At 73.4% G+C, this 41,805-nt stretch carries 38 protein-coding genes and 2 pseudogenes (1 of these 40 cut by a window edge); 21 read left to right on the top strand and 19 right to left on the bottom strand.

Annotated features, from left to right (window positions below):
• The 12 genes from ADK52_RS30700 to ADK52_RS30755 all read left to right on the top strand — a co-directional run.
• A protein-coding gene (locus ADK52_RS30700) for a methionine adenosyltransferase (protein ID WP_053693122.1) crosses the window boundary here: on the top strand, positions 1 to 754 show its 3' portion. 458 nt of this gene lie to the left of the window's left edge; 754 of the gene's 1,212 nt are visible here — the last part of the coding sequence; its start codon lies beyond the left edge, outside the window; its stop codon occupies positions 752 to 754.
• A 26-nt stretch (positions 755 to 780) separates the two neighbouring features.
• Positions 781 to 1,938 carry a hypothetical protein gene (locus ADK52_RS41840; protein ID WP_053693123.1) on the top strand — a complete coding sequence of 386 codons (1,158 nt, stop codon included), beginning with the start codon at positions 781 to 783 and terminating at the stop codon, positions 1,936 to 1,938.
• Between the two features lie 31 nt (positions 1,939 to 1,969).
• The gene (wecB, locus tag ADK52_RS30710) at positions 1,970 to 3,145 is read left to right on the top strand and encodes a non-hydrolyzing UDP-N-acetylglucosamine 2-epimerase (protein WP_053693124.1); all 1,176 of its coding nucleotides are present in this window, start codon (positions 1,970 to 1,972) and stop codon (positions 3,143 to 3,145) included.
• The gene (locus tag ADK52_RS30715; RefSeq protein ID WP_053693125.1) at positions 3,142 to 3,756 is read left to right on the top strand and encodes a histidine phosphatase family protein; all 615 of its coding nucleotides are present in this window, start codon (positions 3,142 to 3,144) and stop codon (positions 3,754 to 3,756) included. The genes wecB and ADK52_RS30715 overlap by 4 nt, the downstream gene beginning before the upstream one ends.
• On the top strand, positions 3,753 to 5,291 hold the full coding sequence (locus ADK52_RS30720; protein WP_053693126.1) for a GMC oxidoreductase: 1,539 nt from the start codon (positions 3,753 to 3,755) through the stop codon (positions 5,289 to 5,291). The genes ADK52_RS30715 and ADK52_RS30720 overlap by 4 nt, the downstream gene beginning before the upstream one ends.
• Entirely contained in the window at positions 5,288 to 6,511 is a 1,224-nt protein-coding gene (locus tag ADK52_RS30725) for a glycosyltransferase (protein WP_159046070.1), read from the top strand. Before ADK52_RS30720 ends, ADK52_RS30725 begins: the two co-directional genes overlap by 4 nt.
• A 3-nt stretch (positions 6,512 to 6,514) precedes the next feature.
• The gene (gene serS / locus ADK52_RS30730) at positions 6,515 to 7,786 is read left to right on the top strand and encodes a serine--tRNA ligase (RefSeq protein WP_053693128.1); all 1,272 of its coding nucleotides are present in this window, start codon (positions 6,515 to 6,517) and stop codon (positions 7,784 to 7,786) included.
• A gap of 4 nt (positions 7,787 to 7,790) precedes the next feature.
• Positions 7,791 to 8,996 carry a hypothetical protein gene (locus ADK52_RS30735; RefSeq protein ID WP_053693129.1) on the top strand — a complete coding sequence of 402 codons (1,206 nt, stop codon included), beginning with the start codon at positions 7,791 to 7,793 and terminating at the stop codon, positions 8,994 to 8,996.
• A 152-nt stretch (positions 8,997 to 9,148) separates the two neighbouring features.
• On the top strand, positions 9,149 to 9,772 hold the full coding sequence (locus ADK52_RS30740; protein ID WP_182508914.1) for an LmbU family transcriptional regulator: 624 nt from the start codon (positions 9,149 to 9,151) through the stop codon (positions 9,770 to 9,772).
• Positions 9,773 to 9,875: 103 nt separating this feature from the next.
• Complete coding sequence (gene cysD / locus ADK52_RS30745; RefSeq protein WP_053693130.1) at positions 9,876 to 10,832, top strand: sulfate adenylyltransferase subunit CysD; 957 nt, start codon at positions 9,876 to 9,878, stop codon at positions 10,830 to 10,832.
• A 2-nt stretch (positions 10,833 to 10,834) separates the two neighbouring features.
• A complete protein-coding gene (locus tag ADK52_RS30750) occupies positions 10,835 to 12,127 on the top strand; it encodes a sulfate adenylyltransferase subunit 1 (protein ID WP_053693131.1) in 1,293 nt (430 codons plus the stop codon).
• Positions 12,120 to 13,484 (top strand): FAD/NAD(P)-binding protein, encoded by a 1,365-nt coding sequence (locus ADK52_RS30755; RefSeq protein ID WP_053693152.1) that lies wholly within the window; start codon positions 12,120 to 12,122, stop codon positions 13,482 to 13,484. The genes ADK52_RS30750 and ADK52_RS30755 overlap by 8 nt, the downstream gene beginning before the upstream one ends.
• Before the next feature lie 14 nt (positions 13,485 to 13,498).
• On the opposite strand, the gene ADK52_RS30760 is transcribed toward ADK52_RS30755, so the two are convergent.
• On the bottom strand, positions 13,499 to 13,921 hold the full coding sequence (locus ADK52_RS30760; RefSeq protein WP_234344323.1) for a VOC family protein: 423 nt from the start codon (positions 13,919 to 13,921) through the stop codon (positions 13,499 to 13,501).
• Between the two features lie 147 nt (positions 13,922 to 14,068).
• On the opposite strand from ADK52_RS30760, the gene ADK52_RS30765 reads away from it, so the two are divergent.
• The 3 genes and pseudogenes from ADK52_RS30765 to ADK52_RS44060 form a co-directional block, all read left to right on the top strand.
• Positions 14,069 to 15,904 carry a glycoside hydrolase family 15 protein gene (locus ADK52_RS30765; protein WP_053693132.1) on the top strand — a complete coding sequence of 612 codons (1,836 nt, stop codon included), beginning with the start codon at positions 14,069 to 14,071 and terminating at the stop codon, positions 15,902 to 15,904.
• A 201-nt stretch (positions 15,905 to 16,105) separates the two neighbouring features.
• Complete coding sequence (locus tag ADK52_RS30770; protein ID WP_053693133.1) at positions 16,106 to 16,534, top strand: nitroreductase family deazaflavin-dependent oxidoreductase; 429 nt, start codon at positions 16,106 to 16,108, stop codon at positions 16,532 to 16,534.
• 42 nt (positions 16,535 to 16,576) lie between these two features.
• Positions 16,577 to 16,738 (top strand): annotated as a pseudogene (locus ADK52_RS44060) (alcohol dehydrogenase catalytic domain-containing protein); the annotation flags it as partial.
• A 106-nt stretch (positions 16,739 to 16,844) separates the two neighbouring features.
• Here the strand turns inward: ADK52_RS44060 and ADK52_RS30775 are convergent.
• The 4 genes and pseudogenes from ADK52_RS30775 to ADK52_RS44065 form a co-directional block, all read right to left on the bottom strand.
• Positions 16,845 to 17,369: a GNAT family N-acetyltransferase gene (locus ADK52_RS30775; protein WP_053693134.1), complete on the bottom strand. Its 525-nt coding sequence runs from the start codon at positions 17,367 to 17,369 to the stop codon at positions 16,845 to 16,847.
• A gap of 20 nt (positions 17,370 to 17,389) precedes the next feature.
• Positions 17,390 to 18,691 carry an MFS transporter gene (locus ADK52_RS30780; RefSeq protein ID WP_078988729.1) on the bottom strand — a complete coding sequence of 434 codons (1,302 nt, stop codon included), beginning with the start codon at positions 18,689 to 18,691 and terminating at the stop codon, positions 17,390 to 17,392.
• A complete protein-coding gene (locus ADK52_RS30785) occupies positions 18,688 to 19,227 on the bottom strand; it encodes an ArsR/SmtB family transcription factor (RefSeq protein WP_053693135.1) in 540 nt (179 codons plus the stop codon). The genes ADK52_RS30780 and ADK52_RS30785 overlap by 4 nt, the downstream gene beginning before the upstream one ends.
• A gap of 152 nt (positions 19,228 to 19,379) precedes the next feature.
• Positions 19,380 to 19,524, bottom strand: a pseudogene (locus ADK52_RS44065) (response regulator); the annotation flags it as partial.
• A gap of 310 nt (positions 19,525 to 19,834) precedes the next feature.
• On the opposite strand from ADK52_RS44065, the gene ADK52_RS30790 reads away from it, so the two are divergent.
• The gene (locus ADK52_RS30790; RefSeq protein ID WP_053693136.1) at positions 19,835 to 20,290 is read left to right on the top strand and encodes a hypothetical protein; all 456 of its coding nucleotides are present in this window, start codon (positions 19,835 to 19,837) and stop codon (positions 20,288 to 20,290) included.
• 532 nt (positions 20,291 to 20,822) lie between these two features.
• On the opposite strand, the gene ADK52_RS30795 is transcribed toward ADK52_RS30790, so the two are convergent.
• Positions 20,823 to 21,755, bottom strand: a complete 933-nt coding sequence (locus tag ADK52_RS30795) for a tyrosine-protein phosphatase (RefSeq protein WP_053693137.1) — start codon at positions 21,753 to 21,755, stop codon at positions 20,823 to 20,825.
• 119 nt (positions 21,756 to 21,874) lie between these two features.
• On the opposite strand from ADK52_RS30795, the gene ADK52_RS30800 reads away from it, so the two are divergent.
• A complete protein-coding gene (locus ADK52_RS30800) occupies positions 21,875 to 22,537 on the top strand; it encodes a hypothetical protein (RefSeq protein ID WP_053693138.1) in 663 nt (220 codons plus the stop codon).
• Here the strand turns inward: ADK52_RS30800 and ADK52_RS30805 are convergent.
• Positions 22,530 to 22,736 carry a hypothetical protein gene (locus ADK52_RS30805; protein WP_053693139.1) on the bottom strand — a complete coding sequence of 69 codons (207 nt, stop codon included), beginning with the start codon at positions 22,734 to 22,736 and terminating at the stop codon, positions 22,530 to 22,532. The genes ADK52_RS30800 and ADK52_RS30805 overlap by 8 nt on opposite strands.
• 317 nt (positions 22,737 to 23,053) lie before the next feature.
• On the opposite strand from ADK52_RS30805, the gene ADK52_RS30810 reads away from it, so the two are divergent.
• The 3 genes from ADK52_RS30810 to ADK52_RS30820 all read left to right on the top strand — a co-directional run bounded on the left by ADK52_RS30810 (position 23,054) and on the right by ADK52_RS30820 (position 26,415).
• Entirely contained in the window at positions 23,054 to 24,916 is a 1,863-nt protein-coding gene (locus tag ADK52_RS30810) for a hypothetical protein (protein WP_053693140.1), read from the top strand.
• A 257-nt stretch (positions 24,917 to 25,173) separates the two neighbouring features.
• On the top strand, positions 25,174 to 25,401 hold the full coding sequence (locus ADK52_RS30815) for a hypothetical protein (RefSeq protein ID WP_053693141.1): 228 nt from the start codon (positions 25,174 to 25,176) through the stop codon (positions 25,399 to 25,401).
• A gap of 408 nt (positions 25,402 to 25,809) precedes the next feature.
• Positions 25,810 to 26,415, top strand: coding sequence for a hypothetical protein (locus tag ADK52_RS30820; protein ID WP_063783977.1), 606 nt, complete (start codon positions 25,810 to 25,812; stop codon positions 26,413 to 26,415).
• 12 nt (positions 26,416 to 26,427) lie between these two features.
• On the opposite strand, the gene ADK52_RS30825 is transcribed toward ADK52_RS30820, so the two are convergent.
• The 12 genes from ADK52_RS30825 to ADK52_RS30850 form a co-directional block, all read right to left on the bottom strand.
• The gene (locus tag ADK52_RS30825) at positions 26,428 to 28,368 is read right to left on the bottom strand and encodes an ATP-binding cassette domain-containing protein (protein WP_107090217.1); all 1,941 of its coding nucleotides are present in this window, start codon (positions 28,366 to 28,368) and stop codon (positions 26,428 to 26,430) included.
• Positions 28,347 to 30,158, bottom strand: coding sequence for an ABC transporter ATP-binding protein (locus ADK52_RS30830; protein WP_053693143.1), 1,812 nt, complete (start codon positions 30,156 to 30,158; stop codon positions 28,347 to 28,349). The genes ADK52_RS30825 and ADK52_RS30830 overlap by 22 nt, the downstream gene beginning before the upstream one ends.
• Positions 30,151 to 30,267 carry an ALQxL family class IV lanthipeptide gene (locus tag ADK52_RS43130; RefSeq protein WP_199828572.1) on the bottom strand — a complete coding sequence of 39 codons (117 nt, stop codon included), beginning with the start codon at positions 30,265 to 30,267 and terminating at the stop codon, positions 30,151 to 30,153. The genes ADK52_RS30830 and ADK52_RS43130 overlap by 8 nt, the downstream gene beginning before the upstream one ends.
• A 176-nt stretch (positions 30,268 to 30,443) precedes the next feature.
• Positions 30,444 to 30,560: an ALQxL family class IV lanthipeptide gene (locus ADK52_RS43135; protein ID WP_199828573.1), complete on the bottom strand. Its 117-nt coding sequence runs from the start codon at positions 30,558 to 30,560 to the stop codon at positions 30,444 to 30,446.
• Between the two features lie 65 nt (positions 30,561 to 30,625).
• Complete coding sequence (locus tag ADK52_RS43140) at positions 30,626 to 30,739, bottom strand: ALQxL family class IV lanthipeptide (RefSeq protein ID WP_199828574.1); 114 nt, start codon at positions 30,737 to 30,739, stop codon at positions 30,626 to 30,628.
• A gap of 64 nt (positions 30,740 to 30,803) precedes the next feature.
• On the bottom strand, positions 30,804 to 30,920 hold the full coding sequence (locus ADK52_RS43145) for an ALQxL family class IV lanthipeptide (protein ID WP_199828575.1): 117 nt from the start codon (positions 30,918 to 30,920) through the stop codon (positions 30,804 to 30,806).
• 73 nt (positions 30,921 to 30,993) lie between these two features.
• Positions 30,994 to 31,107: an ALQxL family class IV lanthipeptide gene (locus ADK52_RS43150; RefSeq protein WP_189999297.1), complete on the bottom strand. Its 114-nt coding sequence runs from the start codon at positions 31,105 to 31,107 to the stop codon at positions 30,994 to 30,996.
• 99 nt (positions 31,108 to 31,206) lie between these two features.
• Positions 31,207 to 31,329, bottom strand: coding sequence for an ALQxL family class IV lanthipeptide (locus ADK52_RS43155; RefSeq protein ID WP_199828576.1), 123 nt, complete (start codon positions 31,327 to 31,329; stop codon positions 31,207 to 31,209).
• On the bottom strand, positions 31,329 to 33,173 hold the full coding sequence (locus ADK52_RS30835; protein ID WP_159046071.1) for an alpha/beta fold hydrolase: 1,845 nt from the start codon (positions 33,171 to 33,173) through the stop codon (positions 31,329 to 31,331). The genes ADK52_RS43155 and ADK52_RS30835 overlap by 1 nt, the downstream gene beginning before the upstream one ends.
• Entirely contained in the window at positions 33,170 to 36,070 is a 2,901-nt protein-coding gene (gene lanL / locus ADK52_RS30840) for a class IV lanthionine synthetase LanL (protein ID WP_159046072.1), read from the bottom strand. The genes ADK52_RS30835 and lanL overlap by 4 nt, the downstream gene beginning before the upstream one ends.
• Before the next feature lie 396 nt (positions 36,071 to 36,466).
• The gene (locus ADK52_RS30845; protein ID WP_078988731.1) at positions 36,467 to 39,529 is read right to left on the bottom strand and encodes a helix-turn-helix transcriptional regulator; all 3,063 of its coding nucleotides are present in this window, start codon (positions 39,527 to 39,529) and stop codon (positions 36,467 to 36,469) included.
• 244 nt (positions 39,530 to 39,773) lie between these two features.
• Complete coding sequence (locus ADK52_RS30850) at positions 39,774 to 41,102, bottom strand: helix-turn-helix transcriptional regulator (protein WP_053693147.1); 1,329 nt, start codon at positions 41,100 to 41,102, stop codon at positions 39,774 to 39,776.
• A 153-nt stretch (positions 41,103 to 41,255) separates the two neighbouring features.
• Between ADK52_RS30850 and ADK52_RS30855 the strand changes: the two genes are divergently transcribed.
• Entirely contained in the window at positions 41,256 to 41,519 is a 264-nt protein-coding gene (locus ADK52_RS30855; RefSeq protein WP_053693148.1) for a hypothetical protein, read from the top strand.
• Positions 41,520 to 41,805: the final 286 nt, after the last annotated feature.

A 41,805-nucleotide genomic window follows, 5' to 3' on the forward strand; every position in this document is an offset into this window, starting at 1 on the left:
CCCGCGCGACCTCTCCGACCTGCGCGAACTCCAGCAGCTGGTCTGCAACGACACCTCGATCGGCACCGCGTACGCGCCGCTCAGCCCGCTGGAGAACTTCGTGCTCGCGGTCGAGCAGGAGCTGCACGAGGACAACGACCTGCCCTGGCTCGGCACCGACATCAAGGTCCTCGTGGTGCGCAACGGCCTCACCGTCGACGTCACCGTCTGTCTGCCGCAGATCGCCGACGAGGTGCCCGACCTGGACGCCTACCTGGCCAACATCGCCACCGCCCGCCGGCTGATCACCGATCTGGCCGAGCGGTCGCTGCCCGGCCACGACATCACCCTGCACACCAACACCCGCGACAACCCGGCGATCCCCGAGCTCTACCTGACCGCGACCGGCTCCTCGATCGAGAGCGGTGACGAGGGCCTGGTCGGCCGCGGCAACCGGGCCAACGGCCTGATCGCCACCGCGCGTCCGTACACGATGGAGGGCGTGGCCGGAAAGAACCCGGTCTACCACACGGGCAAGGTCTACACCGTGGCCGCGCAGCGGATCGCCGACGCGCTCGCCGCCGAGCACGGCACCGCGTTCCAGGTCTGGGTGGTGGGGCAGGCCGGCCGCGAGCTGAGCGACCCGTGGGAGGTGACGGTCGCGCACGAGGGCCCGGTCGACCCCAACCTCGTCGAGGTGACCGTCAAGACCGAACTGGCGAACATCACCCAGATCACCGTGGACCTCCTGGCCGCACGGGTCCGGCTCTACTGAGCCGATCCGGCCGAAGCGAGGAACGCATGAGCACCCCCGCCGCCAGGTTGCGCGCCTGGCTCCTCGACCACCCCCGGCTCGCCGAAGGCCCGCATGCGGGCGGAGTGGTGGGCGACACCGGGACCGACGCCTACGTCTACCCCGAGATCGCCGGCTACTACCTGACCTGGCTGGCCTTCCTGGCCACGACGGAGCCGGAGCCGGATCCGGAGCCGAAGTCGGAGCCGGAGCCGAAGTCGGACACGGACACGGACACGGAGCCAGGCACTGGGCCCGCAGCCGGGCCGCCGGCCGGCCCCGCCGACGCCGCGCGGATCGCCGAAGCCCGCGACGCCACCGTCCGCTGGCTGAACGGCGAGCTCGGTCGCCCGGACGGCCCGCGGACCCGCTGCCACCTCACCGCCACCCCCGGAGCGGCCGCCGACTGGCGCAACCACGCCCGGTTCACCTTCGACCTGGGCATGGTCCACCGCGGGGCCGCCGCCGCCACGGGCCCCGGAACCCAGGCCCTGCTGGAGCGCACCGCCGAACTGCTCGACGGGATGCGGGACGCCGACGGCTCCTGGACCGGCTGCCGCCCGCACGGCGCCGCCGCCCCGCTGCCCGAGCGCTGGTCCACCGTGCCCGGCCCGCACCTGCTCAAGGCCGCGGGCGGCGTACTGGCCCTGGCCGCACCCGGCCACGCCCCCACGGTCCTCGCGGCCGCCCGGGAGACCCTCGCCCGCCACGCTCCCGGACTCGCGGCGGAGCTGCCCACCATGAGCCACCCGGGGCTGTACGCCCTGGAGGGCCTTCTCCAGGCGGAGAGCGCCGGACACCGGGAGCACCTCGACGAACTGCTGACGGGCTACCACCGGCTCGCAGCCCAGCCCGGCGGCGTACCCCGCGAGTACGCCGACCTGCCGGACAGCCGGGTCCGCAGCGACGTGGTGGCCCAACTGCTGCGGGTCGGCTGCGTGCTGGCGGACCGCGGCGAGCTGGACGGCGCGGAGCGCGCCGCCCTCGACCGGCTCGCCGCCCTGCTGGCGGACCGCGTCGGCCCGGACGGCGCGCTGCCCTTCGAGGACGGCGGAGCGTACGGCAACACCTGGTGCGCGATGTTCGCCCACCAGGCCCTGGCCTTCCACGCCCGGCTCACGGCGGGCCGCCCGATCCCCGACGCGTGGGTCCGCCTGCTGGTCTGATCCCGGGGACCTGACAGTAAAGGAAGCAAGAGTGCAACAGCGCGTCGCCGTCGTCCTCGGGACCAGACCCGAGGCGATCAAACTGGCCCCGCTCATCCGGGAGTTCCGCGAAGACCCCCGGTTCCGGCCGGTCGTCATCTCGACCGGACAGCACCGGGAACTGCTCGACCAGGTCCTGCCCGGCTTCGGCATCCGGCCGGACCTCGACCTGGGCGTGAAGCGGGTCAGCCACAGCCTCGCCGAACTGACCGGCGCCGTGCTCGGCGGACTGGACCGGGCCTTCGAGCGGATCGCCCCGGACGCGGTGGTCGCGCACGGCGACACCACCACGACCCTCGGGGCGAGCCTGGCCGCCTTCTACCGCAGGGTGCCGCTGGTCCACGTGGAGGCCGGACTGCGCTCCGGCAACCGCTGGGCCCCGTACCCGGAGGAGTTCAACCGCCGGGTCACCGCACTCGCCGCCAACCTCCACCTGGCGCCGACCCCGCACACCCGGCAGAACCTCCTCGCCGAGGGCGTCGACCCGGCGACCGTCGTGGTCACCGGCAACACGGTCATCGACGCGATGCGCCACACCCTCGCGCGGGCGGACGGCTGGCACGACCCGCGGCTCGCCGTCCTGGACGACGACCCGCGCCGGGTGCTGCTGCTGACCGTCCACCGCCGCGAGTCCTGGGGCGACCCGCTGCGGCACATCGCGCGGGCGGTGGCCGAGACCGCCGACCGGCACCCGGACATGCTGGTCGTCGCCTGCCTGCACGCCAACCCCGCGGTCCGGGCGATGCTGCTGCCCGTCCTGCGCGACCGCCCCAACGTACTGACCGTGCCGCCGCAGCCCTACCCGACCTTCCTGCGGCTGATCCGGCGCGCCCACCTCGTCGTCACCGACTCCGGCGGCGTCCAGGAGGAGTGCACCGGTCTCGGCAAACCGCTCCTGGTGCTGCGGGACGTGACGGAGCGCCACGAGGGCGTGGCCGCGGGCGGCGCCCGGCTGGTCGGCACCGACCCGGACCGGGTGCGCGCCGAGATCGACCTGCTCTGGACCGACCGGCTGCTCCACGAGGCGATGGCCACCGCGGTCGGCCCGTACGGCGACGGCCGGGCCGCCCCGCGCTGCGCCGCCGCCGTCGCCCGCCTCCTCGGCCTCACCGACGGACCCGTCCCCGAGTACCACCTCACGCCGACCACCGAAGGGAGTTACCGGTGAACCCGGACACCACCTACCTGATCCGGCACGCGCAGACCTCGTACAGCGCCCGCCACCTGGTCAACGGCTCGCTACGGGTGGACGTGCCGCTCGACGCCGCGGGGCTGGCCGCCAGCCGGGCGTTCCGGCCCCGCTGGCTGGCCGGCGTGGTCTCCTGCCGCACCAGCGGTTTCACCCGCACCCGCCAGACCGCCGAGGCACTGCTGGCCGGGCGGTCGGTGCCGCTCGACGCCGACCACCGGCTGAACGAGATCGGCTACGGCGCCTTCGAAGGCGGCCCGTGGCTCGCCTACGGCGACTGGCTGCGCGACGCGGGGCGCGGCGCCGTCCCCCCGGGCGGCGACGAGTCCTGGCGCGACAGCGTCGAGCGGATGCTGGACGGGCTGCTCGACTGCCTCGCCCTGCCCGGCCCCCGGCTGGTCGTCGGCCACGGCCTGCTCGGCTCGGTGGCCCGCTGCCTGACCGGCCCGCGGACGTCCGCCGACGGCCACGCCCTGCCCGAGGCGCCCTACCTCGAACCGCTGGTGCTGACCGACGACCAGCTGCTCCGGCTCGTCGCCGACGGACGCCGGATGCTCGGCCCGGTCCGGGCGGAGGCCGTCGCGCGATGACGTACGACGTGATCGTGGTCGGCTCCGGCGCGGCCGGCGGCTGGGCCGCCAAGACCCTCACCGAACGCGGGCTGCGGGTACTGGTGCTGGAAGCCGGACCGCTGCTGGCCGGCGACCACCGGGTCGACCGGGCCGCCCACACCGGCGGACGCCAGCCCGTGCAGTCCCGCTGCTCGGCGTACGAACAGGCCAACAGCCACCTCTTCGTCGACGACCTGGACAACCCGTACCAGACAGCCCCCGACGAGCCGTTCCACTGGTTCCGCGGCCGCCAGGCCGGCGGGCGGATGCTGCTCTGGGCCGGAGTGAGCCTGCGGATGTCCGACCGGGAGTTCGCCGGGACGGCCACCGACGGCCCCGGGCACCGCGCCTGGCCGGTCGGCCACCGCGACCTCGCCCCGTACTACGCCCGGGTCGAGGACTTCCTCCGGGTGACCGGCGGCGGCGAGCCCTCTCCCGCGGCCCCGCCGCCCGCCGCCACGCACCGCCGCCCGCTCACCCGCGGCGAGCAGCGGCTCGCGGAAGCGGTCGCCGCCCGCTGGCCGGAGCGGCAGGTCATCACCAGCCGCACCGCCGTCACCGAGGCCGGATCGGTGCTGTCGGCGGCCCTCGCCACCGGACGGGCCCGGCTGCGCCCCGACGCCGTGGTCAGCCACCTGGAGCTGGACGACCGCGGCCGCCGCGCCGAGGGCGTGGTCTTCGTCGACCGCCGCACCGGGCGCACCCACCGGCAGCGGGCGGCGGCCGTACTGCTCTGCGCCTCCGCCGTCGAATCGGTCCGGATCCTGCTCAACACCCGTACCCGCCACCACCCCGACGGCCTCGGCAACCACACCGACCAGCTCGGCCGCCACCTGCTCGACCACACGGCCGGGGTCTCCGTCAGCGGCCTCGTCCCCGGCCTGGACGGCCCGCCCCGCCCGCTGCCCGGACCCGGCTTCGTCCCCGTCTGCCACATCCCCGACTTCGGCGACGCCACCCGGCCGTTCCCCGGCGGCTACGGCATCAACGTCTTCGCCCCCGAGGTGCTGCCGATGAACACCGGCAGCGCCGCCTGGGCGTCGGCCGGAGGCACCCCGTTCCGGATGTGGGCCAGCGGCGAAGTGCTGCCGCACCCCGACAACCGGATCACCCTCGCCGACCGGACCGACGCCTGGGGCGTGCCGCAGGCCCGGATCCGGCTCGTGTACGGCCCCTGCGAACGGGCGATGGCCCTCGACCAGGCCACCGAGATGACCGCGATGGCCCAGGCCGCCGGATTCACCGTCCTGGAGGTCACCGACCAGCCGCTGCCCCCCGGTTCGTCGGTCCACGAGCTCGGCGGCGCCGCCATGGGCACCCACCCCGCACACTCCGTGGTCGACGCCGGCAACCGGCTCTGGCGGGTGCCGAACGTGCTCGTCGCGGACGGCGCCTGCTTCCCCACCGCCGGATGGCAGAACCCGGCCCTGACCATCATGGCCCTGGCCGCGCGCGCCGCCGACCGGCTGGCCGACGCGACCCGGGCCGGCGACCTGGAAGGAGCGGCGCCGTGAAAGTGCTGCTGATCAGCGATGCCCGGGTGGAGACCGGGCGCGGCCCCGTCACCCGGCTGGCCCACGTACTGCCCGAGCTCAGCCACCGCGCCGAGGTCTCCCTGGTGGTGCTGGGGGAGCCCGACCCGTTCTGCGCCCGGACGTTCGCCGCCGCGGGCGTCACCGTCCACCCGGCCCCGTTCGAACTCGACGGCTGGCGGGTGCGGGAGCTGCCCGAGCTGGTCGCCACGATCGAGGCCGCCGTCCGCCGGGAACAGCCCGACCTGGTGGTGCTCTACCGGGAGATCTGGGACCTCATGCACGCCCTGCCCCCGGTACTGGCCCGGCTCGGCACGCCCTTCCTGGTCATGCCGCACTCGGTGCCGTTCCTGGACGCGCTTCCCCGGCCCTCCCGCTCCTTCACCCGGGACCTCGTGCGCCGCGTCCTCACCGAGCGCCGCGGCCACGCGCTGCGCTACCTGCTCACCCACGCCCACCAGGTCCCGCTGATGCGCACGCTGCCGCGCGTGGTGATCAACGAGACGGTCGAGTACTACCTCGACGGCTACTTCCCCACCGCACCGAGCGTCCGTGCCGTCCCCGGCTATGCCATCGACCTGCCCGCCATCGACGCGGCCCGGGCCCCCGAGCGGGTCTACGACCTCGCCTTCATGGCCAAACTCACCGAGGGCAAGGGGCTCTTCGACGCGCTGGCGGCCCTGCGGCGGCTGCGCGCCGACCGTCCCGGCGCGCGGATGCTGGTGATCGGCTCCTTCGAGCAGCCGCGGGTCGAGCGGCGCTTCCACCAAGCCGTCGAACGGTACGGGCTGCGCGGCGCCGTCGACCTGACGGGCTGGCTGACCGGACCGGCGAAGTACCGGGCGCTCAGCTCGGCCAAGGTCTTCTGCTACCCCTCCAGATCCGCCGACACCTTCTCGCTCTGCCTCCTGGAAGCACTCGCCTGCGGGCTGCCGGCCGTCTGCTACGACGTGCCTTTCGCCCGCGCCGTCTACGGGGACACGACCGCCGTCCGAGCCCTTCCGTACGGCGACACCGCGGCGCTCGCCGCGGCGGCCGGCGAGCTGCTCGACGAAGTGACGCTGCACCAGGAACAGGCCTCAGCCAGGGAGTTCGCCGCACGATACTGTTCGTGGGGCGTCGTGGCCGAGGCAGAAGTCACCGCCTACCGGCACTTTCTCGCCACGGCGACCACAACACCACAGAACATCGTCAAAGGGTGAACCGTGATCGATCTCAAATTCATTCTGCAGAATCCGGACGAGGTCGCCGAGAACTGCGCGCGCCGGGGATACGACGTCGACATCGAGCGGATCACCGCCCTCGACCGTGAGCGCCGGGAGATACTCGCACGGCTGGAGGACACCCGGCACCAGGTGGCCGTCCTCGGCCGGGAGTGGAAGAACGCCGAGGACCAGGACGAGCACCGCCGCAAGGCGAACGAGCTCAAGGCCGAACGCGGCCGCCTGGAGCGGGAGCTGGAGGGTGTGGCGAGCCGGCTCCAGGAGCTCGTCTCCTGGCTGCCCAACATGCTCGACCCGCGCGTCCCGGTCGGCGGCGAGGAGAAGAACGTCGTCGTCCGCACCGTCGGCGAGCCCACGAAGTTCGACTTCGCCCCCCGTTCGCACGAGGAGATCGGCCGCCTCACCGCGACCATCGACATCCCCCGCGGCGTCAACGTCGCGGGCTCCCGCTTCTACCTCCTGATGAACGAGGCCGTCCAGATCCGGTACGCGCTCACCGACCTCTTCGTCAAGCGCGCCCGCGCCCAGGGCTTCGACCTGGTCTCCCCGCCCTACCTGGCCCGCCGCGAGACGCTCTTCGCCTCCGGCTACCTGCCCTTCCAGGACAAGGACAACTTCGTCGTCAACGACGCGGACCTGTCCCTGATCGGCACCAGCGAGCAGTCCCTGCTCGGCATGCACATCGGCGAGACCCTCACCGAACTGCCCCTCATGTACCTCGGCGACTCGATGTGCTTCCGCACCGAGGCGGGCAGTTACGGCCGCGACACCGCGGGCATCCTGCGGGTCCACCAGTTCCACAAGCTGGAGCAGCTGATCTACTGCCACCCCGACGAGAGCGAGAAGTACCACCAGCTCTGCCTGGACAACGAGGAATGGCTGATGCGCGAGCTCGGCGTCCCCTACCAGGTGGTCCTGACCGGTTCGAAGGACCTGGGCGCGCCCGGCCGCATGAAGTACGACACCGAGGCCTGGCTGCCCTTCCAGGAGCGCTACCGGGAGACCACGTCCAACACGAACATGGGCGACTTCCAGAGCCGGCGCGGCCGGATCCGCTACAAGGTGGGCGGCGAGAAGGGCTTCCCGCACACCATCTCGGCGACCGGCTTCTGCGACCGCCTGATCATCGCCATCATGGAGAACTACCAGCAGGAGGACGGCTCCGTGCGCGTACCGGAGCTGCTCGTGCCCTACCTGGGCACCGACGTGATCGCCGTCCGTCCGGTCAGCCAGCAGCGCCCGGCCGTCCGGTAGCGCCATGACGACGAACACGACGGACACCGCCTTCCACCGGGCCCTGGCCGGCTACCTGTTGCCGAACGGCTGGCGGCTCACCGGCTGCCCGTCCTGCGGGCGCTCCTACTACGGCAAGGGCAGCCCGGTCTGCGGCAGCGCCTGGTGCCCGGGCTCCACGCTCGCCACCGCCCCGGCGGGAGCACCGCACCCGGGCCCGGCGGCACAGTGGACCCGGCTCCGGCGCGTCCTGGAGAACCGGGATCTGACCCCCTTCGCCATGCCCGGTCTGCGCGGTACCGCACGCGACACCGATCTGGTGGTCTCCGCGCTGCAGTACCTGGACCCGGTGGTGCACCACGGCGCCCCCGCGCCGAGCGGGCCCATGGTGCTGGCCCAGCCGTGCGTGCGGTGGCGGTACCTGCCCGTCGCCGGGCGGGAGGAAGCCGTCTCGTCGTCGTTCGTCAACCTCTCCTCGCTGGAGGTCGGCGGGCCCGGCCTGATCGAGCGGCTCGCCCACCACCTGGACCTCTGGCTCGACTGTCTCTCCGCGGTCGGGGTCACCGCCCGGGACACCACCGTCGCACTGTCCGACGAGGAGTGCGCCTACGGCCCGTACGCGGGCCGGCGCGCCGACATCAACAGCGGCGGCCTGGAGATCGGCGAGATCAACTGGTACGGGCGGGTCGACGATGCCTCCGGACGCGAACTCACGGTCATCGACTGTGGGTTCGCCTTCGAGAGGATCGCCTGGACGGCGCCCCGGACCGACTCGTACCACGCCATGCTCGCACCGGTCTTCCTGCCCTCGGGCGAGGCGGCCGGAGGGCTGCCGGGCGGCGTGGTCAACGACCGGGTCCGCACCCTCGCCCTGCTCTCCCTCTCCGGGGTGACCCCGGGCAGCCGGGGCCCGCGCCGGTACGTACGGCAGCTCGCCGACGAACTCGCCGTACCCTTCCTCGCCGGTGTCAACCTGCCCAGCGCGCTGGAGCACGCCGTGCGGTTCTGGCGCCAGTTCACCCCGCCCGCCGTCGTCGGCGACGGCGAGGCCGTGGAACTCGCCGTCGCCGCGATCGAACGCCGGGCGACCGCGCGGCTGGCCCGGGCCCTGGAACAGCCCGAACCACCGGTCCGGCTCGCCTTCGCCGAGGCGGCCGAGCTGCTCGCCGCCCGCTCCGGCGGGCGCCCGGCGGTGCGCCGGGCGGTCGACGCGCTGACCGTGACGGGCTGAGACCGGCTCCCGCCCCAGCGGACGTCAAGTCGCGCGTCGCCGGGACCGCCGGACCGGCCCTGCCGACTCGGGACTGTGCCGCCGGGCAGCACCGGGCGAGGATTCCCGCAGGGTCGCCGCGTACCGCGAACGGCCCACCAGGAGGAGGCCACATGCCGGTACCCACGTCCACGCCGCCGGTGCGGCGAGCCGCACCCACCGGCGGCCCGTCCCACCCCGGCGGCCCGTCCCACCCCGGCCGGCCCGGAGCACAGAGCGCGGCGCTGGCCCTGCCCACCTCCCTGCGGCTGCCGGCCGATCTCCCGCTGGAGGCCTGGCTGCGCATCGGCGGCCGCCTCCAGAGCACCGCCAACCCCTCCGCCTGGTGGGCCGGTGACTGGCTCATCCACGGCAGCACCAGCTACCCGGGCCGCTACCGCGAGGCCATCGCCGGCACCGCGCTCGGCTATCAGACGCTGCGCAACTACGCCTGGGTGGCCCGCAAGTTCGAGCCCGGCCGGCGCCGCGCCGACCTCTCCTTCCAGCACCACCAGGAGGTCGCCGCCTTTCCCCCGGAGGAGCAGGAGCGGTGGCTCGACCGCGCCACCGCGGCCGGATGGCCCCGCTCCGAGCTCCGCCGCCGCCTGCGCGGCCACTCCGTCCCCGTCGTCACCCGCCTCCGGTTCGACCTCCCGGACGACCGGTGGGAGGCCTGGCAGCAGGCCGCCCGCCGTGCCGACACCGACCTGCCGACCTGGCTCACCCGGCTCGCCGACCGAGCGGCCGCACAAGCATGACGCCCGCCGCGTCCCGGCCCGCCGCACGCCGAGCCGCCGCGTCCCGGCCCGCCGCACGCCGCGCGTGCGCGACCGTACCCGACCCGACCGAGAGGAGCCCCGCGTGAGCACCGCGACCGACAGCCCGGTCCGCGCCGACGGGCCCGGCCACGGCGCGCAGCGCCCGTACGCACTGGCCCACCTGGAGGCCCTGGAAGCCGAGTCGGTGCACATCTTCCGCGAGGTGGCGGGCGAGTTCGAGCGCCCGGTGATCCTGTTCTCCGGCGGCAAGGACTCCATCGTCATGCTGCACCTGGCGCTGAAGGCCTTCGCGCCCGCGCCGGTGCCGTTCTCGCTGCTGCACGTCGACACCGGCCACAACTTCCCCGAGGTGATCGCCTACCGCGACCGCGTCGCGGCCGAGCACCGCCTGCGCCTGCGCGTCGCCCGCGTCCAGGACTTCATCGACGACGGCCGCCTGCGCGAACGCCCCGACGGCACCCGCAACCCGCTCCAGACCGTCCCGCTGCTGGACGCCATCCAGACCGGCCGCTTCGACGCCGTGTTCGGCGGCGGCCGCCGCGACGAGGAGAAGGCCCGCGCCAAGGAGCGCGTCTTCTCCCCGCGCGACGAGTTCGGCGCCTGGGACCCGCGCCGCCAGCGCCCCGAGCTGTGGCAGCTCTACAACGGCCGCCACGCCCCCGGCGAGCACGTGCGCGTCTTCCCGCTCTCCGACTGGACCGAGCTGGACGTCTGGCAGTACATCGCCCGCGAGGAAATCGAACTGCCCCGGATCTACTACGCCCACGAGCGTGAGGTCTTCGCCCGCGGCGGCATGTGGCTGACCGCGGGCGAGTGGGGCGGCCCCAAGGCTTCCGAGCCGGTCGAGCGGCGCCTGATCCGCTACCGCACGGTCGGCGACATGTCCTGTACCGGGGCCGTCGACTCCGACGCGGCCACCGTCACCGACGTCATCGCCGAGATCGCCGCCTCCCGGCTCACCGAGCGGGGCGCCACCCGGGCCGATGACAAGATGTCCGAGGCCGCGATGGAAGACCGCAAGCGAGAAGGGTATTTCTAGCCGTGACGCGCACCTCACTGCTGCGGTTCGCCACCGCCGGATCCGTGGACGACGGCAAGTCCACCCTGGTAGGACGCCTCCTCCACGACTCCAAATCCGTCCTCGCCGACCAGCTCGAAGCCGTCGAAGCCGTGTCCGCCCGGCGCGGCCGGGACACCCCCGACCTCGCCCTCCTCACCGACGGCCTGCGCGCCGAACGCGAACAGGGCATCACCATCGACGTCGCCCACCGCTACTTCGCCACCCCACGACGCCGCTTCATCCTCGCCGACACCCCCGGACACGCGCAGTACACCCGCAACATGGTCACCGGCGCCTCCACCGCCGAACTCGCCGTCGTCCTCGTCGACGCCCGCAACGGCGTCGTCGAGCAGACCCGCCGGCACACCGCCCTCACCGCCCTGCTCCGCGTCCCCCACCTCGTCCTCGCCGTGAACAAGATGGACCTCGTCGACTACGACGAAGAGGTCTTCGCCCGGATCGCCGGGGAGTTCACCGCCTACGCCGCTTCGCTCGGCGTCACGGACGCGGACGCGGTCGCGATCCCGATCTCCGCGCTCTGCGGGGACAACGTGGTCGAACCCTCCGCCCGCACGGACTGGTACGGCGGCCCGACGCTGCTGGAGCACCTGGAGACGGTGCCCGTCGGCGGCGACCCGAGCCGGGAGCCGGTCCGCTTCCCGGTCCAGTACGTGATCCGGCCGCAGACGGCCGAGCACCCCGACTACCGGGGCTACGCGGGCCGGATCGCCTCCGGCGTGCTGCGCGTGGGCGACCGGGTGACCGTACTGCCGTCACGCCGCACCACCACCGTGGCCGGTATCGACGCGCTCGGCCGGGAGACGGATACCGCCTGGGCCCCCCAGTCGGTCACCGTCCGCCTCGCCGGGGACACCGACGTCTCGCGCGGCGACCTGATCGCGGCGGGCCCCGTGCCGGAGCCGGTCAGGGAGGTCGCCGCGACCGTCTGCCACCTCCACGAACGCCCGCTGCGCAGCGGGGACAAGGTGCTCCTCAAGCACACCACCCGCACCGTGCGCGCGCGGGTCGAGGAGATCTCGTACCGGATCGACGTCAACACCCTCGAACAGCGCCCCGCCCCCGACGGGCTGAACGTCAACGACATCGGCCACGTGGTGCTGCGCACCGCCGAGCCCCTCGCGATCGACGCGTACGCCGACCACCGCGGCACCGGCTCGCTCCTGCTGATCGACCCGGCCGATGGCACCACCCTCACCGCCGCGATGGCCGGCGGGGAACGCTCCCCCTTCCGAGGTGACCGAGCCGATGCCTGAGACGTCCCTCCGCGTCGCCGTGATCGGCGCAGGAGCCTCCGGCACCCTGACCGCCGCCCAACTGCTCCGCCGGGCCGCCGCGCTCCGGCTCGCCCTGGACGTGCGGCTGATCGACCCGGCCGCCACCACCGGCCGGGGCGTGGCCTACGCGACCGGTTCCGTACACCACCTGCTCAACGTCCCCGCCGCCCGGATGAGCGCGTACCCCGACGTGCCGGGGGACTTCACCGACTGGCTGGACCGCCGCGCACCCGGCGTCCACAGCGGCGCCGACCACGTACCCCGGGCGCTCTACGGGGAGTACCTCGCCTCGGTACTGGCCGACGCGGCGGCCGAGCCCGGCCCGGGGCGGCTGCACCGGATCCACGAGCGGGTCGTGGGCGTGCGCCGGACCGGCGGCGGCGTGACCCTCACCCTCGGATCAGGCGAGCCACTGCGCGCGGACGCGGCCGTCCTCGCCCTGGGCAACTTTCCCCCCGGCGAGACCTGGGTCCCGCCCGCCCTGCGCCACTCCCCCCGCTACCTGTCCGACCCCTGGGCGCCGGGCGCCCTCGCCGCCCTGCCGCGCGAAGGAACCGTCCTCCTCGTAGGCACCGGGCTGACCACGGTCGACGTCGCCCTCACCCTCAGTCGCGCGGGCCGCACCGTACGGGCGGTCTCCCGGCACGGCCTGCTGCCCCGGCCGCACGCCGAGGCGGCGCTGCCCACGGCCCCGCCGCTGACCCTCGACCCGGGCGCGGGCCTCCACCAGGTCCGCCGGGCCCTGCTGAGCCACGTCTCGGCCTGCCGCCGCACGTACGGGGACTGGCGCGTCGGGATCGACAGCCTGCGCCCGGTCACCGCCGAGATCTGGCAGCGGCTCCCCGTCACCGACCGGGCCCGTTTCCTGCGCCAGGACCAGAGCCTGTGGAACGTCCACCGGCACCGCGTCCCACCGGCCAGCGCCCGGGCCCTGCGGGAGGAGATGGACGCGGGCCGGATCCGGGTCACCCCGGGGGAGGTCGCCGACGCGGTGCCGGTCGCGGACTCCGTCACGGTCCGCTTCCGCGACGGCCGCACCCTGCGCGTCGGCGCCGTCGTCAACTGCACCGGGCCCCAGGAGGACGTCCGTCGCCTCGACGACCCCCTCGTCACCGGCCTCCTCACCTCAGGGCTGGCCGCCCCCGACCCCACCGGGCTCGGCTTCCGCGTCGCCCCCTGCGGTCGGCTCCACCCCCGTGCCGAGAACTCGCCGGCGGCCCCCCTCTGGACCCTGGGCTCCCTCCGCCGCGGCGCCCTCCTGGAAACCACCGCCATCCCCGAGATCCGCACCCAGGCCCACGACGTCGCCACGACCGTCCTCACCACCCTCGCCTGAGCTTCCGGCCCGGACTACGCCCTGCCCGAGGCGACGAGTTCGATTTCGAACCCGTCGCGGGATTCGAGGTACGCGGCGTGCTGGTGGTCGCCGCCGGCGTGGGGGTGACGGTCCTCGAACATCAGGCTCCAGCCGCTCTCACGGGCCTTCGCGGTGAGGCGGTCGACCCGGTCCGCGTCTTCGACGTGGAACGCGAGGTGGTTCAGACCGGGCGCGCGCCGGTCGTGCCGGGCCGCGGTGAGGGCGGGGGACTGCTCGAAGACGAGGTAGGTGGGCCCGAGCTTCCAGCTGCGGCCGTGCTCCCAGCTCTGGTGGAGGACGTAGCCGAGGTCTTCGAGGAGCCAGGACCAGTCCGCGATCGCGCGGCCCAGGTCGGGGACCCAGATCTCGACGTGGTGGAGCGTCCCGGGGACGGGCGCGTCCAGGTCATCAGTCACGGAGAGTGCACTCCTCGGCGAGGGTCGGGGCGGCAGCCTACAGCGGATCGTTCGCGGACCCGGGCGACGGGGGCGGCCGGACGCCTGCCCCGCCTCGACCACCGGTTTAGCATGAAAAGGAAGCCTTCATCCCCAGGGGAGGCCGGTATGGCGTTCGACACGACGGGGTTCGAACAGGAGGACGGCTGCCGATACGTCCCGATCTCCCAGCACGGCCTGATCGGCGATCTCCGTACGGCCGCCCTGGTCGGCACGAACGGCACCATCGACTGGTACTGCTGCCCGCGCTTCGACGCGCCCAGCGTTTTCGGGTCGATCCTCGACGCCGACCGGGGCGGGTCGTTCGAGTTGGCCGCCGAGGTCCCGACCCGCACCAGACAGTTCTACTTCCCCGACACGAACGTGCTGATCACACGGTTCTCCGCCGCGGACGGGGTGGCGGAGATCCAGGATTTCATGCCCGTCGTCGACGAGTCGCGCGAGGCGGCCCGGCACCGGCTGATCCGGCGGGTCATCTGCGTCCGCGGCACGCTCCCCTTCAAGGCACGGATCGCCCCACGCTTCGGCTACGGCGCCGAGGCGCACACCACGCACCTCGAAGGCCACACGGCCGTGTTCCGCTCCCCGTCACTGACGCTCGCGCTGACCGCCACCGCGCCCCTGGAAACCGACGGCCTGGACGTGTGGTCGCACTTCAAGCTCCTTGAGGGCGAGTCCAACGTGTTCGCCCTCGACCGGATCGGCGACGAGGTCCCGCCCCGCTCGTGCCCGCGCGCCGAGGCGCAGGAGCAAGCCGAGGCGACCGTCCGGTTCTGGCGCCACTGGCTGGCCGGTTCGCGCTACCACGGGCGGTGGCGGGAGATGGTGAACCGCTCCGCGCTGTTGCTGAAGCTGCTCACGTACGCGCCGACCGGCGCGATCGTCGCCGCCCCGACCACCAGCCTGCCCGAGCAGATCGGCGGCGAGCGCAACTGGGACTACCGCTACGTCTGGGTCCGCGACGCCGCCTTCTGCGTCTACGCCATGCTGCGCCTGGGGTTCACCTCGGAGGCCGAGGCGTTCATGGGCTTCCTCTCCGAGCGGGGCATCCTGCGGAGCACGGGGGAGAGCGGTCCGCTGCAGATCATGTACGGCATCGACGGGCGCGTCGAGCTGCCCGAATACGAGCTCCCGCACCTGGAGGGATACCTCGGCTCCGCACCGGTCCGGGTGGGCAACGCCGCCACCGGCCAGCTCCAGCTGGACATCTACGGTGCGCTGATCGACTCGGTCTACCTCTACGACAAGTGGGGGCAGCCGATCAGCAGCGACCGCTGGGACGAGGTCGGTGCCGTGGTGGACTGGCTGTGCGAGCACTGGGACCAGCCCGACGAGGGGGTGTGGGAGACCAGGGCGGGCCGGCGGAACTTCGTGTACTCGCGGCTGATGTGCTGGGTGGCGCTGGAGCGCGCGATGCGCATGGCGAACCACCGCGGTCTGCCCGCGGACCTGCCCCGCTGGCGGGAGTCCCGCGACGCGATCTACCGGCAGATCATGCGGCGCGGCTGGTCGGCCGAGCGCGGGGCGTTCGTCCAGGGGCTGGACGACCACGTGCTGGACGCTTCGCTGCTGATGATGCCGATGGCCAAGTTCATCTCGCCCACCGACCCCAAGTGGCTCTCCACCCTGGACGCCCTCACCACGGACCTGGTCTCCGACTCGCTGGTCTACCGCTACGACCCGACGGCCAGCCCGGACGGCCTGCACGGCCCCGAGGGCACCTTCTCGATCTGCTCCTTCTGGTACGTGGAGGCGCTGGCCCGCGCGGGCCGGCTGGAGGAGGCCAGGCTCGCCTTCGAGAAGATGCTCACCTACGCCAACCACCTCGGCCTGTTCGCGGAGGAGATCGGCCCGACCGGAGAACAGCTGGGCAACTTCCCCCAGGCCTTCACCCACCTCTCGCTCATCAGCGCCGCCTTCAACCTCGACCGCGCACTGGGCTGACGCGGCGTCACCGCCGGGCTCTGTTCACCCGTTTGCGGCGAATCGTTGATCCGGTGATGCCTCCCCGCCCGCCTGGTGGAAGGGATCACGGTGGGCCGCCGCCCGGCAGCACGAGGCAGAGCCGGCTCTGTCCCCACGGCTCTGTCCCCACGGCTCTTCTTCCCGGCGCATCACCCGGATCGCGAACGACAGGAGTTCGACATGAGCGAAGCACTCGACCGGAACGCGAAGGTGATCGCGGAGTTCCGAGCGAACGAGGGCAGGGTCGGCGGGATCTTCGAGGGCGCTCCGCTGGTCCTCGTCCACCACCGCGGCCGCAAGAGCGGGCAGGAGTTCGTCAGCCCGATGATGTACCTCCCGCACGACACCGCGCCGGACACCGTCTACGTCTTCGCGAGCAAGGGCGGAGCACCCACCGACCCGGATTGGTACCGCAACCTGATCGCCGCCGGTGAGGGCACGGTCGAACGCGGCACCGAGACCTACCGGGTGACCGTCCGCGAACTGACCGGCGACGAGCACGACCGCGTCTACGCAGAGCAGGCGCGGCGCTACCCCGGCTTTGCCGAGTACGCACGCCAGACCGCCGGAATCCGCATCATTCCCGTGCTCGAACTCCGGCAGGCGTAGCCCACACCCCGGTCAGCTCCGGCGAGTCGAAGGAGAGAGACCATGCCCAAGGCGGTCAGGTACGACGGGGAGGGGCAGGTCCTCGTACGGGTGAAAGCGGCCGGCATCAACCCCAGTGAGGCGGTCATCCGCACGGGGGCGTCGGCGGACCTGTTCCCGTCGACGTTCCCGTCCGGGCAGGGCAGCGACCTCGCCGGGGTCATCGGACGGGGGATCGCGGCCGGGCCGGGCGCCAAGGTGCTCGCCCGGCTCGCCGGCCTGATCGCCGACGGACACCGAAGGCCTCCTGCCTTCGGGCCGTCTCGCCACCTCAGAACAGATAACCCAACATGTCAACGACGCCTGATTCCCAACGCTTCCCGGAAAGCATTTTGACCATCAGCGCATCCAGGGGTTTTTCGGCAATGCCAAACGTTTCATGCTCGTGAAGCATGAGCCATCTCCCGTCATTTTGAACGCACTCGTACCCGTTCGCCAAGTAGATGCGCGGATCGTCCGCGAAGAGGACGATCGCATCGGCGCCGGAAGATCTGGCAGCGGACTCGACCTCCGAGAGCAGCCGGCTCGCACAGCCCTGTGAGCGCGCCGACGCGGTGACGCAAAGGTCGATGATGCCGAAGATCCGGAGCGGGGTGCCACCGTTCGTTATCATCCGATGCTCGATGCCCATGTGCCCGAGCAGCCTGCCATCCCCCCAGGCCAGGTACCTGAATTGCGGAAGTTGCTTGAAATAGCTGCGTTCGGGATATCCCGCGAAGGATTCTTCGAGAAGTGCATGAATCCGTTCGTGCACCTGCGAATCGATCTGGTGTTCTGCTCTCACTTCAATGCGCACTGATTCTCCAAAGATGGTTCTCAACTTCCCGGGCCTCCACGCTCTTGGGCGGGTTCCTTGGATGCCGGGTGATCTGGACCGCCGGGTCGAAGCGGCGCGGCGGCGCGCAGTGCCGCTTCGACCCGGCGGTTGCTGGTCATGGATGCCGTGACGGTCGTCATCGCCAGAAGGAGGACGGCGGCGGCGTAGAGCGGGGTGCGGATGTCGTACGTGGTCGCCAGCCAGCCGCCGAGGAAGGCCCCGATGGGGGCGGCGCACATGGCCAGCATGCGGGAGGTGGAGGCGACCCGGCCCATGAGGTGGGCCGGGACGATCGTCTGCCGGAGGGAGGGCCCGAGCACCATCGTGGCGCCCATGCCGGCCCCGCAGACGGCGAGCGCCAGCCCGGCCACGTACGGGTTCGGAGCAGCGGCCAGGCCCAGGATGGCGAGCCCTTCGACGGCGGCCGTGCAGGTCAGTGCGGTGCCGGTGCCGAGCCGTCGGCTGAGGTGGGAGGCGATGCCCGCACCGAGCAGGCCGCCGGTGGCCTCCGCCGTGAGGAGCAGGCCGAAGCCGTAGGTGTCGATGCCGAGGCGGTCGTGCGCGAAGAGGGCGAGGACGGTCTCCACGGCGAGGAAGGCGACGTTCCCGACCGCCGGGCGGAGCGCGAGCCCGAGCAGCAGCCGGTCCCGGAAGACGTACGAGGCCCCGGCCCGCGCCTGTCGGAGCAGCGACTCGCGGACCTCCGGCACGGGCCGGGGCATGGCGGGCAGCGTGCGTACGAGCAGTGCGGAGAGCGCGAACGACACCGCGTCGGCGAGCAGCGGAACCGCCCGCCCGAGCGCGAGCAGCGCACTGCCCGCAGGCGGCCCCGCGAAGCCGGACATGGCGGTCTGGGCTCCGCGCAAGCGAGAGTTGGCCCGCTCCAGGAGCGCGGGGTCGCGGCCGAGCAGATCCGGCAGATAGGCCGTGGCGGCCGTGTCGAAGAAGAGTCCGCCGAGGCCGAGCAGGAAGGCGACCGCCGCGAGCAGCGGAATGCTCAGCACGTCGAGCGCGGCCGCTGCCGCCGGCGCCGCGAGCAGCACCGCACGCGCCGCGTCCGTGACCCACATCGTGCGCCGGCGGTCCCAGCGGTCCACCAGCGCACCGCCGAGCACCCCGAAGAGCAGCCACGGCAGCGTCCCGGCGGCCGTGACGACGGCGAGCGCCATCGGATCCCGCGTCAACGTCAACGCGATCAGCGGCAGCGCGGCGTGCGACACCCCGTCACCGAGCGAGGACACCGTCTGCGCGGTCCACAGCCGTCCGAACCCGGTCGGCAACTTCCTGTCGTCCGAGGTCACTTGGAGCCCCCCTCGGCCTGCCCGCGCGGTGCCGGGTGGAACAGCGCGAAGACGAGTGACGCGTCCGGCAGCGACGGATCGGACAGCTCCCGGTACTCGTCCGCCAGTGCCTGCAGCCGCGCCCCCAGCTGCGCGAACTGCTCCTCGGTGAGCCGCAGGTGCGCCATCCGTACGTGCCGCTCGCCATCCACCGGCGACGCCTCCAGGTCCGCCACCGCATGGCGCATCAGCACATCCGGCCCTCCCTCGCCCGGATCCGGCAGCTCGATCGACCGCGCGGCCATCGCGTAGTACCGCTCGGTGACGCCCCGCACCTTCCGCGTCCGCACCACCTTCACCAGGCCGGCCCGCTCCAGCAGCCGCACGTGGTAGCTGGAACTCCCCTTGGCGAGGCCCACCCGCTCGGCGATCTGCGTGATCGTCGCCGGCTCGAAGCGGAGCACGGCCATGATCCGGTGGCGCGTGAGGTTGGAGACGGCGCGCAGTTGCTCGTCGGTGGTGACGTGAAACGTCTCGGGGACGTCATCGGTAGGCATGAGAGCAATGGTCAACGTTTCTTGACCATTGTGCAAGGGCTTTCGCGCAGACCTCCGGAATCCGCCGTCCGGCGCGGGACCTTCATCCGCCGGCGAACGTCACCGCGGGGGCGCCACCAGGCCGATCTCGTAGGCGAGGATGACGAGGTGGACCCGGTCGCTCCGGCACGGAGCCCTCCCTGGACGTACGCGTCGTCGTCGAACGTGGTGAGGACGAGGATCCGGGTCTTCGAATTCCGGATCCGCGTTGAGCCGGCGGGTGGCCTCGATGCCGTCCGTGCCGGGCATGCGGATGTCTGAGCCCGGCTCAGCGGGCGGCCTCCGCCGCGTCTTTGCCGAGCGTCAGGCCACTGAAGTCCACGTGGACGGCCGATTCTCGCGCCGGCACCCGCGAGCTCACTTCAAGACACGGGCCCACCCACGTTCAGCCATGTCGTAGGGGCCGTGGGGCTGGTCGATCTGCAGGGACAACCCGTCGCCCGGCGCGGGGAAGCGGACCGGGCCGAGGCCGCGTACCGCATGGCGGTCTTCTCGTCGAGCCCGAAGACCTCGGCGAGGTGAAGCGGGTCGGGGCTACGGTTGTGCGGTTCTGTGAGAGGGGCGAGGCGTGGCTGCGTTGTTGGGGCGGCAGGAGCTGGATGCGCGGGTGGAGTACCGGACGTTCGGGTTCCAGGAGTCGGACGACGGTGTCGTGCCGGTGCCGTTCCCGGACGGCTCCGGCTGGGGAGTGTTTCTCCAGGAGCACGTCCGCCGGTTCGACGTGTTCAGCGCCGGCCACACGCACACGGCCGCGGTGACGGCCCGCGTGTGGGACGGTCCGCCAGATCGCGAGGACGGCGAGTGGGAGGAACAGGGGGAGATCGACTACGAGTCGGTTTCGGGTGATGTGGCGGTGTGGGGGAGCGGCCGCTCCGAGGAGCTCATCCGCCTTGGCCGCGGCGGAATGTGGCGGGTCCGTGTTCGCTGCGCGGGTAGAGCGGAGGTGGAGCGTGTGACGCGGGATGAGGGCACGGCGTACGGGGTGGAGCGGTACGTGATCGATTTCTGGCCGAAGGCCGGATGAAGAGCGGCCCCCGCTCGTCGATGACGGAGCGTTCATGGGTGGAGGCGACTCCGCGCGACTGGGCGGACGGTCCGTGGCGCTCGCCCAGTCCCCGTTCCGGGCCCGGACGGGCACCTGCCGGCCTTCAGAAGTACAGCGATGGGTCCTCGGGGGAGAGGTGATCGGGGAGCACGCCGTCCATGCACCCGCCCACGAGGGCCCTGAGGCAGCCGCGGTGGGTGGCGCCGAGGTCCTTGGGGAGATGGCTGCCGCACCACCGGCTGGCGTTCTCCTGGTCCGCGGCTACGGCTCCGGACGCGGCGCCGTCGGGGTTCCGGGCGGCGTCACCGGCGGGTATCCGGGCGGTGTCCTGGTTGGCGCGGCCGAAGGCGTGGCCGGCCTGGTAGGCGTCCCAGGCATGCTCGTCACAGCCACAGCCACAGCCACAGCCACAGCCACAGCCACAGCCACAGCCACCGCGACCGTGGCCGCCACCGCCTGAACACGACTGCGGCCCACACCCCTGAACCCGGGTGAGGGCCGCAGCCGATGCTCAGGCGACGAGCCGGGAGCGGAGGCGGGCCAGGGTGGGGGCGTCCAGCCCGAGCCCGTCCGTCAGGAACTTCCCGAAGCTGCCGTAGTTCGCGACGGCCTGGTCCCGGAACGCGGCAAGGTAGTCGCCGCGGACCTCCTGCAACGGGATCAGCAGGTCGGGGTTCTGCATGTACCCGGCAGCCCCCACCTGGTCGCGCAGCGCCTTGTCCGTCGCGGCCCGCAGCGAGTTCGACAGCAGGTAGTCCTGTTCGGAAGTCGAGGACGGCACGCCGACCGCGCGCAGGACCGTGTCGGCGAGCACACCGGTGCGGTCCTTGCCCGCCGAGCAGTGGAAGGAGACGGGCCCGGTGGCGTTGGCGATGTCCTTGATGGCGGCGCCGAGCTGGGCCCGGTTGGCGGAATTGGTGACGAAGCCCTCGTACAGGGCCACCATCCGCTCCTCGGCCTTGCCGTTGCCGAGCTGGGCCTGCTGGTAGACCGGGTCACCGGAGCGCACCACACCGCCGATGAAGGCGAACAGCGAGGTGTCGTCCACGGGCCGGGCCACGGAGACCACCCCGGCGGGCAGCTTGTCGGTTCCGTCCGCGCCGATCTCCGCCGCCGTACGCAGGTCGATGACCTTGGAGAGGTTCAGGGAGCCGACGGCGGCGGTACCTGACGGGGTCAGCTTGGACAGGGTCTCCGTGCGGTAGACGGTGGCCCACTTGGTCTTCTTGCCGTCGTAGGTGGCGTACCCGCCGATATCGCGGGCGTTGACGAGGCCTGGTATCGAGAGGACCCGCTGGCCCGTGGCGGTGAGCTGCGACTGCCGGGTGTGCGGCGCCGGGGCCGGGGCCGACGCCGGGGCCGGCGCGGCCACGGCGGGGGCGATCAGGCCTGCGAGGGTCAGGGTGAGGGCGGCGGCGGTGGCGACGCGGGTCGTGAGTTTCATGGGGGTTGTGTCCCTTCCTCGGGGAGGCGGGACGTTAGCGCGGAGATCGCCAGACCGGAAGAGCTGACTATCCGTCAAATTTGCTGTGACGTACCGTCCGGCCTGGCAGTATCGCGGGAATGCCGAAGCCTCAGCTGCTGACCGCCCAGCACGTTCCCTCCGTCGAAGCGGCCCTGGGCTCCGAGGGGACCGTCTTCCGCACCTTCGCCGATCAGGACTCGGGCTGCGTCTCCTACGGCATCGAGATCGACGGCAGCGGCCGCTTCTTCGTGAAGACCGCCGCCACGGCCGACACCGTAGCCTCGCTGCGCCAAGCGCTGGCCGTGCACCAGGTCGCCGCCCATCCTCGGCTCATCCCCATCGTGCACGGCTTCACCACGGACGACGGGCTCGCTCTCGTCTACCCGTGGGCCGACGGAGAGGTTCTGTACCACCCGACCCGCAGTCGGCACGGCGGCCGCGCCCACCCCGACAGCGCGATGGCGCGCTTCCGCCGACTACCCCTGGAGAAGGTCCACGAGGCCCTCGCCGTGATCCTCGACGTCCACATCGTCGTCGCCGACGCGGATCTCGTCGCCGTCGACTTCTACGACGGCTGCATGCTGTACGACTTCTCGTCCGGCACCATGCGGCAGTGCGACAGTTGGCCGCAGGGAACCGGGCTGGGCCGTGCCGCAACCTTGAGAACCGGCCGGTTCGGACGGTGCAGTGCACGGGTCAGACGTGTCCCCTCGGGTGTGCACCCTCCGAGGGAACACGCTGTGCCTCGTGCCCCTATGTGAGGGCGGGCAGGAGGATGCCGACCAGGGCGAGGCCGAGGGTCAGCGCGCAGAAGAAGACGAACGCACCCCGGTCGAAGGCGGCAGTCACTGGTGCGCCGCCCAACCGGGCGGTGCTGTAGCCGAGGACGCCGATGACCGCGCACAGCACGACGAGCACCGTGAGGGCGAGGAAGAGCAGCAGGAGGTCGTGCGTGCTCACGCGGCGCCTCCCTGGGAACGGCTCAGGCGGGCCGGGCCGTTCGTGTGGGGCTGCTGCCCGTTGCCGGCGGGCGGCTTTCGGTCGAGCATGGTTTCCCTCTCTTGTGAGGACCGGGGCCCGCCGGGGCGTAGGTGTAGGAGCCTTCCCGGCGGGCCTTGTGGGTGCTTCCAGTTCTACGGCGCCGAAAAATGTCCGCCAAGCCGGAAAATGCTTTGACCTGCACTTTCGTGACTTTGTCGAATGTCATCACGCGAGCGGTCGGCAGCGGCGAGGATTGTCCGGAGCCACAGAGGTGCTCGAGGGCAGGAGGACATTCGATGACTTTGACTCCGAAGCGCCGGCCGGGGCCGAAGCTGGTCGAGGACCCGGCCCTGCTGAAATACGGGTCACCAGAGGTCAGCGAACTCATCGCGCGGATCCACCAGATCGTCAACAAGTCCGGGGGCACCCTGACCGAGGCGGCCAAGGGTGGGGGCATGGAGAAGCAGGACCTGCACCGTCAGCTGCGCAAGGCGCGACCTGACTGGCATGTGGTTGAGCTGGTCGTGGCGTACTGCATCAAGAAGACGGGCGGTCAGGACCGGCACGGCTGGCGCGATGAGGTCCGCGGGCTCTGGGAGAAGTCGCAGAGGACCGCGCCCGGCGCGAGCGCGGCCGCGGCGCTGGCCGCCCCGGATCCGGGGCCCTCGGCCGGTCCTGGGTTCCTGGTTCCGCTGCTGGGACTCGTCCTGGAAGGCCGGTACGAACTGGTGGCGGACCGCCTGGCCGATGCCGACCTGGTCGACGCATCAGGCGTGGGGGAGATACTGAAGGAGATCGGGAGCCGCAGCCCGGGCGCGGCGGCCGCCGTGATCCAGGAGGCAGCCGCACAGGGGCGCCGGGACGTGGCCGATACCTGGATGGAAGCCCTGGAAGGCTGTGCGGAGGATGTCGCCGCCGCTGTGCGGCGTCATCTGCCGCCCGATGTGCCGGAGGACGTGGACTCGTCCGAGCCAGCCGTACCTGCGGTGAGCGTTGAGGACCTGGACCCGATGGTCTTCGATGGCAAGCGCCTGGCACTGCTGGTTCGCCGCGGTGACGTGGCCCGAGCTGTCACGGACATCCTCATTCGGGCTACGCCCGATCCGGAGGATGACAGTGCACGGACCAACTTCCTCAGTCGGATGGGCCTCGGGCATGACGGCGTACGCATTTCCGACGCTGTCCGCGGGGTCCTGGCCCTGCGTCAGGGCGACGCGGAGGACCCGCGCACGCTGGCGGCCGTCCTTGGGTCGCTTGTCCTGCGGGGCCACACAGACCTCGCCGCCGCCGTCGTTCATCGGCTCGGCGCGGACGACGCAGTGTTGGCCACAGACGTCCTGCACGCCGTGCCCCGCTCCCAGACACTCGCTGTCTTGCGTGCCTCGACCACCGCGAGCGGGATGACCATCGGATTCGGGGCCACCGGGGTGCTGCTGGCGCGGTCGCCGGCGCCGGTCGCCGCCGAGTTCCTACTCGCTGCCGCGCGGGACAGCCAGGGTGCGAAAGAGCCGACCGACCTGCTGATGGGACTGCCGCACCGCACCGCGGTCCTCCAGTGCATGGCAGCGGGCGACCACCAGCAGACCGCCCGCGTCCTCAACGCCGTGGCCGTGGACTGGAGCCTGATCGGTGACGACACCCCGGAACGTCTGATCACCGCGTCGTTCCTGCACGTTGCCCGCGCCGACAGCACTGTCGCTGCCCGGGTCCTGCTCCAGTTCCTGCGCTTCAACACCCGCAGCGCAGCCGACCTGCTGTACCTGATGGAGACCGCATCCGCCCATGGTGATGCCACAAAGGTGACGGCCCGGGCCCTTGCGGGCACACTCGATCTCGCTCCTCCAGTGGCCGCCACACTGATCGCCCGCATGGCAAGGCGGGAGGACTTCCCCGTCCGCCTCCTGGAGCAAATCACCGTGGACAACCTGACCCACGGAACCCTGCTCGCCACCCACATGCTGGCCCAGGACCTTGCGTACTTCCGTTCTCAGATCCCACCCATGATCCGCCGGCAGGCCACCACACTCGCCGCGGAGCTCCTGCAGCAACTCGCAGTCCAGGAACCCGAGGCCCCCTGGACCCTGATCCGCCAGGCTCTCACGGCAGGGGCCACCCAAGCGGCCCTCGCCAACGCCGACGCCTACATCGCAGCCTGGTGAACACTGCTACAGATCCGGTCTGAGCCCAATTCGCCCGACCCGCTGGAACCGCTGCCGCCCCAGATGCTCGCGGACGGGGCCGGTGTTCGCTGCATCGAACAGGACGAACTCGACGCCCGCCACGCCAAGCGGAGTCTTCCTCTGCCGCGGTGCGGTGCTGGGCCGGTGCTCCGCGCAAGCGACTGCATCCTTTGGACTACGGTGGTTTCAGCCCTGTGGAGGACGTTCTTGCGGCAACGCCGCGAGAGGGTTGATCCGTGCGAACAACCATCGGATACACCGTCGAAAGCATCGGCTACGTCGTAGGAGCCCAGGGGCTGGTCAGCTTCGCTTCGCAGACCTTCTTCGGCACGGAGTGGGGCTGGCTGCACAAGATCGTCGACCTTCCGTCCGCCGCTTACCTCGGCGTCGTCGCCGTGGGGCTGGCGCTCATCGTCGGCGGGGTGAAGACGCGGAAGGCGCCCGGGCGCCAGGAAGTCGCCTGACCGGCGGGCCTTCCAGCCCGCGCCTCCCCCCTTCTGTGCGTAGCGGTCGAAGCCTCGGATCCACACCTCGGCGCCTCGCCGCATTTGCCTGGTGTTTTGGCTACTTGCCGTGAGGTGGCGGGGGCTTCGCGCTGCCGCGGCCGCAGAAACAACCGGGTCCCAAGAACTCCCCGGATCACGCGGGGCCGGCCATGCCCCCACGGGGCCAGGACCGCATCGCACGACGGACGGGTCGGCGCCGGCCGACCCGCAGCTGCCGTTCCACCAACAGGACGCCCACGATCAGCACCGACAGCCTCCTCAGCTTTCGGCGGGCACGCTCCCGAGTTGAGCCAGGCACGGCGAGGCGGTCGTCGTTGCCGGGGCCCGGCACTGACGTGGAACGGTTCGTGTGCCACGCTGCGGAGCATGGGGTGGACATTCAAGGTGCACGGCGGTATCGCGACCGCGCTGGGCACCATGCTGTTGGTGCTGGCCGCGCTCACCTGGCTTCCTGGCACGTTGCCCATGAGCGGGTCGAGGTGGCTCTTGGCGGTGATCGTCGTGCTGCTCTTTCCGATCTTCATATCGGCGCTGGTGCGTATGTTCTTGGCGCGCGCGGACCGGCACTCGGCGTGGCTGGCCTTCCGGTGTCTTCCCGGCAAGGCGCAGACGGGACTTGCGGCATTGGCCCTGTCGGGCATCGTGATGACGGTCCTCAGCGCAGCTGGCGAGCAGAACTTGCAGGCCGCCGAGGCGAAGGACGGCCGGTACTTCGCCTACGACACGACGCCGAATGCGCGCGGCACCGTCGAGATCACCCGGAGCCAGTACCAAGCTGTCCTGGAGGCCGATCAGCGCGGCATGTTCGCCATCCCGGGCTTGCTCTTCATCGGCGCCGCATATGCCGTCCTGACAGCCGGGGAGCTGCGCCGAGCGGATCGTGGCTCCATGGCGTCGCGACCCGTTCGGGTGCCCGCGGTCACGGCTGCCGGCTCCCGCAGGAGGAGGCCGGCAGCGCGGCGGCGACAGTAGTGCCGGCTCGGCTCACCCGCGCCCTGCCGCCTCCTGCTCACGGGCGTTGAGGTCGGCTGCCGTCGTGCCCGCCCAGTGGCCGACGAGCTCCGCGTAGTGAGGGCTGCGTACGAGCAGTTCGGCATGGGTGCCCAAAGCCGTCCGCCCGCCGTCGAGGAGCAGGACCCGGCGGGCCCGGGTGGCCGAGACGAGCCGGTGGGCGATGACGATGAGGGTGCCGGGGCGCTCGGTGAAGGCGGCCTCCGCGCGTTCCTCGGCGACCGGGTCCAGGTGGCAGGTCGCCTCGTCGAGGACCACCACTGGGGCGGCGCACGCGTGGACCCGGGCCAGGGCGAACAACTGCCGTTCGCCGCTGGAGAGTTCGGCGGCCGGAGAGCGCAGTCGGGCGTCGAGCCCGCCGAGCCGGTCGATCACCCCGGCGAGCCCGACCGCCGCGGCGGAGCGCTCCAGTCGGGCCGGTCCGGCATCGGGAGCCAGATAGGCCAGGTTGGCGGCGACCGTGCCCGGGAAAACGTACGCCTCCTGCGGGACGAGGGCGAACAGCCGACACCGCAGTGCCTCCTCGAGGTCCGTCACCGGGCGGCCGTCGAGGCTCACCGTGCCGGCGGTCGGGGGGATGATCCCGGCGAGCAGCGCCGCGAGGGTGGACTTCCCGATGCCGCTCGGGCCGACGATGGCGAGGTGGTCGCCGAACGGGATCTCCAGGCTGAGCCGACGCAGTACGGGCTCGGCGTGCGGACCGTAGGCGAAGTCGAGCTCCCGCACCGAGATGTCGGGGGCCGCCCCGCGCCACCGGGGCGCCGGCAGTGCCGGGAGTGCCGGCAACACCTTCGAGCCCCCGGAGGACCGGGAAGACCGGGAAGCCTGGTCCAACTGGTCCAACTGGTCCAACTGGTCCTGCCGGTCCTGCCGGTCCTGCCGGGCCGGAGAGTCCGGCACCGTCGCCGCCTCGGCCAGCCGGTGGAGCACCACGCCCAGCTGGCTCCAGTACCCGGACACCGCGCCGGCCAGCATCTGTAGCGCCGGCAGGAGGTGGGCCGCCACGTAGGTGGCCGCGCCGACCACCGCGCCGGGGCTGACCGATCCGTGCTCCACCAGGCCGGGACCGGCCAGCAGGAGCAGCAGCAGCGGCAGTTGGCCGCCGAGCAGGACCACGGGGACCCGCAGCGCGGCCGCCAGTCCGACGGCGAGCTGTGCCCTGGCGGCCCCGGCCACCTCCTGCTCCACGATCGAGGCGGCGTGCGGTTCGGCCGCCAGCGCCGTGATGTCGCGGGCCGCGCCGAGCGCCGCCCCGGCGTGGCCCGCGACCTTCTCCTCGGCGAGGACGAGCAGTCGGCGGCGCGCCGTCAGTCGGCGCATCGACCAGAAGAACACGGTCAACGCCGGTACCAGTGGCGCCAGTACGAGAGCGGCGAGCAGCGGGTCGAGCGCGGCCAGCCCGATCACGGCGGCGAGCAGCGACACGCCCAGCGGCCGGGCGGTGCGCAGCAGCGTTCCGGTGAGGTTGCGGACGGTGTCCACCTGGCCGTTCAGCTGGGCGACGGCCGCAGATCCACCGCCGCGCCCGCCCTGCCCGCCATGCCCGCCGCGCCCGTCGGCGGTGGCCCGCTCCAGCACACCGCGCACCACGCGGCGCACCAAGGTGTCCCGCAGGTTCTCGACCACATCGGCCAAGGGAGTGAACAGGGCGCGCTCGGCGGCGGCCCGGGCGAAGAACAGCCCGGCCAGCAGGGCGATCCAGGACAGGCCGACGCCCGGCCTGCCGGCCAGGAACCCGTGGTCGAGGGCGGCCGCGGTCACCCAGCCGGAGGCCAGGGCGGGTGCGGCTTCCAGGACCGACCAGCCGGCGATGCGCCGCAGCGGTCCTCCGCTGCCGCGCAGCCCGTCGGCGAGCAGCCGTGCTGCGGGGGCGCTGAGTCCGAGGCCGATCCTCAACGGTGTTCGACGCGGCACCGCTCCTCCTCCTTCTCATCCTTCTTCTTCGTGGGATCCGGGCCGGCGAGGGACCCGATCGCGCCGGCCGGCCCGAACACCGCCCGGTACTCGGGATCCGCCCAGAGCACGTGGTGCGGGCCGTAGGCGCGGATCCGGCCGCTGTCCAGCCATGCGACGAGGTCGCAGCGGGCGGCGGTGGCGGCGCGGTGGGCCACCACGAGCCTGGTACGGCCGGCCAGCAGCTCGGTGACGGAGCGGCTGACCTCGGCTTCGGTCACGGTGTCCAGGCCCGAGGTCGCGTCGTCCAGGACGTGCACCAGTGCCGGACGCAGCAACGCCCGTGCCAGGCCCAGCCGTTGGCGTTCGCCACCGGACATCGGGGCCTCGTCCAGCGGGGTGTCGTAGCCGGCCGGGAGCCGTCGGACGAACCGGTCGGCCCGCGCGGCGCGGGCGGCCCGGACCACGTCCTCGCGGTCGGCTCCGGGGCGGCCGAAGGAGATCGCCTCGTGGACCGTCCGCCCGTACAGCTCGGGCCGTTCGAAGGCGTGCACGACCAGGGTGCGCAGCCGGTCCAGGGGCAGCTCGCGCACCGGGACGCCGCCGATGGAGATCTCGCCCTCGTCGGGGTCGGTGAGCCGGCCGGGCAGGCCGGCCAGCACGCTCTTGCCCGCGCCGGTACGGCCGACCAGGGCGACGGCGGCGCCGGCGGGCAGGTCCAGGTCCAGCCGGTCCAGTACGGGCTCACCGGCGTGGCGGACGGTGACGCCCCGCAGGAGCACCGCGCCGTCCGCGGGCACCGTGTTCCCCGTGCCCCCGGCGGGCGGCTCGTGCCGGAACACCTCGCCGAGCCGGCGGGCACCGGCCCGGGCCTGGGCGATGCCGAGCAGGACGTCGATCTGGTCGACCATGCCGGAGGCCAGGGCCAGGTATCCGGAGACGGCCAGCAGGCCCGCCGGGCTGAGCCGGCCGTCCGCCACCGCGAGGCCCGCCACCGCGAGGACCAGCACGTCGGTCAAGGGCAGCAGGAGCCCCAGGCGCCACACGACGTCCCGCTCGGTGCGCCACATCGCGCGTCCGGCGGCGGAGAGTTCGGGCAGCGGTTCGAGGACGCGGTCGGTCTCGGCGGCGAGGGTGCCAGCGGCCCGGATGGTGCGGACGCCGGCGAGCGCGGCCACCAGCCCGTCGGCGATCCGGGACTGGGCCCCGAGGTAGTTCTCCTGGGCCCGGCCCGCCTCCTTCATGAAGCGCTGGGCGATCAGCACCGTCAACGGCATGGCCAGGGTGAAGGTCAGCCCGGCCTGCCAGTTCGTCCACCAGAGGGCGGCCAGGGCCGCCACCGACCCCAGGAGCGAGATCGCGCTCTCGGCGGCCCAGGCGGGCAGGCCCGCGGCCATCGGCGCCGACCGCACGACCTGCGTGACCGCGTCGCCGACGGCGTGCGGCGACCGGGGCCCCAGCGCCAGGAGATGGCGGACCGTCAGCATGCGCAGCCGGTGGGTTCCGGTGGCGTTCGCGGACGAGGCCAGCGGTCCCGCGGCCGCCTCGCAGAGCGCGCCGGCCACCAGCACGGCCGCCAGGAGGGCGGCCGGGCCGCGGACGTCGGTGCGGTCGAGCACGGCGCCGACCGCGGTGGCGAGGAGGGCCGGCAGGGCGACGCCGACCGATATCCGGGCGGTCAGGAGGACGCCCAGGACGGCCAGTCGCAGCCGTACGGGGGCCAGCGCGGCACGGACCGGCCCCCTGGCCGCGGGCGTGCGCTCCCCGGGCCCGGCGGTCGGTGTGGCGGCGCCGGTGCCGTCCTCAGGCACCGGAGTCGGCCGTGACCGGGCACGAGATGCGGCAGGTCTGGGCGCAGCGCTCGTGGGCCGACGGTTCCGGCATGGGCAGGAGCTGCAGGGCGTCGGGGTCGATCTCCATGGTGCTCGTCCTTTCGAAGAGTTGACGCCCACCGGGCTGCCCCGGCGTGCGGGGCAGCCCGGTGGTGGGACTGCGGCGGGGGAGGCCCGGCCGGGCCGGCGTGCCGCACTCGGCGGCCGCGGCGGTCGTGACCGCCGATCCGGCTCCCGGCTCCGGCCGGGGCTCCCCTCCGGCTGCTACCGGCCTGTGACGGTGCAGGTGTTCGGGCAGGAGACCTGGCAGGAGTAGCCGCAGACGCCGGCCTGCTCCTCTTCGGCGGGCAGCTGCTGCAGGGTGTCGAGGTCGAGTTCCATGATGGTGTTCCTCTCCGGAGTTCGTTACGGTCGGCAGGTCGCCGGCCGCGGGTTCGTGCGGGACCTCAGCCGGTGGCGGCGCAGGTGACGTCGCAGCTGACCCGGCAGGAGATGCGGCAGATGGTCGTCTGCTCCTCCTCGGCGGGCAGCTGCTGCAGGGCGTCCAGGTCGAGCTCCATGACGGTGTTCCTCCCTGTGGGCGGGTGCGGTCGGCAGATGTGCCGGCCGGCGGGGTGGGCGGGACTACGCGCCGGTGGCGGCGCAGGTGTACTGGCAGCTGACCTTGCAGGAGAGGCGGCAGATGGTCGTCTGCTCCTCCTCAGAGGGGAGCTGCTGCAGGGCGTCCAGGTCGAGCTCCATGGGTGATCACCTCCTTTCGGTGCTCAGCGGGGCACGGCGGTGCCGCGGGGAGGTCCGGCTCACCGGACCGCGGTCACGACCCGTCGGGCTGGGTGTACGGGCAGGTCACCTTGCAGGTGTAGCTGCAGATACCGGCCTGCTGCTCCTCGGTGGGCAGTTGCTGCAGGGCGTCGAGGTCGAGCTCCATGGGTGATCACCTCCCTTCGGATGTCGGCGGAGCGCGGCGGTGCCCCGGGGTCGGGGCGTCGCGGCGACGGGGTGGGAGGTCCGCTTGAGCGGTCCGTCCTCACGCCGTGGTGGTGTCCTCGGTTCCGGTTCCCATCCCTGAAACGCAGCAGGTGCGGCGGCAGGGGGTGGCCTGCTCCTCTTCGGCGGGCAGTTGCTGCAGGGCGTCGAGGTCGAGCTCCATCAGTGATCACCTCCCTTCGTGTCCGGTGGTGCCGATACGGACCCGGGCGGGGCGGGGTGGCCCTGCCCGGTGAGGAACCGCACGACCGATGCGACGACCGGATCGGCGGTTCCGGCCCCGAGCGCGGCGTGGCCGCGGTCGGGAAGCTCCAGGTAGTGGAAGTCGGTGCCGGGGCGACGGCCGAGGGACGTCAGCCGTGCCGCCAGCGCCCGTGAGTGGCCGACCGGTACCGAGTCGTCCAGGGCGCCGTGGACGAGCAGCAGCGGCGCCGCCAGGGCGGGGGCCAGACGCTCCACGTCCCGCGGACCGAGCCGGTCCCGTACGGGGGTCAGACCGTCCAGTCGCTCGACCATGGAGCGGACCTGCGCCGAGCCGTCGGCGTGCAGCCGCGGGCCGGACAGGAACGGCGCCACGGCCGCACAGGCCGACCAGCCGTCGGGCTCGGCCGCCGCTGCCAGCAGGGCCAGGAAGGCGCCGTAGCTGACCCCGTACAGGGCCGGCCGTGCGCGTCCCGCACCGCGCTCGCGGGTCAGGAAGCGTCCGACGGCGGTGACGTCGGCCAGGTCGGGACCGCCCCACCTGCCGCTGATGGCCAGCGTGTGGGCGGCGCCGTAGCCGGTGCTACCGCGCTGGTTCGGCGCGACCACCGCCAGGCCGGCCGCCGCCAGCGCTTGCAGGAACGGATCGAAGCCCAGGGTCCAGCGGCTGTTGGGGCCGCCGTGCAGGGCCAGCACGACCTGCCGGGCGGTGCGCCAGTCGGGCCCGTACAGCACGGCCTCGACGGGGCCGCCCGCGCCGGGAAAGGTCTCCACGCGGGCCGGCTGGTGGTCGGGCCGGGCCGGTGCGGGAAGTTCGAGGGCGGTGCCGGCGGGCGGCACCCAGCCGAGGGTGCGCGGCCGGCCCGGGTCGGAGTGCGGCAGCCACAGCCCGTGCCCGGTCCACGCCGCGAACGGCAGCAGGTCCCCCGGCGGCATGCCGATCTGACGGGCGGTGCCCGAGACCGGGTCGAGAACGGTGAGGAACGACCTGGCCCCCGACGTGGTGAGCAGGGCCAGCCGGTCGCCGTCCGGGTCCAGGGCGAGCGGGTGGACCGAGCCGGGGAGACCGGTGTCGCCGTGGACCGCGCGCAGGGGCGCGTCACCGTCCAGGTCCGCCAGCGCGAGCCGGTTGCCCTCGGGGGTGAGCCGGGCGAGCAGGACCCGTCCGGCGGCCGCCGCCAGTACGTGGGCCGGCCCGCTTTGCGCCGTCAGGTCCCGGAGCCCGCCGTCGCGAAGGTCGAGCACGACCGGCCGCGGTTCGTCGTCGAGCAGTCGGGTGAACAGGACCCGGTGGCCGAGCACGGTCCCGCCCAGCAGCGTGCCGGCCACGCGGGCCGTCACCTCGAACCGGGGCCGGTCCCCGCGCACCGCGAGGACGAGGGTGTCGCGCGCCGCGCCGCCGCTCACCCCGAGGGCCAGGAGCCCGGCCCCTTCGGGCGCCGGGAGCAGCCGCAGCGGCCGCCCGCCCGGTACGGAGACGGTGTCCCGGTGCCCGTCGGCGGTCAGCCGGGCCAGTGACTGCGCGCCGCCCCGCCCGTACCAGGAGGCCAGCACGCTCGTGCCGTCGAGGGGGAGGAGCTGGGTCCAGGCGGGGTCGCTGCCCAGGTCGGTCCGCAGGTCCGGACGGGGACCGGACGGGCCCAGGCTCCACCCTTCGGCGAAATGGCGCCCGTCGGTGCCGGTGGCCACACACGCCGCCCGCAGGCCGTCTGCGGAGAACCGGAAGCTGGTGCGGACCGTCACCTCGGCATCGGCCGGTGCGACCTGACGGCCGTCCGGCGGCGGGACCGCGGTACGGGCGCTCACGGCCGCACCCGCGTACAGCCGGCCGGCCCGCCCTGGGGGAGCACCGGTCCGTCGGCCATCCACGGCCGCGGACCGCCGTGCCGCAGCCGGAGCAGGAACCCGACGACACCGCTCAGACCGACGTTCCAGTCGGCGGTGACCTCCAACCCGCTCTCGTCCGCGATGAGCAGGCGGCCGTCCCGCACCGCGTGCCGGGCGTACAGCGTGGCAGCCAGCTCCTGCGCCCAGTCCCGGTACGGCCCGCCGACGGCGTCGGCGAGGTCGAGCAGGAACTCGCCGTTGCCGGCCAGACCGTGGCAGGCAACGGTGGGCGAGGTCCACCGCGCGCCGCGGACCGCGACCGCGGCCTCCTCGGCGGCCCCCAGGTGGGCGGGGTCCCGGGTGTCCTGCCAGAGCCGGACGAGGAACGTACCGACACCGGACGCCCCGCTGCACCAGTGGTACAGCATCCCGCTGCCGGGAGCGTCGTCGCGGTCGGTGCGCCAGCGGGCCCCCCACGGGCCCCGTTCCGCCTCGGCTACGAGGGTGTTGCCGGCGTCGACGGCGGCATCCAGGTACTTCCGTTCGCCGGTGGCCCGGGCGGCGGCCAGCAGGGCGTACCCGACACCGGCCACGCCGTGGGCGAAGCCGAGGTGCCGGATGCCCGCGAGGGCCGAGTCGAAGTCCTTGGGGACCGGCCAGTACACCCGGTCGCCGTCGTACTCGGCGGCGGCCAGCAGGCCGTCGGCGGCCTCGGCCGCCCGCCGGCGGAACTCCTCGCGTCCGGTGGCGTGCCACAGGTGGAGCTGGGTGAGCGCGCTGCCCGCGGCGCCGTGGCAGACGTCCGGGTTGGGCCAGCGGACGGGCAGGGCGAGGGCCAGCTCGGCGGCGTGGCCGGCCAGTTCCGGGTCGTCGAGGCGCCGGGCGGCGTCGTGCAGCGCCCAGGCGGTGCCGGCGCGCCCGAAGTAGAGCCCGGGCAACGGCTTCGACACGTTGGTGCGGCGTCGGTCGAGCCAGCCCGCCACCTGCGACAGGGCGGCGCGCAGTGCGTCGCTGCCCCCGCCGGGGCCGGCATGGGTGTCCGCGAGGGTCAGCAGGCCGAGCACGCCGGCGGCGCCGTGCTGCACGTTGCAGGCGTCGGAGCTGCTGCCGAATCCGGTACTGGACCACAGGCGCGGCCCGTCGTCGCCCGGCTCCGGGAGGGTGGCCAGCAGATGGGCCAGACCGTCGTCGACCAGGCGCTGCTGGAGATCGGGGCCGAGCCGGTCGGCGGGGAGGCGCCGGTCGGCGGGGAGGTGCCCGTCGGCGGCGGCGCCGCCGGGTGAACCGGCCGTCCGGAGCCGGTCGTTGTCGGAGCCGGCCTCTGCCACGAGCGCCACGGGGGCGTCGACCACGAGCGCCACGGGGGCGTCGGCGTCGAGTCCGTCCAGGAACTCGCCCAGCCGGGCGAGGGTCCAACGCGCTCCCGGCTCCTCATGGGTCAGGCCGAGCACGGCCGGTGCCAGCAGGCGGGCGGCCCGGTTGCGGACCCCGCTCATCGTGAGCAGCCCGGTGAGCCGCGGCCGGGGGGAGGACGGCTCGGGCCGGCTCTTGGGGAACGCGGGCGCGGTGCCCACGGCCAGGTAGAACAGGACCCCGCCGAGGGAGTAGAGGTCCGACTCCAGGCCGGGCATCGGGCCGAACCGCGGCCCGCGGAGCACCTCGGGCGCGGCGAACCCGTCGGTGAAGCCGCGCGTGGCCCACTGCCCGGGCCGCACCGCCAGCTCCGGGTCGATCAGCCGCAGCCCGCCGTCGGGCCCCACGATGATGTTGTTCGGGGTGAAGTCCCGGTAGACCATCCCCCGGTCCTGGACCAGGGCCAGCAGCGCGGCGAGACGGCGGGCCGTCTCCACCACCCGCGCCGGATCGAGGCCCGCCGTGCGGTCGGTGCGGTCCAGCTCGTCCTGCACCCATTGGGTGAGGGTGCTCCCGGGCAGGGACTCCTGGACGAGGAAGGTGTGGCCGTCCACGTCGAACAGCTCCACGTGCCCGGCGGCGATCCCGTCGAGCTCCGCCAGCACGGCGGACTCGTGCCGCAGCGCGTCGCGGGCGTCCTCGCCGGTCACCCGGGTGCCGACGTGCGCCCGGGCCTGCTTGACCACCACGTCCGCTCCGGTCCGGTGGTCGATCGCCCGGTAGATGCCGCCCCGGGCCGAGTGCCGGATCGCCTCGCGGATCTCGAACCGGTCGGCGAGCAGGACCGGCCCCGGCGTCCTGGGAGCCGACGGGGCCGCGGCCGGGGCCGCGGACGGCTCCGCGGGGAAGGGCGACACGGCCCAGGCCGGCGGGCAGAACCACGGTTTGCGCAGGTCCTCCAGGGTGGTGCCGTCCGGCGCCTGGACCCGCAGCTGGTGGCTGCCGTCGTTGGTCAGCACCGGCACCCCGCCGTACACGCCGTAGCGGTAGTGCACCAGGCTGCCCGGGCGCAGCCGGCGGTCGGAGAGGATGGCCGGGCCGGGCAGTCCGGCGGTGGCCTCGTCCAGGGCGGCGGCGAGCCGGCGCAACTGCTCGTCGTCCGCCGGGTAGCAGGTGACGATCTTGCCGCACTGGGCGCGGTCGTAGCGGTCCGAGGTCATCTCCTCGACCACCGCGATGCTCTTGGCGAACTTGAAGCCGCAGCCGGCCGCGACCAGGACGGTCGCCGCACGGTGCACCACCTCGGGCGCCGACAGCCGGGTCGCGGACAGGTGCAGCTTCCAGCCCTGGATCCGCTCGTCCCGCTCGGGCGGCATCACCCGGCACCAGGCCTCGTCCTCGGTGACCGTCCAGTCGCGGGCACCGTGCTCGGCGAGGACAGCCCGTGCCAGGCCCTGCAGACGGAATCCGTCCGCCGCGCCGGCCATTGCGCGCTTCTCGCCCGACCCTGCGACCTGCTGCACCAGCTGCCTCCCGTCCGTGTGTGTGCCGGCCGGGCCACCGCGGCCGCCGGCCGGCGAGGCATGCCTCGCCCCGGCACGTCGGTGGGTGGGGGCCGTGCTCCCCGGCGTCTGCCGGGCACAGGAAGGACGCTAGTGCGGCGGGTGCGCGCCGCAGATCGTGGATTCCCGCAGAGCGGACCCGTATGGGGCGGGCCGCGGGGGGACTGCGGGAAACCACGACACGTACGTACGGGGCCCGCGGCAACGTCCCTGCGAGGGCCCGAGAAACGGTTCGGCCCCGGGGCGCTCCCGCAGTGCTGCGGAAGGCTCCGGGGCCGGTGAAGACGCGTGCCGCACCGTGTGCGGCAGCCGTGGGACCGCCGCTCCGTGTGCGGCGGTCCCACGGCTGCCGGCGGGTCAGACGGAGTCCAGCGCCCGGGCGAGTCCCCCGCGCCGGGCGATGCCCAACTTGCCGTAGACGCGCGTCAGATGCGTCTCCACGGTACGGACGCTGACGAACAGCCGGGCGGCGATCTTCTGGTTGGTGAGCCCTTCGAGGACCAGGTCCGCGATCTCGCGCTCCCGGGCGGACAGGACGGAGTCCGCCGGGCCGGCGGCCCGCAGGAGGGAGGGCGCGCCGTCCGCGGGGCGTTCCTCCCCGCCACCTCCCGCGCGGCCGTGCCCGCACCCGTCCGGGCCGCCCGAGGACGGGGAGGGCGGGGAGGACGGGGAGGACGGGGAGGACGGGGGGTACGGGGCGGACGGGTCGGACGGGGAGTGCGAGGGGGAGGGTGCGAGCGGGTGCGAGCCGTGCAGCTCCGCAGCCGTGCTGCGCAGCGCGTGTGCGCCGGCCCGCTCGAACTGCTTCTCCGCGGCGCGGACCGCCCGGGCGAACTCCTCGTCGCGCCCCAGGCTCCGGGCGGCGCGTGCCGCGACCAGGTGCGCCAGCCCGGCCTTGACGGGCCACCCCGCCGCCGCCAGTTGGTCGCCCGCCCGGTTCGCGAGCCCCGCGGCCCGCTCGTGCTCGGCGCGGACGGCCGCCAGCCGGGCGCCGGCGAGCTGCGCGACGGCGCCGCAGACCGCGAGCCCGGGCACCGGGACGCGGTTCGCCTGCTCGGCGTGGCGGGCGACCGCCTCGGCGTCCCCCGTCCGGGCCCAGAACTCGGCCGCGAGATCGTGGCCGTGGACGCACATCGGATCGGACCGCTCCCCATCCGGGGACACGAGCAGCCGGACCGCCTCCGCCGGCGGCAGCGGACGCCCCAGGGCCAGCCCGGCCTCGGCCCGTACGTGCCGGACGAAGCCCGCCCACATCCACGTCTCCGGCTCCGGGCAGCCTTCCAGGAGCGCCAGCGCCGGCCCGGCGGCCTCGGGGCCTGCCCCGTACAGGATGGCCCGCAGCCGCAGGCCCGCGGCCGGCGCGAGCATCTCCGTCGTGCCGAGCGACCGGCCCAGCTCCAGTGCGGTGTCCGCCGCCGCCAGGGCCTCCTCCATCGGTCCGGACGCGGTCAGTAACGAGGCACGGACGACGTGCAGTTCCGGCAGCATGTAGCGGTGGTGGTGGGCCTCCGCGAGCGCGAGGGCCTCCTCGACCCGGCGGGCGCACTGGTTCGGCCGCTCCAGCAGGATCTCCGCCCAGCACAGGTCGGGCAGACCGCCGAGGAGCCGCAGCCGCTCGCTCCCGGTGAGGGAGTCGGCGCTGCGCTCGGCCGAGTCGAGCGCGTCGACGGCGCCCGGCACGTCCCCCTGGACGATCAGGCTGAGGCTTCTGAGGGCGTCGGCGGCCGCCGCGAGTTCCGGGCGGTCCGACGGGATGTCGAGGGTGTCGAGCCGGCCCAGACATCGCTCCCACTGACCGTTCATCATCTCGCGTCTGGCCAGGCTGATCTCGGTCTCCACCGAGGTGTCCGGCCCGCCGGACGCGGCCTCCCGCGCGCGGGCCGCCGTGCCTGCCGTACGCGGCCACTGGCGCGGGACCACGCCCGGGTCGGCCGGGGCGTCATCGGAGAGGCCGGTCTCGCGCAGCAGTCGGTACGCGCGTTCGCCCCGGCCGCGCAGCCGCTCGCCCAGTGCGAGGAGGTCCGCCGCTGCCGTCGAGTCCCCACCCGAGGCGGAGAGCAGCGGGCGCAGCACCTCGGCGGCTTCGTCGAGCCGGCCGGTGACCGTGAGGGCACGTCCCAACAGCAGTGCGGCCCGCCGCAGTTGGACACCGTCACCCCGGTCGGCGAGCACCCGCAGCACGGTGCGCAGCCGCCGGATGCTGGTCTCGGGCGCCTGGTGCAGCTCCGCCCAGGCGATGTCGACGAGCCGGGCCAGCTCGTCCCCGGACGCCGTATGGGCCAGGTGCTCGACGTGCGCGGCCCAGGCGCCGGGAGCGGAGCCGCGCCGGTCGAGATGGGCGGCGGCTCGCCGGTGCGCCTCGACGCGCCAGGCGGGGCCCGCCAGACGGTAGCCGACGGAGCCCAGCAGCGGCCTGCCGAACCGGTACCACCCGGCACTGCCCACCACGCAGCCGTGGTCGGCCAGCTCGTCGAGGGCGATGCCGACCTGGCGCTGCGGCAGCACGGCCACCTCCGCGACGAGCGCCGGGTCGAACTCCGCACCGGCGACGGCGGCGGCCTGCAGCACCGCCCGGGCGCCGGCCGGCAGGCTGTCGAACTCGCCGAGCAGGTCGGGGTCCGGGTACCAGCCGTCGAGGAGGCCCACCGGACGGGGGTCCCCCGAGGCCAGCTCGCCCGCCAGCTCGTCGGCCCGGTCGGCCGGGAGGGCGGCCGTCAGGGAGTGGAGGGCGCGCAGCTGGCGGGGGTTGCCGCGGCCCGCCGCGATGAGCCGGCGCTCCCGGGCGGGCGGGGCCCCCGGCACCAGCAGGGCGGCGTCGGCCGGGGCCAGCGGGCCGAGCGCGATCCGCAGCGCGGCGGTGTTCCCGAGCGCCCGCGCCAGCCACGGCGGGCAGCCCCCCGAGCGGTGCGCCAGCACGAGGCCGAGACGCTGGTCGGCCGGCCCGCGCAAGACGTGTTCGAGCAGTCGCAGGGACTCTTCGTCGGCCCACTGGAGGTCGTCCAGGACGAGGAGCACCGGCGCGCGGTCGGCGTTCTCCAACAGGGTGTCCCGCAGCCGGCGGTGCCTGCGGTGGAGCTGGGAGGCCCCCGGGGCCGGCCGGTCGGCGAACTCCTCCAGCAGGTCCAGCGCCGGGGTGTGGTAGAGCGCGTGCATCAGCAGCCCGTACGGCACCTCGGTGTCGGCCGGAGTGGCCACTCCCCGCAGCACCTCGCGACCCGCCGCCGCGGACCGCTCGGCCAGCGCGCCCAGCAGCCGGGTCTTGCCGATGCCGGCCGTGCCCTCGATCACCGCGACCTTGCTCGTCCGGCGCTCTTCCGTCAACAGCAGGGTGAGCTGGTCCAGTTCGGTGTCCCGCCCGATCAGCGGCCCTGCCGTCGTGCCCGCCGCGCCCGCATCCGTCACCGCTCTAAACACCGGCATCTCCCCTGATGTCGCGGGCACGGTGCCGACCGGCCAACAGGACGACCGACACCAGACCTTCACGTCACGCCCGTACGTCCCCCCGAACCGAAGCCGATCATCGCTTCCGTCGCGCTTCCTGTCGAGTGGGGGACCAACGGCGGCCGGGCGGAGCCGCGGGGCCGCCCGGAGCCACGTCCGACGGCCCCTCCGCGCTTCGAGGCGGGCCTGCGCCCCAGGGGTTTCGTGACGGGGCGGTGTTTCGTCACGCGCTGTCGGCGGGCCCGGTTTCCCCGGACCCCGGCCTGCGCCGGGCCCGGTACGCCCGTGCCCGGCAGGCGGCCGAGCAATGCCGTGCCGGTCGGCCCGCTCGGCCCGACACCGGGCGGCGGCCCCCGGCCGCCTGGAGCGGCGCACCGCAGCCGGGGCAGCAGCGGGACGGGCCGTCCGGGCCGGCCGCGGTCGGCTCCGCGGTGGCCGGATCCGTGGCCGTGGTTGTGTCCGTGGTTGTGGCCGGCTCCGGCTCCGGCTCCGGATCCGTGGCCGGAGCGGGCGCCGCCTGTTCCGGCAGCGACCGGGGTGTCTGCGTCAGACCCTGCCGCTCGGCGATCACCCCGGCCTGGAAGCGGCTGTGCGCACCCAGCCCGAGCAGTAACTCCGAGACGTGCCGGCGACAGGTCCGCAGCGAAATGCCCAGACGTCGCGCGATGGAGTCGTCCTTCAGCCCCTTGGCCAGGAGCGTCAGGATGCTCCGCTTGACCGTTTCCGAGATGTCGTGGGCCGCCTGCGGGCCCGTGGCGAACGGCGTCGCGTACTCCCAGTCCCGGTCGAAGACGTCCAGGAGGTAGCCGAGCAGGTCCGGCTCCCGGATCAGCAGCGCCCCGCCGGACCGGGACGGCAGGAAGCCCAGCTCCCCGTCGACGATGATCATCTGTGGGAGCACCTCCGGGAGCGTGCGTACCTCGGCCCCCGCCTCGATCAGCCGCTCCGTGTGGGTCCGTGTCGCCGGGTCGAACCGGGTGGCGTGCTGGTAGAGGCTGCGCATCCGCACACCTCGCTCCAGCAGCGCCAGGTCTCGCGGCAGCGCCTCGCGCAGCGCGGCCTCCGGGAAGGAGCCGCCGTGCTTGGACACGAGGACCTCTTCGCGGCAGTTGTCGATGACTTCCGTCAAGAGCGCCCGCACCGCGAACTGGTCGGCGAGGTGGTCGATCGTGCCCTGCGGGAAGGCGTGCTGCCGTGCCTGCAGATAGACGGGGATGAGGCCGGTGAACGCATCGCGCCGGCGCTGGAGTTCGTCGCGCCGTGCCTGTAACTGTTCCTCGTGCGCGCGCAGCGAGGCCTCCGGTCCGGACAGCAGCCGGGCCCCCGCCGCCTGCGGGCTGACGGCCTGCCAGCCCTCGCCCTCGGCCTGTACCAGGCAGCTGTCGGTGAGCAAGCGGAGCGCGGCGGCGCATTCCTCCTCCGTCAGGCCGGTCTCGGCCGCGGCCCTCGGCAGCGCCGATGTGGCGAGCCCGCCCTGCACGAGCATCCACCGGTACAGCAGGATCGCCGCGTGGTCGACCTCGGGCATGCCCTCGTCCCCGCCCGCCTCCATGTGCTTGCCTCCTAAAAGTGCATGGCACACAGATGATCCCTTACGGGTCTGCCGGTGTCATCCCGCGGCTGGCAGAGTCGGGAGTGCCAGGGGGAACGGCATGACCGGCCGGAGCCCCGCCAGTCACATGCCATACGTCACGGAGGAGTTGTCGTGATCAAGAAGACCGTACGGGGGATGGCGGTGCTGGCCGCCGCGGGCGTGGTGTGGACGGGCGCGGCGAGCGCGACACCGAGCGCGACGGCGGGCACGGCCACGGCCGGTACGGCCGTGGGCGAGGCAGATCGGCATCCGGGCATCCGGCTCGGCGAGATCCACGACCAGGACCAGGACCACGACCACGACCACGACCACGACCACTGCGCCACCACGACCGCGTGGGGCAGCGAAGAATGCCCCCGCAAGCGGCTCAACTGAGACCGCCCGGGTGACCGGGTGCGGGGGCGGCGGATTCCATCCGCCGCCGGTTGGGTGGATGCGGGCCCGAACCCGGTGGAAGGGCAGGACATGACGGAACGGTCTGCGGGGCACTGCCCCGCAGACCGTTCCGATCCGCGAACGGATCGTCACCGCACCAGCTGAACGGGTGTGTCGCCCGTGGTTCAGTGGAAGCTGGTGTTGTGGCACTGGAAGCTGGCGCTGCTGATGAGGAGCAGGCCGCCTTCCTCCTCGGCGATTTCCAGCTGCTGGAGGTTGAGGATGG

The sequence above is a fragment of the Streptomyces sp. WM6372 genome (assembly GCF_001279655.1).
In the GTDB taxonomy this organism is placed as follows: domain Bacteria; phylum Actinomycetota; class Actinomycetes; order Streptomycetales; family Streptomycetaceae; genus Streptomyces.

Coding starts and splice junctions, on each gene's coding strand:
- ADK52_RS30850 (WP_053693147.1), bottom strand. CDS start 41,102: ATGGAGGCGGGCGGGGACGAGGGCATGCCCGAGGTCGACCACGCGGCG.
- ADK52_RS30740 (WP_182508914.1), top strand. CDS start 9,149: ATGCCGGTACCCACGTCCACGCCGCCGGTGCGGCGAGCCGCACCCACC.
- ADK52_RS30800 (WP_053693138.1), top strand. CDS start 21,875: ATGCCGAAGCCTCAGCTGCTGACCGCCCAGCACGTTCCCTCCGTCGAA.
- ADK52_RS43140 (WP_199828574.1), bottom strand. CDS start 30,739: ATGGAGCTCGACCTGGACGCCCTGCAGCAGCTGCCCGCCGAGGAGGAG.
- ADK52_RS30735 (WP_053693129.1), top strand. CDS start 7,791: ATGACGACGAACACGACGGACACCGCCTTCCACCGGGCCCTGGCCGGC.
- ADK52_RS41840 (WP_053693123.1), top strand. CDS start 781: ATGAGCACCCCCGCCGCCAGGTTGCGCGCCTGGCTCCTCGACCACCCC.
- ADK52_RS43145 (WP_199828575.1), bottom strand. CDS start 30,920: ATGGAGCTCGACCTGGACGCCCTGCAGCAGCTCCCCTCTGAGGAGGAG.
- ADK52_RS43155 (WP_199828576.1), bottom strand. CDS start 31,329: ATGGAGCTCGACCTCGACGCCCTGCAGCAACTGCCCGCCGAAGAGGAG.
- ADK52_RS30720 (WP_053693126.1), top strand. CDS start 3,753: ATGACGTACGACGTGATCGTGGTCGGCTCCGGCGCGGCCGGCGGCTGG.
- ADK52_RS30770 (WP_053693133.1), top strand. CDS start 16,106: ATGAGCGAAGCACTCGACCGGAACGCGAAGGTGATCGCGGAGTTCCGA.
- ADK52_RS30755 (WP_053693152.1), top strand. CDS start 12,120: ATGCCTGAGACGTCCCTCCGCGTCGCCGTGATCGGCGCAGGAGCCTCC.
- ADK52_RS30765 (WP_053693132.1), top strand. CDS start 14,069: ATGGCGTTCGACACGACGGGGTTCGAACAGGAGGACGGCTGCCGATAC.
- ADK52_RS30820 (WP_063783977.1), top strand. CDS start 25,810: ATGGGGTGGACATTCAAGGTGCACGGCGGTATCGCGACCGCGCTGGGC.
- ADK52_RS30785 (WP_053693135.1), bottom strand. CDS start 19,227: ATGCCTACCGATGACGTCCCCGAGACGTTTCACGTCACCACCGACGAG.
- ADK52_RS30795 (WP_053693137.1), bottom strand. CDS start 21,755: ATGAAACTCACGACCCGCGTCGCCACCGCCGCCGCCCTCACCCTGACC.
- ADK52_RS43130 (WP_199828572.1), bottom strand. CDS start 30,267: ATGGAGATCGACCCCGACGCCCTGCAGCTCCTGCCCATGCCGGAACCG.
- ADK52_RS30845 (WP_078988731.1), bottom strand. CDS start 39,529: ATGCCGGTGTTTAGAGCGGTGACGGATGCGGGCGCGGCGGGCACGACG.
- ADK52_RS30810 (WP_053693140.1), top strand. CDS start 23,054: ATGACTTTGACTCCGAAGCGCCGGCCGGGGCCGAAGCTGGTCGAGGAC.
- ADK52_RS43150 (WP_189999297.1), bottom strand. CDS start 31,107: ATGGAGCTCGACCTCGACGCCCTGCAGCAACTGCCCACCGAGGAGCAG.
- ADK52_RS43135 (WP_199828573.1), bottom strand. CDS start 30,560: ATGGAACTCGACCTCGACACCCTGCAGCAGCTGCCCGCCGAAGAGGAG.